This is a genomic window from Proteus sp. G2669 (assembly GCF_009915245.1).
Lineage (GTDB): Bacteria > Pseudomonadota > Gammaproteobacteria > Enterobacterales > Enterobacteriaceae > Proteus.
The window spans coordinates 1-57,671 of sequence record NZ_JAABLX010000039.1 but is presented as its reverse complement, the minus strand read 5'-3'; the positions used below and the strand labels follow the sequence as shown (position 1 = coordinate 57,671).

The 57,671-nt window shown below is 38.0% G+C and carries 52 protein-coding genes (1 of these 52 running past the window's edge); 34 read left to right on the top strand and 18 right to left on the bottom strand.

From position 1 onward, the window contains the following. Positions 1–104: the 3' portion of a hypothetical protein gene (locus tag GWI68_RS10125; protein ID WP_166540192.1), read on the top strand. It extends 73 nt beyond the left edge of the window; the window shows 104 of its 177 coding nt (coding positions 74–177); the start codon falls outside the window, past its left edge; its stop codon occupies positions 102–104. Between the two features lie 342 nt (positions 105–446). On the opposite strand, the gene GWI68_RS10120 is transcribed toward GWI68_RS10125, so the two are convergent. Both GWI68_RS10120 and GWI68_RS10115 read right to left on the bottom strand, forming a co-directional pair. Next, on the bottom strand, positions 447–3,368 hold the full coding sequence (locus tag GWI68_RS10120; RefSeq protein WP_243733340.1) for an autotransporter domain-containing protein: 2,922 nt from the start codon (positions 3,366–3,368) through the stop codon (positions 447–449). A 331-nt stretch (positions 3,369–3,699) separates the two neighbouring features. Then, the gene (locus tag GWI68_RS10115) at positions 3,700–5,349 is read right to left on the bottom strand and encodes a thiamine pyrophosphate-dependent enzyme (protein ID WP_166540190.1); all 1,650 of its coding nucleotides are present in this window, start codon (positions 5,347–5,349) and stop codon (positions 3,700–3,702) included. 148 nt (positions 5,350–5,497) lie between these two features. On the opposite strand from GWI68_RS10115, the gene GWI68_RS10110 reads away from it, so the two are divergent. Continuing rightward, on the top strand, positions 5,498–6,385 hold the full coding sequence (locus GWI68_RS10110) for a LysR family transcriptional regulator (protein ID WP_166540189.1): 888 nt from the start codon (positions 5,498–5,500) through the stop codon (positions 6,383–6,385). Positions 6,386–6,617: 232 nt separating this feature from the next. Further along, the gene (dld, locus tag GWI68_RS10105) at positions 6,618–8,387 is read left to right on the top strand and encodes a D-lactate dehydrogenase (protein ID WP_166540188.1); all 1,770 of its coding nucleotides are present in this window, start codon (positions 6,618–6,620) and stop codon (positions 8,385–8,387) included. Positions 8,388–8,454: 67 nt separating this feature from the next. Here dld and sbcB read toward each other — a convergent pair whose 3' ends face one another. Together sbcB and GWI68_RS10095 are read right to left on the bottom strand one after the other, a co-directional pair. Continuing rightward, positions 8,455–9,885 (bottom strand): exodeoxyribonuclease I, encoded by a 1,431-nt coding sequence (gene sbcB, locus GWI68_RS10100; protein WP_109409391.1) that lies wholly within the window; start codon positions 9,883–9,885, stop codon positions 8,455–8,457. Positions 9,886–10,060: 175 nt separating this feature from the next. After that, a complete protein-coding gene (locus GWI68_RS10095; protein ID WP_166540187.1) occupies positions 10,061–10,276 on the bottom strand; it encodes a hypothetical protein in 216 nt (71 codons plus the stop codon). Between the two features lie 141 nt (positions 10,277–10,417). On the opposite strand from GWI68_RS10095, the gene GWI68_RS10090 reads away from it, so the two are divergent. Both GWI68_RS10090 and tmaR read left to right on the top strand, forming a co-directional pair. Then, entirely contained in the window at positions 10,418–11,680 is a 1,263-nt protein-coding gene (locus tag GWI68_RS10090) for an MFS transporter (RefSeq protein ID WP_166540186.1), read from the top strand. Positions 11,681–11,934: 254 nt separating this feature from the next. Further along, positions 11,935–12,273: a PTS system regulator TmaR gene (gene tmaR, locus GWI68_RS10085; RefSeq protein ID WP_036937771.1), complete on the top strand. Its 339-nt coding sequence runs from the start codon at positions 11,935–11,937 to the stop codon at positions 12,271–12,273. 185 nt (positions 12,274–12,458) lie between these two features. Here the strand turns inward: tmaR and rne are convergent, their stop codons facing one another. After that, positions 12,459–15,977, bottom strand: a complete 3,519-nt coding sequence (gene rne, locus GWI68_RS10080; protein ID WP_166540185.1) for a ribonuclease E — start codon at positions 15,975–15,977, stop codon at positions 12,459–12,461. Between the two features lie 531 nt (positions 15,978–16,508). Between rne and rluC the strand changes: the two genes are divergently transcribed. After that, positions 16,509–17,462 (top strand): 23S rRNA pseudouridine(955/2504/2580) synthase RluC, encoded by a 954-nt coding sequence (gene rluC / locus GWI68_RS10075; protein ID WP_166540184.1) that lies wholly within the window; start codon positions 16,509–16,511, stop codon positions 17,460–17,462. A 107-nt stretch (positions 17,463–17,569) separates the two neighbouring features. Here rluC and GWI68_RS10070 read toward each other — a convergent pair whose 3' ends face one another. Further along, complete coding sequence (locus GWI68_RS10070) at positions 17,570–17,965, bottom strand: hypothetical protein (RefSeq protein ID WP_166540183.1); 396 nt, start codon at positions 17,963–17,965, stop codon at positions 17,570–17,572. Between the two features lie 45 nt (positions 17,966–18,010). Then, positions 18,011–18,610, bottom strand: a complete 600-nt coding sequence (locus tag GWI68_RS10065) for a nucleoside triphosphate pyrophosphatase (protein ID WP_166540182.1) — start codon at positions 18,608–18,610, stop codon at positions 18,011–18,013. Positions 18,611–18,751: 141 nt separating this feature from the next. On the opposite strand from GWI68_RS10065, the gene yceD reads away from it, so the two are divergent. From yceD to umoD, 21 genes are all read left to right on the top strand, one after another. After that, positions 18,752–19,285: a 23S rRNA accumulation protein YceD gene (gene yceD, locus GWI68_RS10060; protein ID WP_036937758.1), complete on the top strand. Its 534-nt coding sequence runs from the start codon at positions 18,752–18,754 to the stop codon at positions 19,283–19,285. Positions 19,286–19,290: 5 nt separating this feature from the next. Next, positions 19,291–19,461, top strand: coding sequence for a 50S ribosomal protein L32 (gene rpmF / locus GWI68_RS10055; protein WP_006537252.1), 171 nt, complete (start codon positions 19,291–19,293; stop codon positions 19,459–19,461). Between the two features lie 24 nt (positions 19,462–19,485). Next, entirely contained in the window at positions 19,486–20,523 is a 1,038-nt protein-coding gene (gene plsX / locus GWI68_RS10050) for a phosphate acyltransferase PlsX (protein WP_166540181.1), read from the top strand. Between the two features lie 4 nt (positions 20,524–20,527). Beyond that, a complete protein-coding gene (locus tag GWI68_RS10045; RefSeq protein WP_109409383.1) occupies positions 20,528–21,481 on the top strand; it encodes a beta-ketoacyl-ACP synthase III in 954 nt (317 codons plus the stop codon). 19 nt (positions 21,482–21,500) lie between these two features. After that, entirely contained in the window at positions 21,501–22,433 is a 933-nt protein-coding gene (gene fabD / locus GWI68_RS10040) for an ACP S-malonyltransferase (RefSeq protein ID WP_166540180.1), read from the top strand. 8 nt (positions 22,434–22,441) lie between these two features. Further along, positions 22,442–23,176 carry a 3-oxoacyl-ACP reductase FabG gene (gene fabG / locus GWI68_RS10035; RefSeq protein WP_166540179.1) on the top strand — a complete coding sequence of 245 codons (735 nt, stop codon included), beginning with the start codon at positions 22,442–22,444 and terminating at the stop codon, positions 23,174–23,176. A gap of 157 nt (positions 23,177–23,333) precedes the next feature. Continuing rightward, positions 23,334–23,570 (top strand): acyl carrier protein, encoded by a 237-nt coding sequence (gene acpP / locus GWI68_RS10030; protein WP_004247087.1) that lies wholly within the window; start codon positions 23,334–23,336, stop codon positions 23,568–23,570. Positions 23,571–23,644: 74 nt separating this feature from the next. After that, entirely contained in the window at positions 23,645–24,886 is a 1,242-nt protein-coding gene (fabF, locus tag GWI68_RS10025) for a beta-ketoacyl-ACP synthase II (RefSeq protein WP_166540178.1), read from the top strand. A 133-nt stretch (positions 24,887–25,019) separates the two neighbouring features. Next, positions 25,020–25,847 (top strand): aminodeoxychorismate lyase, encoded by an 828-nt coding sequence (gene pabC / locus GWI68_RS10020; protein ID WP_166540177.1) that lies wholly within the window; start codon positions 25,020–25,022, stop codon positions 25,845–25,847. Positions 25,848–25,864: 17 nt separating this feature from the next. Beyond that, a complete protein-coding gene (gene mltG, locus GWI68_RS10015; protein ID WP_166540176.1) occupies positions 25,865–26,887 on the top strand; it encodes an endolytic transglycosylase MltG in 1,023 nt (340 codons plus the stop codon). A 2-nt stretch (positions 26,888–26,889) separates the two neighbouring features. Beyond that, complete coding sequence (gene tmk / locus GWI68_RS10010) at positions 26,890–27,537, top strand: dTMP kinase (protein ID WP_166540175.1); 648 nt, start codon at positions 26,890–26,892, stop codon at positions 27,535–27,537. Then, entirely contained in the window at positions 27,534–28,511 is a 978-nt protein-coding gene (gene holB / locus GWI68_RS10005; RefSeq protein WP_166540174.1) for a DNA polymerase III subunit delta', read from the top strand. The genes tmk and holB overlap by 4 nt, the downstream gene beginning before the upstream one ends. 84 nt (positions 28,512–28,595) lie before the next feature. Then, positions 28,596–29,381 carry a metal-dependent hydrolase gene (locus GWI68_RS10000; RefSeq protein ID WP_166540173.1) on the top strand — a complete coding sequence of 262 codons (786 nt, stop codon included), beginning with the start codon at positions 28,596–28,598 and terminating at the stop codon, positions 29,379–29,381. Positions 29,382–29,423: 42 nt separating this feature from the next. Continuing rightward, a complete protein-coding gene (gene hinT, locus GWI68_RS09995) occupies positions 29,424–29,774 on the top strand; it encodes a purine nucleoside phosphoramidase (protein WP_098943364.1) in 351 nt (116 codons plus the stop codon). Positions 29,775–29,813: 39 nt separating this feature from the next. Next, positions 29,814–30,215, top strand: coding sequence for a YcfL family protein (locus tag GWI68_RS09990; RefSeq protein WP_072069893.1), 402 nt, complete (start codon positions 29,814–29,816; stop codon positions 30,213–30,215). A gap of 17 nt (positions 30,216–30,232) precedes the next feature. Beyond that, positions 30,233–30,814 (top strand): penicillin-binding protein activator LpoB, encoded by a 582-nt coding sequence (locus GWI68_RS09985; RefSeq protein ID WP_166540172.1) that lies wholly within the window; start codon positions 30,233–30,235, stop codon positions 30,812–30,814. Continuing rightward, on the top strand, positions 30,792–31,691 hold the full coding sequence (locus GWI68_RS09980; RefSeq protein ID WP_166540171.1) for a phosphotransferase: 900 nt from the start codon (positions 30,792–30,794) through the stop codon (positions 31,689–31,691). Before GWI68_RS09985 ends, GWI68_RS09980 begins: the two co-directional genes overlap by 23 nt. A 38-nt stretch (positions 31,692–31,729) precedes the next feature. Next, on the top strand, positions 31,730–32,749 hold the full coding sequence (nagZ, locus tag GWI68_RS09975; RefSeq protein WP_072069890.1) for a beta-N-acetylhexosaminidase: 1,020 nt from the start codon (positions 31,730–31,732) through the stop codon (positions 32,747–32,749). Next, positions 32,746–33,285 carry an alpha/beta hydrolase YcfP gene (gene ycfP, locus GWI68_RS09970; RefSeq protein WP_109409372.1) on the top strand — a complete coding sequence of 180 codons (540 nt, stop codon included), beginning with the start codon at positions 32,746–32,748 and terminating at the stop codon, positions 33,283–33,285. The genes nagZ and ycfP overlap by 4 nt, the downstream gene beginning before the upstream one ends. Before the next feature lie 449 nt (positions 33,286–33,734). After that, on the top strand, positions 33,735–35,042 hold the full coding sequence (locus tag GWI68_RS09965) for an NAD(P)/FAD-dependent oxidoreductase (protein ID WP_166540170.1): 1,308 nt from the start codon (positions 33,735–33,737) through the stop codon (positions 35,040–35,042). An 854-nt stretch (positions 35,043–35,896) separates the two neighbouring features. Further along, the gene (gene umoD / locus GWI68_RS09960) at positions 35,897–36,397 is read left to right on the top strand and encodes a flagellar biogenesis regulator UmoD (protein ID WP_109409370.1); all 501 of its coding nucleotides are present in this window, start codon (positions 35,897–35,899) and stop codon (positions 36,395–36,397) included. Between the two features lie 86 nt (positions 36,398–36,483). On the opposite strand, the gene mfd is transcribed toward umoD, so the two are convergent. Then, positions 36,484–39,927, bottom strand: a complete 3,444-nt coding sequence (gene mfd / locus GWI68_RS09955; protein WP_166540169.1) for a transcription-repair coupling factor — start codon at positions 39,925–39,927, stop codon at positions 36,484–36,486. A gap of 193 nt (positions 39,928–40,120) precedes the next feature. Here mfd and lolC point away from each other — a divergent pair, with 193 nt between their 5' ends. The 5 genes from lolC (at position 40,121) to pepT (ending at position 45,560) form a co-directional block, all read left to right on the top strand. Beyond that, positions 40,121–41,323: a lipoprotein-releasing ABC transporter permease subunit LolC gene (lolC, locus tag GWI68_RS09950; RefSeq protein WP_166540168.1), complete on the top strand. Its 1,203-nt coding sequence runs from the start codon at positions 40,121–40,123 to the stop codon at positions 41,321–41,323. Between the two features lie 46 nt (positions 41,324–41,369). Further along, entirely contained in the window at positions 41,370–42,074 is a 705-nt protein-coding gene (gene lolD, locus GWI68_RS09945) for a lipoprotein-releasing ABC transporter ATP-binding protein LolD (RefSeq protein ID WP_227336949.1), read from the top strand. Then, entirely contained in the window at positions 42,074–43,321 is a 1,248-nt protein-coding gene (gene lolE / locus GWI68_RS09940) for a lipoprotein-releasing ABC transporter permease subunit LolE (protein ID WP_109409367.1), read from the top strand. Before lolD ends, lolE begins: the two co-directional genes overlap by 1 nt. An 84-nt stretch (positions 43,322–43,405) precedes the next feature. After that, positions 43,406–44,263, top strand: coding sequence for a Sir2 family NAD+-dependent deacetylase (gene cobB, locus GWI68_RS09935; RefSeq protein WP_166540167.1), 858 nt, complete (start codon positions 43,406–43,408; stop codon positions 44,261–44,263). 52 nt (positions 44,264–44,315) lie between these two features. Next, positions 44,316–45,560 (top strand): peptidase T, encoded by a 1,245-nt coding sequence (gene pepT, locus GWI68_RS09930; RefSeq protein WP_109409365.1) that lies wholly within the window; start codon positions 44,316–44,318, stop codon positions 45,558–45,560. Positions 45,561–45,648: 88 nt separating this feature from the next. Here pepT and GWI68_RS09925 read toward each other — a convergent pair whose 3' ends face one another. Further along, positions 45,649–46,359 carry a vWA domain-containing protein gene (locus tag GWI68_RS09925; RefSeq protein ID WP_227336725.1) on the bottom strand — a complete coding sequence of 237 codons (711 nt, stop codon included), beginning with the start codon at positions 46,357–46,359 and terminating at the stop codon, positions 45,649–45,651. Between the two features lie 285 nt (positions 46,360–46,644). Here GWI68_RS09925 and GWI68_RS09920 point away from each other — a divergent pair, with 285 nt between their 5' ends. Next, on the top strand, positions 46,645–46,923 hold the full coding sequence (locus tag GWI68_RS09920; RefSeq protein ID WP_166540165.1) for a hypothetical protein: 279 nt from the start codon (positions 46,645–46,647) through the stop codon (positions 46,921–46,923). Between the two features lie 98 nt (positions 46,924–47,021). Here GWI68_RS09920 and GWI68_RS09915 read toward each other — a convergent pair whose 3' ends face one another. The 8 genes from GWI68_RS09915 to rluE all read right to left on the bottom strand — a co-directional run bounded on the left by GWI68_RS09915 (position 47,022) and on the right by rluE (position 55,001). Continuing rightward, a complete protein-coding gene (locus GWI68_RS09915; protein WP_075672658.1) occupies positions 47,022–48,143 on the bottom strand; it encodes a cupin domain-containing protein in 1,122 nt (373 codons plus the stop codon). 185 nt (positions 48,144–48,328) lie between these two features. Beyond that, entirely contained in the window at positions 48,329–49,792 is a 1,464-nt protein-coding gene (gene phoQ / locus GWI68_RS09910) for a two-component system sensor histidine kinase PhoQ (RefSeq protein WP_109409362.1), read from the bottom strand. Position 49,793: 1 nt separating this feature from the next. Then, positions 49,794–50,468: a two-component system response regulator PhoP gene (gene phoP, locus GWI68_RS09905; protein ID WP_109409361.1), complete on the bottom strand. Its 675-nt coding sequence runs from the start codon at positions 50,466–50,468 to the stop codon at positions 49,794–49,796. Between the two features lie 214 nt (positions 50,469–50,682). Next, positions 50,683–52,053: an adenylosuccinate lyase gene (gene purB, locus GWI68_RS09900; protein ID WP_166540164.1), complete on the bottom strand. Its 1,371-nt coding sequence runs from the start codon at positions 52,051–52,053 to the stop codon at positions 50,683–50,685. Positions 52,054–52,084: 31 nt separating this feature from the next. Then, positions 52,085–52,714, bottom strand: coding sequence for a high frequency lysogenization protein HflD (gene hflD, locus GWI68_RS09895; protein ID WP_109409359.1), 630 nt, complete (start codon positions 52,712–52,714; stop codon positions 52,085–52,087). A gap of 2 nt (positions 52,715–52,716) precedes the next feature. Further along, complete coding sequence (gene mnmA / locus GWI68_RS09890; RefSeq protein WP_166540163.1) at positions 52,717–53,820, bottom strand: tRNA 2-thiouridine(34) synthase MnmA; 1,104 nt, start codon at positions 53,818–53,820, stop codon at positions 52,717–52,719. A 109-nt stretch (positions 53,821–53,929) separates the two neighbouring features. Further along, entirely contained in the window at positions 53,930–54,379 is a 450-nt protein-coding gene (locus tag GWI68_RS09885; protein ID WP_166540162.1) for an NUDIX hydrolase, read from the bottom strand. After that, complete coding sequence (gene rluE, locus GWI68_RS09880; RefSeq protein WP_166540161.1) at positions 54,372–55,001, bottom strand: 23S rRNA pseudouridine(2457) synthase RluE; 630 nt, start codon at positions 54,999–55,001, stop codon at positions 54,372–54,374. The genes GWI68_RS09885 and rluE overlap by 8 nt, the downstream gene beginning before the upstream one ends. A 138-nt stretch (positions 55,002–55,139) precedes the next feature. On the opposite strand from rluE, the gene icd reads away from it, so the two are divergent. Continuing rightward, entirely contained in the window at positions 55,140–56,393 is a 1,254-nt protein-coding gene (gene icd, locus GWI68_RS09875; protein WP_006537208.1) for an NADP-dependent isocitrate dehydrogenase, read from the top strand. A gap of 109 nt (positions 56,394–56,502) precedes the next feature. On the opposite strand, the gene GWI68_RS09870 is transcribed toward icd, so the two are convergent. Further along, the gene (locus GWI68_RS09870; protein WP_166540061.1) at positions 56,503–57,636 is read right to left on the bottom strand and encodes a site-specific integrase; all 1,134 of its coding nucleotides are present in this window, start codon (positions 57,634–57,636) and stop codon (positions 56,503–56,505) included. Positions 57,637–57,671: the final 35 nt, after the last annotated feature.

The window sequence follows — 57,671 nt, the reverse complement described above, 5'->3', positions numbered from 1 at the left end:
TTCAAGGTAACAGTGTTGAAAGTGATATTCAGCGCACCATTACCCACGGCTTACTGAATGCCAGCCTTGCGTTGGCAAAAGGTGAGAATGCGGAAGAGTTATGAACTCATCAGGCTAATCAGAATGGTTGGTAATCTGGAATATCTTTCTGGAAGATATAAAGATTCTATAAAAAATAATGGCATAGCAGCTATTTAAATAGCCACTATGCCAACAAATTTTAGAATTTTACCTAAATTGCTTTATTCGCGCTCCGCATAACGGATAATCAACTATCTGGTTTGGCGAATAAAGGGATAATTTTAAACTCTCATAATATGTAGCAACTTATCATTGCGGATGAATTATGGTTAGAGTTAAGAATTCCTCAATAAGAGCCTCATTTCTATAAACTATCCCCTTTGAATACTTCACTTTATTATAAGATGAGTGTTAAAAAATCCTAATCAGAAAGAGATAGATACTTTCATATCAATGCTATTATCTTGCTGATTTTTTGCTGTTAATCCACTATATCCGATTGATAATTTTGATATTTCATTGATTTGGATTGTTGTTCCTGCTTTAACCACAAGAGCATCCCGCGCTGTATCAACGCTCTTAGTAGTAAATGTCGGTTCGGTATTAGTAAAACGTAAATTGATACCTCGTTCCACATCGTTGTATTGGTGCAACCAGCCTAGTTCACCATACATCAAAATATTAGATTTATTGTTAAGTTTCCACTGGTTATTTAAACGCAGCCCTGTAGTAGATGTGGTTGAATCTAAACTTTGTGAATGGGCTTGTAAGGCTGCTCTGCCGCCTTGTTCGTTGATGGTAGCGTTTTTTGTTTTGGCGTATTCTAAATTAACAAAAGGCTCTAATTGTGTGTCCGAAAGAGTTATTGGATAAGCTGCTTCGATAAATATCTGGCTGGTATTCCCATTGTAATTAGCCTTATTTTTATCTGATTGCACAGCGTAATTGACCGTTTTTGAGGTATGGATACGATGGAATGTATTCGATGCACCTGCACGTAGCGTGATACGGTTAAAATCATAACCACTATAGAGTGATAAGTGATAATTTTCGCTATTTGCGTGACTGTTATAACCTGAAAGAGAGGTTTTGGTGAACCCTGTTGCTATACCAAGTAGCATTTTATCGTTGTTAAAACGCTGATCCGCACCTAATAGTATGCCATAGGTAGAAGCATCATAGCTATTCGCATTACTATCACTTGAGCTATCTTCCCAATCATAAAGAACTTTAGTCCAGACATTGCCTTTATTATCTGTATTTTCTTTTTCGCTATTAAGTATTTCTGCATTTCTAACCTGAGAGAGGAGTGTTTCTTTTATTTGTCGGCTACCATTGAGTTGATTAGATAAAACATCGGCATAAATTTGACCAGTTAATTCATTAAAGGCATTACGGACATCATTTTTTAGATCCATTCTGACAATGCTTTCATAAACAGGATGCCCTGAAGGTAATACATCTATTGCATTCGCGATTGATGCTTGATTTTTTGTTTTTGCTAAGCTGGAGAAAGCAGTATTATTTCTTCCGACATTTAATATTACTGCATTCTGATCGTAATATAGTGTTGTTCCTATAAAAAGATAGTTTGAGTTAACATCAGCAAATTTACCATTAATACCTCTATCGGCCATTAAAATAGTATATTTTGTGTTATATAGACTCTGAACATTGTCTTTTGTGAGGAGGTTTTTATTATTTTCAAGAGATACACTAACTGTTCCTCCGTTAAGTATTGCTGTGCCGAGGCTCGTTATTTTATCGCTATCACCTTGTGAATTTACTTCAACCAAATAGTGGCTACCAGAATTAAAAATCACAGTATCATCTATATTAATCGTACCAATTGAATGACCTGGTGCTACGATACCTCCAGAATTTACCTCTAGTTTATTAATTTTTCCTTTACCAATAAGTACACCCTTGTCATTGATATTGACTTGAGAACTTATGCTCCCATCATTTAATAGCAACGTTCCTTTATTAACATCCAGTAATGAATTTAATTTTCCTTCAAGTAATAATGTACCACCATTGATGGAAGAATTTTTTGAATAATGATTTTCGCCTATAAGTAGTAAATTTCCCTGATTAACCTCGACGCCTGCAAAATAGTTATTACCAGATAAAATCAATGTGCCTTCGCCTTGTTTGATTAATTTACCAGGCCCACTAATATCATTTTTCCATTCATCAAGCTTACCAAACTCAGCGAAGTCAAATTCATTAGTTGTTTGATTAACAAGAAAATGATTATAGAAATATGAAGGTCCATTATAGGCTTTAGGAAGATTAATTAATCCCCAGCTAGAATCTGGAACATTGTCATTTGAAGCCCAGCCAGCCAAAGAATTACTCGGATAGGCTGTACTCGCTAAAATAGATTGCCTCTGTTCTTTGGTTAAATATGCAAAACGTAAACGCAGTAAATTGCTGGCTGAACTGGGTATTTTATTGGGGGAAATTAGCGATGAAGTTTCAGGATCTTTTGTTCCATAATAACCTGCATCATCGTTAGTTATTTTTTTCGCTGTGGTTAAACAATTTTGATTTTCACACTGATTAGAGACATTCTGGCGGACTTCTTTGGCAAGCTTAACAAAAGTTCGAGTTGTGTCATCATCTGCAAGCATCTGTGATAACAGGTAATAATTTCCTATTCTCGAAGCGATAGTATCTGTTGCAAAATGTGCCCCTACGATAACTCGGCTTTCACCATATTCTATTGCTCGGGCAAATATTTCACTGCCCTTTTCAGGGAATAATATGGATAAAACCGCAGCTTGCTTATATCCATTCCATGTATGTCCACTTGGATAAGATGAGCCTGTTATATTGGTGTAATTATTTAAGTAATTACCTTCTTTATCAATTACTTGATAAGGTCTACCACGTAAAAAAAGTTCTTTTAAGATAAAATCTATCGAGCGTGCTCTTTTTTTGTTTGGATCATAAGCATATGTACCTGTGTTATGTAACATATTCAGATCTTGGTAGGCTTGAATATCGCTAAAATTGATCGACTTGGCGTTGTCGCCAAATAGAATATTGGCATAGGTATTAAAAACATAAGAATGATCCTGCGACTTATCTGCTTCGGCTAGTTCTCTACGTTCACCAGTGATAGCTTGATAATTATTGCTTATTATTCTATCTAGTTCGGCTGTTTTTGACCCTTTCTCAGGGGGAGTTGTGATGACACCATTTTTGATCTCTTCCAGCCAATTATTGCGCTGGTCCATAATATGTTGTTTGGTTTTTACAATATTTGTTTCAGACCATGATGAACTCGAAAAAAGTAAAAAAAAGAAGCTTAACGAGGTAGGTATTACAATGTTTTTCATAAAATAAGCCATAGTCTCCAAAAAGTTTGGAGCTAATTTAGATTATTTATGTTTAGTTTTTATGACAGGAATTATTATATTAAGAGGTATATTTAAACGAGATTTTAATTTATTCATTAAGTGTTTCTTGATTTTTCTCTACTCGAGATATAAGATTATTTAATATGATACGAGTGATGTAATAATGAAAAGTCGGTATAGTCTTTATATTTAAAATAAAAAAACCATACCGATTATTTAAATTATTATTAACTTAATGAATAAAAAACTAGCTAATTTTTTGTTTTTTTATTCTATTACAATACTTAATTTATCATTTTATCCATTTATTTTAAAAAGAATAAAGTGAACTTTTAGACTCTTTTAACTTTTGTGCTAATTCAGAAGCTTCATATCGCTCTGTTACTATTTCGATGTAAGAGGCATTCTCTGCTGATTCGGCTACTTCAAGCGCTTTATTCAACTCATCTATCGTTGTGACTTTCTCACAATGCCAATCTCTTGCACCAAAAGCTTTAGGTAATTGATGATAATTCCATTGAGCAAGATCGTTATAATAAGCTTCAGGATAATCACATAATAATCGTTCAATTAAATAACCATCGTTATTTAAAACAAGAATAATCGGTTTTAATCCAAAACGAACAAATTGACTTATTTCTTGTACGGTTAATTGATGTGAGCCTTCACCTGTAATTAAAATAACTCGTTTGTTAGGCGCGGCAAGTGCAGCACCAAATGATGCGGGTGTTGCCCAACCAATAGAACCCCATAATGTTTGGTTATGGAACTGAGCACCTTCTGGCAACAGTGCAAAGCCTAATCCCATCGATGATGTACCTGTTTCAGCAATAATAATATCGTTAGGTTTAAAGAATTTCTCTAATCGGGGGTAGAGGTATTGAGCCGTAATTTCACCGTTATCAGATAAAATAGCGTCTTCTAATCCCTTAGCTTTTATCTGATGATACCTTTTATTTGGTAGTCGTTTGGTTAGTTCAGAGAGAATATCTTCCATATAAATAGAAGAATAGATAACCGAATCAATTTCAACATATTCTGGCATGATGCTGATAAATTGTTCTGGTTTAATATTAGCTGTGAAACTTCCCGTATTAAAGTCGGTCATCATTGCTCCGACCCCTAATACATATTCACTATTTTCGACAAACTCTCTGACATCAGGCGTCATTAATTGTCCATCATACATCCCAACATATTGAGTATTAGATTCACTTAATATGCTTTTATCCATAAACATAGTGGCATAAGGTAAACCTGTTTTATCAATAAAAGCTTGGACATTATCTGATAACCCTAAACGCGCGGATAAAATACCGGGTAATACGCAGATATTATTGCTTTTTGTAAGCTTATCAATAATCAGTGATACCACTTTTTCTAGTATTTCTTTATCACTTATTTGTTTTTTTGGTGTGGTAACAGATGCATTTTCTATCACTGGCATCACAGCATAATCAGATGGTAAACCAATATAAACAGGACGACGCTCTTTTAATGCTGTCGCAATTAAACGCTCCATTTCAGCAATACAATTTTCAGGCGTTAATATTGCATGAGCACAAGCAAGAGGTTGGGCTAATTGATAGAAAATATCAAAATCACCATTACCTAAGGTATGATGAACGAGACGTTTGCTTTTTTGTACACCACTTGCTGGCATACCAACTAAATGAAAAATCGGTAGGTTTTCTGCATAAGAGCCTGCAATAGCATTAATCGCACTTAATTCGCCAACACCAAATGTTGTTGATAACGCTGCCATACCTTTAATTCGAGCATACCCATCAGCAGCGTAAGCTGCATTTAATTCGTTGCAATTACCAATCCAACGCAGATGATTGCTATTACAAATCGTGTCTTCTATAGGAAAAGCGTAATCGCCAGCAACACCAAAAACATCACTTATGCCTAAGTCATATAATCGATTTAGCATATATTCAACAACAGTCTTGTTCATATTATCTCCAGAATATCCGAATAATAATCTGTAAAAATGGGATTATTCATTTATATTATGCTTAATGTTTTACCGCGGATATAAATCAATATGAAATGGTTTATTATTATTGATGGTATAACTAAATGTAATAAGGTAAATGTTACTAATGGATATTCGTACATTACGTTATTTTGTTGAAGTCATTCAATTAAATGGCTTTAGCCGAGCTGCTGATGCTCTATTTATTACTCAGCCTGCAATTAGTCGTAGCATTAAAAAATTAGAAAATGAATTAGGTGTTATTTTATTAGTAAGAGAAGTCGATGGCGTAAGGTTAACGGATGATGGTGCGATACTTTTTGAACATGCAAAAAAAATACTCGCACAATTTAATAGTATGAATAAAGCTATGCAGGATAAGTCAGGACCATTGACAGGGACATTAAATGTGGGATTACCTCCGGTAATAGCTTCGACGTATTTTGCCGATATTATTATGGCATTTAGTTCTCTACACCCTCAGGTTGAACTAAAAATATTTGAATTAGGAACTAAACAAATGGCAGAAGCGATGATAGAGGGAAAAGTAGAAACAGCGGCCGTAGTATTACCTTTTAATAATGACATATTTGAATTAACACCTTTTTCAGAAGAAAGCTTGATGCTATTAGTATCTCCATCACATCCTTTAGCCATCAAAAAAGAAGTACATTTTAAAGAGTTGATTAATGAACCATTTATTTTTTTCTCTGAAGATTTTCGCATTAATGATTTAGTTTATAGTGCCTGCGGTATTTATAATACAAAGCCTATTGTTGCGGGACGTAGTAATCATTTAGATTTAATTATAGCGATGGTAAAAGCGGGTGTAGGTGTAACGCTACTGCCTGGGAGTATGTGTAATAAAAATCCCATTGATGATTTAGTGGTACTTCCTGTTGTTGAACCTACATTGTCATATCAATTGGCATTAGCGAATAATAAAAATAGTTATAAAAGTCGAAGTTGCCGAGCATGGGATCGGCTAGCAAGAGAAAAGCTAATAATAGAATAAAATAGTAAATTGAGGCTTATCTATATTCTATTTAAGAAATAAATGTCAAAAATATTTTTAAATAACAAAAATGGCTGAACATAAAATATATTATTTTTTTTGGAAATGTGGATAGCAGTATAAAAGCAGTTATATAAATGATAAGTTTATATTTTGCACGTAGCCTTATGAGTAATAATAAAAGCGAGCAAAATACAAATTAATCAGACAAGACAGGAATAGGATAGGGAAAATGAATGAGAGTAATAGCTCTGCAAATCAACATTTTATTCGTAAACTTGAAAGTATTGTTGGTAAAAAACAGGTATTAACACAAGCACATAAAACAGAACGTTATCGTAAAGGCTTTCGTTCAGGACAAGGTAAGGCATTAGCAGTTGTATTTCCTGCCAATTTATTAGAACAATGGCGTGTTTTTAAAACCTGTGTTGAAGCTGATAAAATCATTATTATGCAAGCGGCGAATACGGGATTAACCGAAGGTTCGACACCTAATGGTGATGATTATGATAGAGATATCGTAATTATTAGTACATTACGTCAAGATAAAATACAGGTTCTCTCAGAGCATAATCAAGTTATTGCCTTTCCTGGTAGTACGCTGTGGCATTTAGAAAAAGTATTAAAGCCATTAGGGCGTGAACCTCATTCTGTTATTGGCTCGTCTTGTATTGGCGCTTCTGTTATTGGTGGGATCTGTAATAACTCCGGTGGGGCTTTAGTTCGTCGAGGTCCTGCTTATACAGAATTATCGCTGTATGCTCGTGTCAATGAAAAGGGCGAAGCTGAATTAGTTAACCACTTAGGAATTGATTTAGGCGAAACCCCAGAAGAAATTTTAACGAATTTAGATAATCGTCATTACCACGAGAAACAAATACAAGCGACAGAAAAATTAGCATCCGATCATGAATATCATGAACGTGTGCGTGATGTAGATGCCAATACGCCTTCTCGGTTTAACAATGATGAACGTCGTTTATATGAGGCCGCGGGGAGTGCGGGTAAATTATCTGTATTTGCTGTGCGATTAGATACTTTCCCAGCGGATCATCGTACTCAAGTCTTTTATATTGGCACTAATAATCCTGATGAGCTTGAAGATATTCGTCGCCATATTTTAAGTCATTTTAAAAAGCTTCCTGTTGCAGGAGAATATATGCATAGAAGCTACTATAAAATGGCTGAAGTGTATGGAAAAGATACATTTTTAGTGATTGATAAATTGGGCACAGATAAAATGCCAACTTTATTTGCTGTGAAAGGGCGAGTAGATGCGGTATTAAATAAAGTTCCTTTTTTACCTAAAAACATGGTTGATAGAACTATGCAGTTTATGAGCAAATTATGGCCAGCTCATTTACCTGAACGTATGACAGACTTCCGCGATAAATATGAACATCATTTAATGCTAAGAATGGCTGATGAGGGCATTGAAGAAGCATCAACCTATTTAAAAGAATACTTTAAACAAGCTTCAGGTGATTATTTCGAATGTACTGAAGAGGAAGGTAATAAAGCATTCTTGCACCGTTTTGCCGCCGCTGGTGCTGCTGTTCGTTATCATGCTGTGCATGTGAATGACGTTGAAGATGTATTGCCATTAGATATTGCATTGCGTCGTAATGACAAAGATTGGTTTGAAAAATTACCGCCAGAAATAGAGAGTAAATTACTTTATAAACTCTATTGTGGTCATTTTATGTGTCACGTTATGCATCAGGACTACATTATTAAAAAAGGTGTTGATGCGAAGGCGCTAAAAGCAGAAATGTTAGCGTTATTAGATAACCGTGGGGCGGAATATCCTGCAGAGCATAATGTAGGCCATATGTATTATGCCAAGCCTCAATTAAAAGCGTTCTATAAACATAATGATCCAACCAACAGTATGAACCCAGGTATAGGTAAAACCTCGAAATTAAAATACTGGGGAGAAGAGTGTGGATGTGGGCAGGTTCACGCTGAGATCAAAACTGAAAGTATTGAAACTAAAAAATAATCACTTTATATTGTGTTTATTAAGTTAAAAAGAAAGGCAGGATAAAACCTGCCTTTTGTCTTATTGTCTAACTCGCAATATCTTGAGCATATAGATAAAGCTCTTGTAGTTGTTTTAGCTTATCTTCGTTATCACTATGTTCTTCTGCTAAAAGCTGGAGCGTATTGATATATTCAGTCAGCTTTTCTGGCGTTAACCTCTCTTTTCTATGTGCTAACCAACGTTGTTGCTCATCATAATTGAGGGTAGAAGGATAATTTCTCGCACGATAACGGAAAAATAGCGGTTCCATTCTCGCATCTTCAAATGTTAAATCTAAAGCAGGTAAATTCTGTGGTTGTGTTGAGCGAATAATTTCCATCGCACTACGATCATTTTCACTGAAAAAGCCATTATAAATTTGAGAATCAACATCATCAGAGACAACAAAAGGAGTTTGTTGAGCGAAGAGTTCTACGACTTTATTGCGTATTTCAGGATGCGAAAATAAAATGGCTTGATTGTTTAAACAAGTATCAACATCTAAACCAATTCTATCTGCATCTTGAGGTCTTAATGTATTTTGTGGTGCCACAATAGGGCATTTATTAATATGCAGCAATTTAATTGGAACAGGTGGTTCATCAACTGCCAATTCACTGCGTGGCGTATATAAACGTTCACGTAATTGGTCTGATGTTAAGGTTAATAGCGGGGATATATCCGCAGATAAATCGCACACAATAACCGCATTACGATTATCTGGATGCCATGCCAAAGGCGCCACAAGACTTAAATTAGAACGAGCAGCACCAAACATACCTGAAACATGTACAATCGGCGTCATGGTGGGAATATCAATTAACGCCTGAACTTTACGTTTATCGCGTAAATTAAAGAAATAATCAAACATACGTGGTTGAGCTTGTTTTAATTTTTTTGCCATTGCAATGGTGGCGTAAACATCAGACATTGCATCATGCGCATTCTCATGAGATATGCCATTGGCTTTGGTTAATAGCTCTAGACGAAAGCTTGGGAAACCGTCTTCATTTTCAGGCCAAACAATACCATCTGGACGTAGTGCATAACAGGCTCGTAAAACATCGAGCAAATCCCACCGAGAATTTCCTTTTTGCCAACTATAGGCATAAGGATCATAAAAATTACGATAAAGGATATTGCGGGTTACTTCATCATCAAATCGAAGGTTGTTATAACCCATAATACAGCTATTAGGTTGACTAAAAGCTTGATGAATTTGACGGGTAAATTCAGCTTCAATTAACCCATTTTTTGCTGCAATTTGTGGTGTTATTCCTGTGATCATCACAGCTTCTGGATGAGGCAGATAATCATCATTAGGTTTGCAATAAATAACGAGAGGATCTTCAATAATATTGAAATCCATATCAGTTCTTATACCAGCAAATTGAGCCGGACGATCTAGCGCTGGGTGTGTACCAAAGGTTTCGTAGTCATGGATGTAAAATGTGGGCGTTTTCGCTGAATTAGACAAGGTTTCCTACCGTAAATTTATTAATGATTTTTTAAATCATTACTCAATGAGTTGTATTGGGTTTAATTAAGACCATGGTAAACCATAATACGGTAAACGTGAAATGTCAGATCAAAGCGCGCTTATGCAGCGTTCAATATAGGGGGCAGTGAGAATGAATAGAAGCGGACCTCTGCTAATATTGATCTTTTGTGATGACAATAAAATAAAACCACCAGCAAGCAATCAGCCAGAGATTCATTATTAAAATATGAATAGAAGATAAAGTAAGATGATTATCTAGTGTTGGCGTTGTACCAGCATTACTGGAAATAATCGCGAAAGATAGCATAATTGCTTTAGGATTAAGCACATTAGCAATATAAGCGGTATTAACAGCAATAAAAAACAAATGTAGATCTAGCGCACATAACTCAAATTGTTAACGTTAACTTATGTGCTTAACATCACATTACAGTAAGAATAATGTTTGTTAGCTTAAAAGTTAACGTTAACATTTAGGGGTGGAATGACTTTATAAGGCGCTTAACCAATGAACAAAGACTCAAAAAAATACTATGCGATTTTAAGTGCGCTGTTATTTTTCTTCTTTTTTACCTGGTCTTCATCATTTTCATTAGTTTCTATTTGGCTAAACCAGTATGTTGGATTAAAGGCGACTGATACCGGATTGATATTCTCTGCAATTTCTCTTATTGCATTATGTGCGCAACCTTTATATGGCTTTATTCAGGATAAATTAGGGTTAAGAAAAAATCTGTTATTAGTGATTGCAATATTACTTATTCTTTCTGGGCCATTTTTTCTTGGTTTTGCTTCAATACTACGTTGGAATATTTTTATTGGCTCCATTTTAGGGGGCTTATATGTGGGTATGACCTTTAATGCAGGTATTGGTGTATTAGAGTCATATACAGAACGTGTGAGTCGTATCCGTGGTTTTGAATATGGTAGGGCGAGAATGTGGGGATCGTTAGGTTGGGCATCAGCAACATTTATAGCTGGGCACAATATTAATATCGACCCTAATTATAATTTTGTGATGGCATCTGTTTCTGGTGTCGTGTTCTTAATTCTTTTAGCTTTATTAAAAACAGGTAAATCAGACGCATTTAACCAATTAGAGCATGGAAAGACATCCAGCATTACTGTAAAAGATGCACTTAATTTACTTTCATTACCTCGTTTTTGGGCGCTTATCTTATTTGTGATTGGAACCTGTGTATATGGTGTTTATGACCAACAATTTCCAGTCTTTTTCTCATCGCAATTTGCTACTTTACAGCAAGGTAATGAAATGTACGGATATCTGAATTCATTGCAGGTATTCTTAGAAGCTGGTGGTATGTTTATTGCACCTTTCCTTGTAAATAGAATTGGTGCTAAAAATGGCTTATTACTGGCAAGCAGTGTTATGGCTACACGTATTATTGGCTCAGGATTAGTCGAAGGGCCTGTCTTGATCTCTTGTATGAAGTTATTACATGCTGTTGAGTTACCAATTTTATTAATTTCAATTTTTAAATATAACAGCCAACATTTTGACAAACGTTTATCTTCAACACTTTATTTAGTGGGTTTCCAATGTGTGAGTTCTATTGTCGCTACATTATTATCTCCATTAGCTGGTTATGGTTATGATCATTATGGTTTTGCTCCAACCTATATGGTGATGGGATGCATTGTGATAGGAACAACACTTCTCTCCGCTGTATTTTTACGTTCAGATGCGAAAGCGTTACTACCCCTTGATGGCTTACAACATGAAGATCAAAATAAAGCACAACCTATTTAATCGCGCATTAAATTATCCTTTGTAGTGTCGATTTTGGCTACCAGTAAAAATGTGTAGCCATTTTTTTCATTAATTAAGTGAACATTTACGGGTTAAAGAGTGTTGACTATATTTATTAATGCATATCATCTTAATTAATTGTTAATCAAGCAAAATCAATTAAATTTGTAAACTTTGCTTGTTTATTGACACGATTAAGCGATAATCTTAAACAGAACTATTTATCTTAAATATCAATTGTAAAGGTGTAGGAAATGGATAACGCAAACAAGCCGTCTTTCCAAAACGTACTGGAGTTTGTGCGTATGTATCGTCGTAAAAACAAAATCCGTCGTGAGATCACTGACAATGAGAAAAAGATCCGTGATAACCAAAAACGTGTTCTTTTGTTAGACAACTTAAGTGAATATATTAAACCTGGTATGTCTATTGAAGATGTTCTGGGTATTATTGCGAATATGCGTAGCGACTATGACGATCGAGTTGATGATTACATTATTAAAAATGCCGATCTGTCTAAAGAACGCCGTGAGCTTTCTAAACAGTTAAAAGCGATGGGTGAAATTAAAAACCTTCCTGATCTAAAAGACTGATTGCTTTACCAAGAATAAGAAATTGAAGGCCTCTGAATTGAATATTCAGGGGCTTTTTTTATCTTACTTGGGGCTTAAGTACATTAAGTTAAATTGCTAATAGCTACCCACAAAAAAAGAACCCACTAAAAAGTGGGTTCTCAATTTAAAGGTATTATCAAGATATTCTTAATAACGTCTTATTATTAGTTTTGACTTTCAGCTTTAGTCATTACTGATGAAGCTTGGTTAGTTGAACAATGTCCGCCTGCACCAGTACGGCCTTTTTTATCAAAAGCAGGGCGAGTTTCCCATGCTTTGATTTCAATTGCGACAGTAGGTTCATCAGATGCTGGCGCTTTTGTCATTGGTGCGCTTGCATGAAGTTGGCGTACTACTGGCTCTTGACGAATAATCACGGCTGTAGGTTTGCTTTCTTTTACTGGGACTGGCTCTGCTTCTACTGCAGGTGTTGCAGCCGTTGTGCTCTCATTCTCTTCAGGCTGATTTTCAATAATCGTTTCAACGATAGGTTCAGCAACTGTTTCAACAATAGCTTCGGCATCACTTTCATTGTGTTGTCCAGCTGTTTCTTCGGTTGTAACTGAAGTAGCAACAGTTTGAGGCTCAGGAGTAGATGCTTCAGTCACTTCGCGTTCTACAGGTGCAATGACTTCTTGTGTAACGTTTTCAGTTACTGCATCTGTTTCTGCTTGTTGTGAAGCTTCATGCATATAAGCCTCGGTTGTGTTTAATACCGCAGAAATATTTTCTTTACGAGTAACATGTTCTTCGGAATTCACATCATCAATAACGTTGTTGACAACACTTTCTTCAACTTGGTTTTCAATGTTATTTGCTTCTACAGGTGCTAATTGTGGCTCTACTGCAATAATTTCAGCAACAGCTTCAGTGGATGATGCAGAGCTAACAGTCACAGTGTAGGTTGATTCTGTGGTATCCGCTTGTTCCACTTTTGCAACAATGGCTTCTGAAACCGCCGGTGTGATAGCAACCATTTGAGGATCTGCATGAGTAATGATGTTCTTTTCAACATTACTCTTGTTGTTTTCAACATTATTCTCGATAAATGGCGCATCACTGATTGGCGTTACAGGATAACGAATAAATACTTTACCAGAAGCAAGCTCAGGTGATGCAACCGCCATTGTAAGTGGCATTGGTGATACTGTTAATGTACGTTCATCACGATAGCGACGGCGACGTTGACCACTTACACGTAAATGACGAGGTGAACGACGAGAACGACGAGGCATGACATTCTCTTGCCCGTTGTTGTCTTCATTTTTATTATCATCTTGTGCTTTTGGTGCTACATCAGATAAGGCTTTTACTGGTTGAGCTTCATTTGTTTCAACTTTTGTAACAGCATCGGCTTTAGGTGCTGCTTTTTCCGTTGGAGCAACTTTAGCTGGTGCGATAGCAACCGGAGGTTCTGAAATTGCCTTTTCTGTTGTTGCAACAGGAGCAACAGGAGCAATGGCTAACGTTGTATCGTTGTTGTCTGTTACACGTATAGATTGTGTTAATTGGCGACGATTACGACGTTGCATAGCAGGGCGACGAGGTTCTTCTTTCTTCTCATCTGCACTGTCTTTTTCAGTCGCATCATTTTCGCTAAGTGCAGCTTGTGCTTTCGCGGCTTCTTGTTGCTGCTGACGTTTCTCTTCTTGACGACGGCGTTGCTCTGCGCGTTGTTCACGACGTTGTTGGCGACGCGCTTCGCGTTCTGCAATCTCTTGCTCACTACTCACTTCAGTTGTTGGAGCTGTTTGTGGTTTTTGATTACGATTTTTGCGGTTTTCTTCGCTATTCGTGTTATCACGATTACGATCGTTATCACGGTCACGGCGATTATTGTTGTTACGTCGATTGTTGTTATTACGACGTTCACGACGATTATCCGTATTCTCTTTCTTGGTTTCCTGTGGTTTTTCTTGTGTTACCGCAGGCTCTGGCTCGCTACCAAATAAGTTAGAGAAGAATTTTGCAACTGAGGCAAAGAAGCCAGTACCTTGGGCTTGCTCTGATTTAACTGGCTTAGCTTGAGGTTGAGGTGCTTTTTTACTTTTCGTTGTCGTTTCTGGAGTGTCTTCTTCTTGCAATCCAAAGGCTGAAATAGCAGGTTGTTCAGGCACTTTGCGCTCTGTGACAACATCGTCTTCAGCTTCATTTAACTGACTTTCATGGAATTGCGCTAAGTTGTAGCTCAGAGATGTAATTTCTTCGCCCTTACGCACACGGATAACAGAGAAATGAGGGGTTTGCATTTGGTCATTAGGAACAATAACCACTTTAACATTAGATTGACGCAGTTCAATATCTGTTACAGCTTTACGTTTTTCGTTAAGCAAATAAGAGGCAATTTGAACAGGAACAATTGCATGTACTTCATGGGTATTCTCTTTCAGCGCTTCTTCTTCAATTAGACGTAACACAGAAAGTGATAATGATTCGTTATCACGAATAGTACCAGTACCTAAGCAACGAGGACAAACGTGATGGCTTGATTCACCCAATGAAGGGCTTAAGCGTTGACGAGACATTTCTAATAAGCCGAAGCGAGAGATGCGTCCAATTTGAATACGAGCACGATCTTGGCGTACAGCCTCGCGCATTCTATTCTCAACTTCACGTTGATGGCGCACTGGCGTCATATCGATAAAGTCGATAACAATTAAACCACCGAGGTCGCGTAAACGTAATTGACGTGCAATTTCGTCAGCAGCTTCTAAGTTAGTATTGAATGCCGTTTCTTCGATATCACCGCCACGCGTTGAACGAGAGGAGTTAATATCAATCGCTGTTAATGCTTCAGTAGTATCAATAACTAATGCACCACCAGAAGGTAGGCGAACTTCACGCTGAAAAGCTGATTCAATTTGTGATTCAATTTGATAATGGCTAAATAATGGAACTGCACCAGTATAATGACGAATTTTGCTGGCAAAATCACCACGACCAATCGCTTCGATATGACTACGAGCCATTTCAACGACTTTTGCATTATCAATTAAGATTTCACCAATATCAGGACGTAAATAGTCGCGGAATGCGCGAACGATTACGTTACTTTCCTGATGGATTAAGAAAGGAGCAGAGCGATTCTCTGCTGCTTTTTTAATGGCATCCCAATGTCTTAGACGATAGCTTAAATCTTGTTGTAGTGCTTCAGCCGATTTACCGACACCAGCAGTACGTACAATCAGACCCATGCCATCTGGAATTTCAAGACTTGATAAGGCTTCTTTGAGTTCTGTACGGTCTTCACCTTCGATACGGCGAGAAATACCACCTGCACGAGGATTATTTGGCATTAATACCAAATAGCTTCCTGCAAGGCTGATAAAAGTGGTTAATGCAGCACCTTTATTACCACGCTCTTCTTTATCAACTTGAACAATAACTTCCTGGCCTTCTTTCAAGACATCTTTGATGTTAGGACGACCATGGGAGTGATAATTGCTAGGAAAGTATTCGCGGGCTATTTCTTTAATAGGAAGGAAACCGTGGCGTTCCGCACCATAATCAACAAAAGCAGCTTCTAGGCTGGGTTCAATTCGAGTGATTTTACCTTTATAGATATTCGCTTTTTTCTGTTCATGACCGGGGCTTTCGATATCCAGATCGTACAAGCGTTGCCCATCCACAAGGGCAACACGCAACTCTTCCTGCTGAGTCGCGTTAATTAACATTCTTTTCATATTGTGACTTACTCGTTATTTTCACGTTTTATAATGTGCCACTAACATACGTAATTACACTATTGATAACCGATGACCTCGTGTCTTTTACAAATGCGTCAACCTCACGGTTGTCGATTGTATAGAGGTGCAATATCTCGGTGAGTCTGATTTTTAGTTCAAAAATTCAGCACTCTTTAATTGAACACAATGTTTCAACTCAATAAGCGATGTATTTGTGGCATACTAAATTGTTTGATTTTCGACTATGTCTTACGCCATTGCTGCATTTTGAAAATCAAACAAACAAAATTTTCATAAATATACCTGATAAACATAATCAGGAGAGTCTGCATTATTCCATTGGTGTTAGGGTTATAGCAAGGTGACTTTTCCGCTTTGGTGACTTTTTCTGTATAAATATGAGAGATTAGCTAATGTTTCGTCTTTTTCCCATTATTCAGGTTAAAATAGACGACAGAATTGATGTTATTTTGTGCACCACAAAGTTGTTTGTTATTTTTATTTTAAGAGAGCCAAAGAATCGCCACTATGAAATCATTTAATCAAGTTCAGTTCGTCACCATTGATGGCGATGAAGCAGGTCAGCGTATCGATAATTTTCTACTGGCACGCTTAAAAGGTGTACCAAAGAGTATGATTTACCGAATTATCCGTAAAGGGGAAGTTCGAGTCAATAAAGGGCGAATTAAACCTGAATATAAATTAAATGCAGGTGACAGTATTCGCATTCCGCCGGTGAGAGTAGCAGAAAAAGAAGAAATTACTGTATCACCAAAATTAGACAAAGTTTCTGCCTTAGCTAATTGTATTTTATATGAAGACGAACATTTAATGCTGATTAATAAACCATCTGGTACAGCAGTGCATGGTGGCAGTGGTTTAAGCTTTGGTGTTATTGAAGGTTTGCGTGCATTACGTCCAGAAGCTCGCTTTTTAGAGCTTGTTCATCGCCTTGATAGAGATACTTCTGGTGTGTTGTTAATTGCAAAAAAACGTTCAGCACTACGTGCGCTACATGAGCAATTACGTTTAAAACAGATGCAAAAAGATTATTTGGCGCTAGTTCGTGGTCAGTGGCAATCACACACTAAAGTGGTACAAGCTCCGTTATTGAAAAACATTCTTCAAAGTGGTGAGCGCGTAGTAAAAGTGAACAATGAGGGTAAGCCTTCAGAGACCCGTTTTAAAGTAGAAGAGCGTTTTGAGATTGCCACTCTGGTGAAAGCAAGCCCTGTTACCGGAAGAACACACCAAATCCGTGTACATACATTACATGCAGGTCATCCTATTGCTTTTGATGATCGTTATGGTGATCGTGATTTTGATGCGCAATTGGTTGGAACAAAGCTTAATCGTTTATTTTTACATGCAAGCTCTTTGACATTCACTCATCCTTCAACGGGTGAACAGATGCGAATTGAAGCGCCAATGGATAATACATTACGCCATTGTTTGCAGGTGTTACGTAGTCAAAAATCTTAGGTCTAAATATTCTTATTTCGACAGAAAATCCGAACACTCAATGCGCCCAGTTAGCTGGGCGTATTTTTTGCTTAACATTATGTAAGACAGTTAATTTAAAAACGTCATTAACCTTCAACCTTTGTCATACATTGCTCAACGATGTTATCAATATCCCACTCTTTAGGCAGTGATTTTGAACCATTTTTGCGCATTTCCATATCAACACGAATAAATTCGGTAATACCATAATTTTTAATGATGCTGTCGTAGGTGCATCCGCACACTTCTGTAATTTGAGGAATGAGCGCATCATCAGTAATACCTGATCCTAATATGCAACTACTGACAAAATTCTTTTTGAATGAAGATGTGCTGTCATCTTTTTTATTTGAAATTACACTGTCTTGGACAGTATTGGCCGTATTAGTCGTTTGGGCTATTTCTGAGTCTTTCTCATCAGAACAACCTGCTAATGCTGTTGCCATCACTAACGCTATTAAGACGGATGTTAGTTTATTCATAATACGCTTTATCGCTACATAAGATTAAAAATAAGATGATCGGGGTTATTTTTGATCATCAGAGAAAAATAATGGGTTTATTCTTTGCGAGAGTAACATTTTATTCAATCGGATAAGTGGTAAACCAATTAAAGAATTTGGATCATCGCCTTTCAATTTATCAAAAAGAGTAATACCTAACCCTTCAGACTTAAAACTTCCCGCACAATTGAACGGCATTTCTTTATTTAAATAATGGGTAATTTCATCATCAGTTAAATGGCGAAAGTATACTTGAAATAATTCACAATGTGTTTGATGTTCTAAAGTTAAACTATTGTATACTGCTAATCCGGTATAAAACGACACACATTGTCCTGAAGCTTGCTTTAATTGTGCGAAAGCATTATCAAAATTATGGGGCTTGCCCGTGATTTTTTTATTTAATACACAAACTTGATCAGAGCCAATAATAAGGTGATGTGGAAATTTTGCTTGTAAAGCGCTCGCTTTTTCATAGGATAAGCGAGTGACAAGATCTTGAGCACATTCAGTGGGCTTCGGGGTTTCGTCAATATCGGGAGATGCCTGTATAAAGGGCATTCCAAGCTTTTTCAGCAACTGAGCTCGAAAGGGTGAAGTAGACGCAAGAACGAGTGGCAACATATTTTTTTTAAAATCCGTAGCAAAATGATGCCTGACATTCTAAACTATGCGCCGCTGATAAAGCGAATTTTGGTGGAAAGGTGTAGATAACCCGCCTTTTTCTTTGACTATATTCCATTACAAAGATAATATGCGCGCCTTATGCAAAAGGTAAAATTACCCCTGACCATTGATGCGCTGCGAGCAGCTCAAAAGAATTTAGACTATGATGGTCATTATTCTCCAGAGCAAGTAAGCCGCTTAGCTGAATCGGTGGTCAGTGTGGACAGTAATATTGATGTGGCTTTATCATTTGATATTGACCATCAACGTCTTGCCGTGATTAAAGGACATTCCGATGTGGATGTCACTTTAGAATGTCAACGTTGTGGTGGCCATTTTCCTTATCATGTTCACGCAACATATTGTTTTAGCCCTGTTGTCAGTGATGAACGGGCCGAGGCATTACCGGAAGAATATGAACCAGTCGATGTAAACGAATTTGGTGAAATAGATTTGCTGGCAATGATTGAAGATGAAATAATCCTCAACTTGCCGGTAGTTCCGGTACATGATTTTGAACACTGTGAAGTGTCCGACGCGGATATGGTGTTTGGTGAACTCCCTGAGGAATTATCAGAGAAACCAAATCCATTTGCCGTATTAGCCAGTTTAAAGAAAAGTACTAAGGAGTAAGGTCAATGGCCGTACAACAAAACAAACCAACTCGTTCTAAACGCGGTATGCGTCGTTCTCATGACGCGCTGACAGTAACTCAAGTTTCAGTTGACAAAACTTCTGGTGAAACTCACCTGCGTCACCATGTAACTGCTGACGGTTACTACCGTGGTCGCAAGGTTATCAACAAGTAATTAGCTTTATAGCTCGTTGATACCTTGACAAATCTAACCATAGCGTTAGATGCGATGGGCGGGGACTTCGGTCCTCGCATCACAGTGCCTGCTTGTTTGCGGGCGCTGGCATCTAATCCTCATTTAAAAATATTGCTGGTAGGTCAACCAGACGCTATCTCTCCTCTGCTTGCAGATCAAAATGCCGAGCTAATCTCCCGTTTACACGTTATACCCGCAGAACATATTGTCGCCAATGATGCTAAACCTTCACATGGTATTAGAGCCAGTAAAGGCACATCAATGCGAGTGGCACTTGATCTCGTGAAAACTGGTGAAGCACAAGCATGTGTAAGTGCAGGTAATACTGGTGTATTAATGGGATTAGCAAAACTGCGACTTAATGCTATTGATGGAATTGAACGCCCTGCACTGGTTTCAATATTACCCAACCAGAAAAAAGGTAAGACTGTCGTTCTTGATTTAGGTGCTAACGTTAACTGTGATAGTCAACTGTTAGTACAATTTGCCGTGATGGGCGCAGTGATGGCCGAAGAAATTGCAGGGATTAGTTCACCTAAAGTAGCACTTTTGAATATTGGTGAAGAAGAGAGCAAAGGATTAGATAATATCCGCGAAGCCGCTACAGTATTAAAGTCGACACCTAATATCAATTATATTGGTTATGTTGAAGGTAATGAATTACTGACAGGCAAAACAGATGTATTGGTGTGTGACGGCTTCGCAGGTAATGTCTCCCTTAAAACGATGGAAGGAGTTATTCGAGTTTTCCTTTCATTGATTAAATCTTCTACTACCGAAAATAAAAAAACGTCGTGGTGGATGAAAATATTGAAGAAGTGGTTACAAAAACGGCTAATTAAGCGTTTTGGACACATGAACCCCGACCAGTATAACGGTGCTTCTCTGTTAGGATTACGCGGTATCGTCATTAAGAGCCATGGTGGCGCAAATGAAAGCGCGTTTACAGCAGCAATAGAACAGGCTGTTCATGCCGTTGAGCGAAAAATCCCAGAACGGATCGCTTCTCGACTGACAACAGTATTACCCAAGAGCGATTGATAGAATGTATACAAAAATCTTAGGTACTGGTAGTTACTTGCCTGTACAAGTGCGAACTAATGCCGATTTAGAAAAAATGGTTGAAACATCTGACGAATGGATTGTTACCCGAACAGGTATTAATGAACGTCGGATTGCAACAGAAGAAGAAACTGTTGCTGTGATGGGCGCAGGTGCGGCTGAAAAAGCACTAGAAATGTCTGGTATTGATAAACAAGACATTGGATTGATTGTTGTTGCTACAACATCAGGCTCACATGCATTTCCAAGCGCAGCATGTCAGATTCAAAATGCGTTAGGTATCAATGATTGCATCGCATTTGACGTTGCTGCTGCATGTTCTGGCTTTGTTTATGCATTAAGCATTGCTGATCAATTTATTAAAGCAGGTTCTGTTAAGCATGCTCTTGTTATCGGTGCTGATCGATTATCCCATGCGTTAGATCCTAACGATCGTGGCACCATTATTTTATTTGGTGATGCGGCAGGTGCAGCAGTTGTAGGTGCGTCAGAAGACGAAGGTATTATTTCTACACATTTACATTCTGATGGGCGTTTTGGTGATTTATTAGCATTACCTTATCAGCGTAAAGAAAATGAAGATTTACCTGCTTACGTTACCATGGCAGGAAATGAAGTATTTAAAGTCGCAGTTCGTGAACTTGCCCACATTGTGGATGAGACACTCGAAGCTAACAATATTGATAAATCTGAACTGGACTGGCTTGTGCCTCATCAGGCAAATTTAAGAATTATTTCAGCGACAGCGAAAAAGCTGGATATGACAATGGATAAAGTAGTGGTGACATTAGATCGCCACGGCAATACGTCAGCAGCATCAGTCCCAACAGCATTAGATGAAGCTGTAAGAGACAATCGCATTCAACGTGGTCAGTTAATCTTGCTGGAAGCGTTTGGTGGCGGTTTTACTTGGGGTTCTGCACTTATCCGTTTTTAATATTATCAGGAAAATAAACATGACTGATTTTGCAATGGTTTTCCCTGGTCAGGGATCGCAAACTGTTGGAATGCTTGCAGAACTTGCAGAGCAATATCCGATAGTGACTGAAACATTTGCTCAAGCATCTGATGTATTAGGTTACTCTCTGTGGGATTTAGTTCAAAATGGCCCAGAAGAAGAGTTAAACAAAACATGGAAAACACAGCCAGCATTATTAGCAGCGTCAGTTGCTGTTTGGCGTGTATGGCAAGAAAAGCAAGGCAAAATGCCACAAATGATGGCAGGTCACAGTCTTGGTGAGTATTCTGCTTTAGTGTGTGCTGGTGTTATTGATTTCGCAGCAGCTATTAAATTAGTAGAATTACGCGGTCAGCTGATGCAAGAAGCAGTACCAGCAGGTACAGGTGCAATGTATGCAATTATCGGTTTAGATAACGATGCTATTGCAAAAGCCTGTGAAGAAGCTGCCCAAGGGCAAGTTGTTTCACCTGTAAACTTTAATTCACCAGGCCAAGTTGTTATCGCAGGTAACAAAGAGGCGGTAGAACGTGCTGGTGTTTTATGTAAAGAAGCTGGTGCTAAACGTGCGTTACCATTAGCGGTAAGCGTGCCTTCGCATTGTGCTTTAATGAAGCCAGCAGCTGATAAGCTTGCAGTTGCATTACAAGAAATTGAATTTAAACAACCTGAAATTCAGGTCGTTAATAACGTTGATGTGAAAGCGCAAACTGATGCAAATGCTATCCGTGATGCGTTAGTTCGCCAGCTTTATAACCCAGTTCGTTGGACTGAAACGGTTGAATTTATCGCTGAAAAAGGCATCACACAACTATTAGAAATCGGTCCAGGAAAAGTATTAACTGGTTTAACAAAACGTATTTCTAAAGAAATGAACGCTGCAGCAGTTAATGATATTGCTTCATTAGATGCTGCATTAGGAAATGACTGAGGGATCTCATGGGATTTGACGGAAAAATAGCGCTAGTTACTGGTGCAAGCCGTGGCATTGGCCGTGCGATTGCAGAGGATTTAGTTGCGCGCGGTGCAACCGTAATTGGTACAGCAACGAGTGAAAACGGTGCGCAAGCTATCAGCGAATATTTAAGCGGTAAAAGTAAGGGTTTTGTGTTAAATGTCACAGAAAACGACTCTATCGAAAAATTTTTAGCTGAAGTGCGTGCTGAATTTGGCGAAATTGATATTTTGGTCAATAATGCAGGTATTACTCGTGATAACCTGTTGATGCGCATGAAAGATGATGAGTGGCAAGATATCATCAACACAAATCTTTCATCAGTCTTCCGTCTGTCTAAAGCAGTTATGCGTGCTATGATGAAAAAACGTTATGGTCGTATAATTACCATTGGTTCTGTTGTTGGAACCATGGGTAACGCAGGACAGGCAAACTACGCGGCGGCAAAAGCGGGTGTGATTGGTTTTAGTAAATCATTAGCACGCGAAGTTGCTTCCCGGGGCATTACGGTAAATGTTGTTGCACCTGGTTTTATCGAAACTGATATGACAAGAGCATTAACAGATGACCAAAGAGCAGGTATTTTATCTCAAGTTCCTGCTAACCGTTTAGGTGATGCCAAAGAGATTGCCAGTGCTGTAGCCTTCTTAGCTTCTGATGAAGCGAGCTATATCACGGGTGAAACATTGCATGTCAATGGTGGCATGTACATGATCTAATTATGGGGACGTCTTTATATTTGCTTTTTGCGTACAATATAATGCAAAATATAGCGAATAAAGTAGTCCACACAGTCGGGATTGGTTAGATCTTTTCCTGTATTTATAAACTAAGAAAATCATCGCGCAAGCGAGTTTTGATAGGAAATTTAATAGTATGAGCACTATCGACGAACGCGTTAAGAAAATCATTGTTGAACAACTGGGTGTTAAAGAGGAAGAAGTTGTAAATTCAGCTTCATTTGTTGATGACTTAGGCGCTGATTCTCTTGACACAGTTGAGCTGGTAATGGCTCTGGAAGAAGAATTCGATATCGAAATCCCAGACGAAGAAGCAGAAAAAATTACTACAGTTCAAGCTGCTATTGATTACGTTGAAAACGCAGGTAAATAAACTTGCTAATCTAGGCGGTCACTCGACCGCCTATATTTTTAATCCTAAACTTTTTCCCTCCTTGGAGGATAAGCGTGTCTAAGCGTCGTGTAGTTGTGACCGGACTAGGCATGTTATCTCCTGTCGGTAATAACGCAACAGCTTCTTGGGAAGCCGTGTGTGCCGGACAGAGTGGTATCGGCCTTATCGAAGATTTTGACACCAGTCATCATGCGACTAAATTCGCAGGATTGGTAAAAAATTTCAATCATGAAGATTATAATCTTTCGCGTAAAGACGCGCGTAAGATGGATCTTTTCATTCAATATGGTATTGCGGCAGGTGTGCAAGCCATTGCGGATTCAGGTCTTGAAGTAACAGAAGCCAATGCAAGTCGCATCGGAGCTGCTATTGGTTCTGGTATTGGTGGCTTAGGCCTTATCGAAGAAAACCATACGTCAATGACAAATGGTGGCCCTCGTAAAATTAGCCCATTCTTTGTACCTTCAACCATCATTAACATGGTTGCTGGGCATTTAAGCATTATGTATGGTCTTCGTGGCCCTACAATTTCTATCGCAACGGCATGTACATCAGGTGTCCATAATATTGGGCATGCTGCGCGTATTATCGCTTACGGCGATGCAGATGCAATGCTTGCAGGCGGTGCCGAAAAAGCAACTACTCCATTAGGTTTAGGTGGCTTTGGTGCAGTTCGTGCATTATCAACACGTAACGATAACCCTCAAGCGGCTAGCCGTCCATGGGATAAAGATCGTGATGGTTTCGTGTTAGGTGATGGCGCGGGTGTTCTGGTTCTTGAAGAATACGAACATGCTAAAAAACGTGGTGCTAAAATCTATGCTGAAATAGTGGGTTTTGGTATGAGCAGCGATGCTTATCACATGACTTCACCAGCAGAAAATGGCGAAGGCGGTGCGCTAGCGATGACAAATGCACTAAAAGATGCGGGTATTGATGCATCTCAAGTGGGTTATATCAACGCACATGGTACATCAACGAATGCGGGTGATGTTGCTGAAGCACAAGCGGTAGAAAACGTATTTGGTAAAGGCACTGATGTATTAGTTAGCTCAACAAAATCTATGACAGGCCATTTATTAGGCGCTGCTGGAGCCATTGAGTCTATCTTTACTATTCTTTCTCTGCGTGACCAAATCGTACCTCCAACAATTAACCTTGATAATCAAGACGAAAATTGTCATCTTGATTTTGTTCCACATAAAGCACGTAAAGTTGAGAACATGGAATATGCTCTGTGTAACTCATTTGGCTTTGGTGGTACTAATGGTTCAATTCTCTTTAAGCGCGTTTAAACCGTTTTTTGTAGAAAGTTGAAAAATACTTAAAGACCCAGGATTATTCTGGGTCTTTTATTTTGTCCTTTTACTGCCAGTTGTTTTATCATGTGCAGATTGATATCAATAACATAGATGTAGGGTGTGTTAGATGCATTGGGTAAATGGACAACAGCAACAAAATGTAGATGCAAGTGACCGAGCGATACAGTTTGGCGATGGCTGCTTTACTACCCTTGCTATAGAACAGGGCAAGCCCTCTATGCTATCCGCACACCTTAATCGTTTAAAACAAGGCTGTGAGGCACTTTTTCTCCCTCATCCAAATTGGTCTGATTTAAAAAAACACATTATAGATATCGCTTCTGACACCCAAGCAAAAGGTGTTATTAAAATTATCATCAGTCGGGGTTATGGTGGTCGTGGTTATTCTTCAAATGGATTTATTACGCCAACAGTTATAACCTCATTGTCATCCTATCCTGCCCATTACTCCCACCAGCAAAGTGAAGGTATATCACTGGCTATCAGCCCTATTACTTTAGGCAAAAATCCACAACTAGCGGGAATTAAGCACTTAAATCGTTTGGAGCAGGTTCTTATTAAGCACCATTTAGAAAAAACAGAATTTGATGATGTTTTAGTGTGTGATAATGAAGGATATTTAGTTGAAGCAAATGCGGCAAATCTTTTTTGGCGTAAAGGGAATACACTTTTCACACCAGATCTGACTGATTCTGGCGTAAATGGCATTATGCGCCAATCAATTATTCAATTAGCACAAAAATTGCATTGGAAAATTGTTATTGTGAGAGAAAAGCCGGAAACGCTTTATCAAGCAGATGAAGTTTGGTTAACAAATAGTTTAATGCCTGTACTTCCTGTTTCATGTATCACTTTCTCGGATGATAAGTGCTATCAATATTCGAGCAGAGAGTATTATCATGTTGTTTTACAACACAGTTTGTCACTTAAATAGAATTTGATGAGTTATAAATGAAGATAAAAAAAATAGTATGGATAGTTTTTTTTGCCTTATTAATTAGTATCGGTGCAATTGCGTTGTATATGATGCAACATATTCGTGGTTTAGAAGAAAATGTTGTTGTAAAGCAAGATGAAATGCTACTCACAGTGCCGGCAGGAACAGGGCGCGTAGCCATGGAACAACTGCTAATAAACAATAATCTACTTAACCAAGGCGATTATTTTCAAATTTTACTAAAAGTAAAACCAGAGCTTAGCCAATTTAAAGCAGGTACATATCGCTTAACAAAAGGTATGTCTTTACGTGACGTTTTATTGTTGATCAAAAGTGGTAAAGAGGCTCAATTTACGATCCGTTTTATTGAAGGTAGCCGTTTACAAGACTGGCAATCTATTTTTGAACAAGCTCCGCAACTTACGACTGTCGCACATACAATGGATAGCGACAAATTACGTGAAGAAATAGGGATAAAACCTGAAATTGCTAACCTAGAAGGTTGGTTTGCACCAGATACATACCATTACACGGCAGGTACAACAGATGTCGCAATTTTAAAGCGTGCTTACCAACAAATGGAAAAAACATTAGAAGAAGAGTGGATTAAACGCGATAGTGACCTACCGTATAAATCGGCTTATGAAATGCTTATCATGGCATCAATTATTGAAAAAGAGACGGGTATTGATGCAGAAAGAACAAAGGTCGCGTCTGTATTTATTAATCGACTAAAAACAAATATGAGATTACAGACCGATCCTACCGTGATTTATGGCTTAGGTGATAAATACAGAGGTACAATTTATCGCAGTGATTTAAATGGTTATACCCCTTATAACACGTATCAAATCGATGGATTGCCACCAACACCAATTGCAATGCCTAGTGTTGCTTCAATCAGAGCCGCCGCACATCCAGCAGATACACGTTATCTCTATTTTGTTGCGGATGGAACGGGTGGTCATAAATTTTCAACCACACTTAATGAACATAATAAAGCTGTCGCACAATATCGACGCTTACAACAAAGATAATTATGAATAACAGTAAATTTATTGTAATTGAAGGATTAGAAGGCGCTGGAAAAACCAGTGCAATTCAAACCGTTATTAATACATTAAAAGAAAAAAACATCACCAACTTAGCATTTACCCGTGAACCGGGTGGCACCCCACTTGCCGAAAAATTACGAGAGCTTATTAAGCAAGGTATTGAGGGGGAGAAAGTTACCGATAAAGCGGAGCTGTTAATGCTATATGCTGCGCGTGTTCAGCTTGTTGAGAACGTGATTAAACCCGCGCTAGCAGAAGGTAAATGGGTAATTGGCGATAGACACGATCTCTCTTCACAAGCCTATCAAGGTGGTGGCCGTGGCTTAGATAAAGATCTTATGCTGTCACTTCGTAATACGGTTCTTGGTGATTTTCGTCCAGACTTAACGTTATATCTTGATTTAGATCCAGCTATAGGGCTGGCAAGAGCACGTGCTAGAGGTGAATTAGACCGAATTGAAAAAGAGTCAATGGACTTTTTTTATCGTACACGTGAACGTTATCAGGCATTGACCAAAGGTGATGACTCTATTATTACAATAGATGCATCTCAAACTATCGATAAAGTTCAAGCGGATATTCGCCAAGCACTCACTACATGGCTAGCCCAGCAGGAAAATAAAGCATTATGAATTGGTATCCTTGGCTAAATCAGGCATATCGGCAACTTATTAGCATGTATCAAGAAGGACGAGGTCATCATGCTCTGCTTTTACATGCAACCGAAGGAATGGGGGCTGATGCTCTCTCTTATGGATTAAGTCGTTGGTTAATGTGTCAGAATAAACAGGGATTAAAAAGCTGTAATGAGTGCCACAGTTGTCGCTTGATGCTTGCTGAAACACATCCTGATTGGCATCTTTTACAAAATGAAAAGGGCAAGACATCTATTGGCGTAGAAGCCGTTAGAAAAGTGACAGAGAAACTGGAGCAACATGCCCAGCAAAGCGGTGCAAGAGTCGTTTGGATAAAAGAGGTTGAAGCCTTAACTGAGGCTGCTGCAAATGCATTGCTCAAAACGTTAGAAGAGCCGCCTAAAAATACGTATTTTTTACTTAATTGCCAGCAACCTGAAGTTTTGTTAGCCACTTTGCGTAGCCGTTGTTTTTATTATCATTTAGCCACGCCTGATCATCAGCATGCTATACACTGGATACAACAGCAGTTGCCGAATGTCCCTTATGCTAATAGTGTAACTGCGTTGAATTTATCACAGAATGCACCAATAGCGGCGCTTTCATTACTGAAAGATGAATGGCAAGAAAGAGAAACTTTTTGCCAAGCGTTATATTCAAGTTTGCAACAACGTGATTTATTTGGATTTCTTCCGCAGTTAAATCAAGATAATGTAGATCGTCGCTTGTATTGGTTGCTATCACTTTTACTCGATGCATTAAAGTATCAAACAAATGCACAAGCTTATTGTATCAACCAAGATCAACAACCTTTAATTATGGCGTTATCACAATCACCTTCAAATATTGTGTTAGCCATTATTGATGGATGGAAACAGTGTCGTTATCAACTAATGACCATTCCAGCCCTGAATAAAGAATTATTACTAGCAGAACAGTTGCTAGATTGGGAAAATCAGTTAGCAATATAACATTAATTAGCAACACAAATTTAATTGTGAGCTAGCTGTAATAAAAAACACCTATAAGTCATACCAGATAAATGAGAGTACGTTATGTTTTTAGTTGATTCACACTGCCATCTCGACAGCTTAGATTATGAAAAACTACATGAAAATATTGATGATGTTGTCGAAAAAGCACAGCAGCGTGATGTTCAATATATGTTAGCTGTAGCAACAACTTTGCCGGGGTTCAAGAATATGCGTGAACTTATCGGCAAACGTGACAATATTGCATTCTCTTGTGGTATTCATCCCTTGAATTTAGACGAAGGGTACGACGTTGAAGAATTAGCGCACTTAGCTGCTGCGCCTGATGTTGTGGCGTTAGGTGAAACAGGGCTAGATTACTATTACCAGCAAGAAAATGCAGCATTACAGCGTGAAATTTTCCGTGAACATATCCGTATTGGCCGACAAGTTAACAAACCCGTTATCGTGCATACTCGTAGCGCACGCGAAGATACGTTATCGATTTTAAAAGAAGAGAACGTGCAAGATTGTGGTGGTGTATTACATTGTTTTACTGAAGATAAAGAAACGGCAACAGCATTACTAGATCTTGGAATGTATATCTCTTTTTCAGGTATTGTGACATTTAGAAATGCAGAACAAATTAGAGAAGCTGCACGTATTGTTCCTCTTGATAGAATTTTAGTTGAAACAGATTCCCCATATTTAGCGCCAGTTCCTCATCGTGGCAAAGAAAATCAACCTGCTTATGTTCGTGACGTTGCGGAATATATGGCTGTATTAAAAGGGGTGAGTGTTGAAGAGTTAGCGCAACAAACAACGCGCAATTTTGCTAAGCTCTTTCATATTCAAAACTTACCTGCTTAATTGAATTAATCAGGAATTAAAATAAATAATAAGGTGATGGAAATGGCAGAAGAAACAATTTTCAGTAAAATTATTCGTGGTGAAATTCCGGCTAACATTGTTTTTCAAGATGATACAGTCACTGCATTTCGTGATATTTCGCCACAAGCACCCACGCATATTTTGATTATTCCTAATAAACTTATTCCTACGGTGAATGATGTTACTGTTGAAGATGAACAAGTGTTAGGACACCTGTTTGTTGTTGCCGCAAAAATAGCTCAACAAGAAGGTATTGCTGAAGATGGTTATCGTCTAGTGATGAACTGCAATAAACATGGTGGACAAGAAGTTTTCCATATTCACATGCATTTATTAGGTGGAAAACCATTAGGGCCATTATTAAGTCAATGATCGATATGATGCTAAAAGCGAGATAACAGGAAGTAATACATGATAAGACAAAGTAAGGCTATTTACTCATTACTTATCGCTATGTGTATGACGACATTGCTCTCTGGGTGTTTATCATCTCATTCAGATAATAAACTCTATTTTAATCGTCAGCAGGCTATTATTATGGAGCCTTCGGTCTTAGCCGTGGGAATTGTGGCGGGACAACCGATCCTTGAACACCATACTAACGGCACAAGAGCGACAGTTATGCTGTCAAATACACAATCTTACCCTGTTTCAATTCGCTATCGCTTTTATTGGTATAACGAACAAGGGCTTGAAGTATCTCCTGCTGGACATGTAAATGATGTGACTATCCTTGGTGATGGAGATACGGAAATTAGCGCCGATGTTCCAGATAAAACCATTAGTTATGTCAGAGTTTATCTTTTTACTTAGGATAAGGTAACGCGAGTATGAAAAGACTTCTATTTGTGGCGATGTCTGTGTTTTTATTAGCGGGTTGTCCGTCTATGTTGCCACAACAACCGCCCGTACCTGTGGAGCCGGTTACACCCATTGAGCCGGTAGAGCCACCTAAACCCATAGAACCACCAATTGAAGTAGTACCAACTCCACCTAAAATCACCAGTATTAATTGGAATAATGTGGTGACACCTTTAATTAGAGATATGGCAGTCACTGACGATTTAGAAACGGGTAAATTAATTGTTATTGATAATGTCAAAAATAATTCAGGTGGAAACATCCAAGCAGTAAATGCAACCAATACAATTATAGAATCAGTTAATAGTATTAGTTCATTGCAAACTGTACCTTACGCACAAATGATGTCAGCACGAAAAGCGCTTGGTTTATCAGGAGAGGACAGTTTAGGTCTTCGTAGTGCTGCTATTGGGTTAGCGCGTCATTTAACAGCAGATTATATTTTATTCTCAACGGTTGATGGCAAAAAAGATAACCGTGTTATTAGTATGCAACTAATGTCAGTTTCTTCTGGCGAAATTCTTTGGAATGGACGCAACAAGGTTGAGTGATCGGTATGACTCAAGTTTACTTAATGCCTTGCAAACACTTTTTCCTGCAAAGGCATTAAGTAAATGGAGGATAACAGCATTAACAGGATTAGGCGGCGGTTCTTTTCGTGTGCAATATGCTGATATTGATTGGATTGCTCGCTACTACGGAGATGAAAGAAAAGGACTTTATGTACACGGAAGAAAAGAATACGCCATTTTAAAACAGCTGGCAGGTTGTGATTTATCCCCTGAAGTTGCAACACGCTATGGAGAATGGTTTTTTCTTCACTGGTTACCCGGTGAGCACCTTACCCATCAATCACTTTTTAGTGCCTATTTAAAGCCATTAGCTGAAAAAATAGCAACGTTACATCAGCAAACACCGTTTGGTTTTCCTCTTAATTTAAATCATGAGTTATCTCTTTATTGGCAAAGGATCGATAGAAAACGGTTATCCGCTAAATGGCTACGCTTACAACAACATTTTTTACGTCAACCTCAACGAAATCTCATAAAATACGCGCCAGCTCACATGGATTTGCACGTTGAGAATATTCTTCTTAGTGATTCAGGTATAAAATTTATCGATTGGGAATATGCGGCAGATATTGATACGGCTGATTCATTAATGACGTTCTTTGCCACAAATCAATTAGATGAAACGCAACAAACGGCATTTTTAGATTATTATTGTGCGTATCATTGTCATTATACAAAGCAAAAAGAGGTTTACTCTTATTCTGCCAGAGAGTTAAGAAAGCGTATTCTTTCAAGAGAACCATTCATTTTTTATATGATGCTAATGTGGTATGAAGTCCGTTGGCAACAAACAAAAAATGGATCATTTTTAATAATGTCTGAACCTTTACGTCGTTATTTTAGTCTGACGAATTAAAGACATTATCTTGTCACAATTACAAAGAGAGGAATGTTATGGGTCCAGTAATGCTTGATGTTGAAGGATATGAACTCGATAGTGAAGAGCGTGAAATTTTAAAACATCCTCTTGTCGGTGGATTAATCCTTTTTACCCGCAACTTCCACGATGCTGAACAATTAAATGAATTAGTCCGTCAAATTCGTGATGCATCTCATGAACGACTGGTGATTGCCGTCGACCAAGAAGGTGGGCGGGTACAACGTTTCCGCGATGGTTTTACACGGATACCCGCGGCGCAATCCTATGCAGCATTAAATGAAAGCTATCAAGCTAGCCATTTAGCACAAGAAGCAGGATGGTTAATGGCGTCAGAAATGATTGCTATGGATATTGATATCAGTTTTGCACCAGTTCTTGATTTAGGCCATAACTGTATTGCGATTGGTGAGCGTTCTTTCCATGATTCTCCTGAAATTGCGATGACAATGGCAGAAAGCTTTATTAAAGGCATGCGTTCAGCGGGTATGAAATCAACAGGTAAACACTTCCCAGGACATGGGGCTGTAAGAGCTGATTCTCACAAAGAAACTCCTCGTGACGATCGCTCTTTAAATGATATTCGCCAACGTGATATGTCAATTTTTAAAGATTTTATTCAGCGTCAATTATTAGATGCGATTATGCCAGCCCATGTTATCTATTCTCAAGTTGATGATCGTCCAGCAAGTGGTTCATCCTACTGGTTGAAATCAATTCTACGAGAACAACTTGGTTTCCAAGGCGTTATTTTCTCTGATGATTTATCCATGGAAGGTGCTGCTATTATGGGAAGTTACGCAGAAAGAGCGCAGCGCTCCCTTGATGCGGGTTGTGATATGCTTTTAGTGTGTAATAACCGAAAAGGTGCTGTGAGTGTGTTAGATAACCTGTCCTCAGTCAAAGCAGAACGTATTTCCACATTGTACCATCACCGTGGTCGTTACACATTGAGTGAGCTACAAACTTCTGATCGCTGGAAAAAAGCGAATCAGTTGCTGACCCAATTACAGGAGCAATGGCAGGAGCGCGCATGATTATATATTTACATGGTTTTGATTCCACAAGTCCTGGAAATCATGAGAAGGTTTTACAGCTACAGTTTATTGATCCTGATGTTCGTTTTCTAAGTTACAGTACCTTGCATCCTCGTCATGATATGCAACATTTGCTGAAAGAAACGGATAAAGTGATTAAATCCACTAAAGAGCCCGTATTAATTTGCGGTGTTGGGTTAGGGGGATATTGGGCAGAGCGTATTGGTTTCTTATGTAATATTCGTCAGGTAATGATTAATCCTAATCTTTTTCCTTATGAAAACATGACTGATAAGATCGACAGGCCTGAAGAGTATTTAGATATCGCAACGAAATGTATTAAAGATTTTCGTTCTAAAAATAAAGATAATGCTTTAGTGATTTTATCCCGCAATGATGAGAGCTTAGATAATCAGCGTTCTGCTGATGAATTATCACCTTATTATTCGGTGATTTGGGATGAAGTGCAGACGCATAAATTTAAGAGTCTCTCTGAACATCTATTTAAAATTAAAGCATTTTATAGCAAAAATTAAGATCAAAATCGCTTCTGAAAAATGGGTGGTTTTCCATCCATTTTTATTTCTACCCGCCTAAGATTTTTATCTCTTTCTTAACGCCTTCAACTTTAGAACGATTGTTTTAAGATGAAATTTTCATCATCTAATGATCAGAGTCTGTTTTATTACGCTAACGTCTCTTTTTATACCTTAACTTTTGTATTCATTTGAAAATTCCATTATCCATATCTTTATGGTGGTTATTTAAACATCAAAAAAAGGCACGTTATCGTCGATTTCTTCAAAAAAGAGATATGAATATTCAACTGTTTTTGATATAAATCAACTTTGGTATGACCATCTTTCCAATTACTTTGTTTAAGAACAAAAATAACAGCCGAAACGATTTAACTGTCGTTATATAAGTAGATTTCACCAAGGCTATTTAAATAACAACAGTAAATATCTTTATGGAGTGACGTTAAATGTCATTAACAAAAATTGTTATTGTCGGTGGTGGCGCTGGTGGCTTGGAACTTGCGACAAAATTAGGCAATAAATTAGGCCGCAGCAAAAAAGCAGAAATTACCTTAGTTGATCGTAATAATAGCCATTTATGGAAACCGTTATTACATGAAGTAGCGACTGGCTCTTTAGACGATGGAGTTGATGCACTAAGTTATTTAGCTCATGGTTATAACCATCATTTCAACTTCCAATTAGGTTCGCTTATGGGGCTTGATCGCGAACAAAAAAATATTACATTAGCAGCTATCTATGATGAAGACCAAGAATTGCTCGTCCCTGAACGTACGCTTGATTATGATATTTTAGTCATGGCATTGGGCAGTAAATCGAATGATTTTGGTACTCCAGGCATTAAAGAAAACTGCATTTTCTTAGATAGCCCGCAGCAAGCTCATCGTTTCCATAATGAAATGCTGAATTTATTCTTGAAATATTCAGCTGATGCTAATGCACAAGCTGAAGATCGCAAAGTGAATATCGCTATTGTTGGCGGTGGTGCAACGGGTGTTGAACTTTCTGCTGAATTACACAATGCAGTGCGCCAACTAAATAGTTATGGATTAAAAAAATTAGCACCTTCTGCGTTAAATATCACTTTAGTTGAAGCAGGAGAGCGAATTCTTCCTGCATTACCAGTGCGTATTTCGAGCGCAGCACATCAGGAATTAACAAAATTAGGTGTGCGAGTCATGACCAAAACTATGGTCACAAGTGCAGATGAAGGTGGATTAAACACTAAAGAGGGTGAGCATATTGATGCTGACTTAATGGTGTGGGCGGCAGGTATTAAAGCACCTGATTTTATGAAAGAGATCGCAGGCCTAGAAACCAATCGTATTAATCAATTAGTTGTTAAGCCGACTTTGCAAACAACTTTAGACGGATCGATTTTTGCTATTGGTGACTGTGCATCATGCCCTCGTAAAGAAGGTGGCTTTGTTCCACCAAGAGCACAATCTGCACATCAAATGGCGAGTCGCTGTTATAGTAATATTATCGCAATGTTAAAAGATAAGCCGTTAAAAGATTATGTGTTTACCGATCACGGTTCATTAGTTTCTCTTTCTAAATTTAGTACGGTAGGAAGTTTAATGGGCAATTTGATGAAAGGTGACATGATGATCGAAGGGCGGATTGCTCGGATTGTTTACATCTCTTTATATCGAATGCATCAAATTGCATTACATGGTTATATCAAGACAGGGCTTATGATGTTGGTTGGTTCTATCAACAGAGTGATCAGACCTAAGCTAAAACTTCATTAATTTATCTTTTGCTTTGTAAGTAAGACAAAAGTTATCTTTTTAAACCCTCATATTATATGAGGGTTTTTTATCTGTTTTTTCTTTCAAATTAAATAATTAAATGAGAATATCTAAATAAGATAAAAAATCTCAGCATAAATGACTAGATGATTTATCTGTTTATATCAAAAATAACCAATAACTCTAAAGCTCAATAAGACAATAGTAAATATTATTTTATCATTAAGATTAAATGAGTAATATTAAAGTCCAGATCTGTTTTTGATTATTATGCTAAACTATTTAAGACTTTTCTTAAATAAAAAATGATGTTTAATTCATTAATTTATCAAATAAAGTGTTATGGTATTTCTCTAATTTGTATTAAAAATATAATAAGTAAAAAGTGTTAAATGTAAGCTTAACTTGTTATTTTTACTCAATTTTAATTGATTAAAATATTTTCATAAGCCTTTGGGATAATTTTTAAAATATGAATATAAAATGAAATGCCACATATTTCTAAGCAACAATTGTTAACCTCGTGTTATCATAATGATGTATTATAAATAGTATGACGATTTTAATTTTTTCAGAAAAATAAATTAAGAACACGCTTAATATAATAGGTAAATTCTAAAAAAGTGGTGGTACTTATTTAATTAAGTAATTAAAACAGAAATAAGTGGTGTATTTAACATGTCATAAATACGTGGTTTGCTTATTATGCTAATCAGCATGGATGTTGAATTAAGCTATCAGATAGAGAATTCATTTATTGAATACTAAATATATTAGCCAGTTATCGTGAAAAAAATGGCTTTGTATTGCACATCTGTAGCAATTAAGGATAAAACAGATAAAAAGGGGTAAAAGTGAGTGTTGATGTCAGAAAGTACACACTGATAGGACTAATCATTGCATTAGCTATTCTTTTATTTATTGCATGGAGGTGGGTATTTCCCCAGCCTCAATTTGCTCATGTCGTTTCCGCTACACCGATTAAATCAACAGTATTTGTGACAGAAGAGTACTGTCATCGAATCGGTTTACCAACACCTTTTACACCCGAAAAATTGTCACGATTTCATCCGGCAGAGCAAGAATGCCGTGTGTTTTATATGATTGAAGCACTTAATAACAGCAATATCGCAAATTTCCCTTATCCTCAATTCAAAGAGTGTATTCCGATTTATCGACAAGAACGTAGAATTGTAGGTTATGATGTACTTTACACTATTGATGGCACGCCGGGTAAAGTGCGCACCACGTTTAAACCTGGCGAAGTTATTGCTTTAGACGCTGATGGTAGGCTGATCTTAGAACAAGAACCCTATTGTTCAATGAATGAAAAAATTCCTTGCCGTAAAGACTAATACCAATAATATAAAAAGGCGTAATGAAGGAAAAAATCACTTCAGTTACGCCTTTTTATTAGCTTAAGTAACGGTTAGCTCTTGCGTTATTTCATCTTATGATCATCGAATGAGCTTAACATATCATCAATAAAAGTAAGACGTTTTTCACGTTCAGCTAAATCAATAATAAACTTCAATTTAGATGGGCCATCTAAGCGGAAAACAGCAGGTTGTTCTTGAAGCAAACTAATCAAATAGCCCGGATCAACCTTGTTTTTCTCGCCAAATTCAATAAATCCACCTTTGTCATGGGCTTCAATACGAGTAATACCAAGGCCCATAGCGTTTAAACGAATAGCTGCATTACGCAGTAAATAACGACCAGCATCAGGTAATTTACCAAATCTATCAATTAACTCTGCTCTTAAATCATTAAGTTCATTTAAATCAATCGCACTTGCAATTCGTTTATAGAATGAGAGTCTGACATTTACATCTGGAATGTAATCATCAGGCAATAAGACGGGCATTCTTAATTCAATTTCAGTTTGTTGATTAGTAAGATCTTCAAGCGATGGCTCTCTGCCATCTTTAAGAGCTTCTACCGCGCTTTCTAATAATTCCATATAAAGTGAGAAGCCTACGGTATTCATTTGACCGCTTTGTTCTTCACCAAGTAATTCTCCTGCACCTCTAATTTCCAAATCATGTGTTGCCAATGCAAAACCTGCGCCCAGATCTTCCAGTGAAGCAATTGCCTCTAAACGTTTATGAGCATCTTTTGTCATAGCTTTAGGGTGTGGTGTTAACAAATAAGCATAAGCTTGATGATGAGAACGACCTACACGACCACGTAACTGATGTAATTGTGCTAAACCAAAGTGATCGGCACGCTCAATAATAATGGTGTTCGCGCTAGGTATATCAATACCTGTTTCGATGATGGTAGTGCAAAGTAACACATTAAAACGTTGATGGTGGAAATCATTCATCACACGCTCAAGGTCACGTTCACGCATTTGTCCGTGACCAATTCCAATACGTGCCTCTGGTACGAGTGCAGCTAGTCTTTCACGCGCTTTTTCAATATTTTCAACATCGTTATACAAATAATAAACTTGTCCACCACGTAATGTTTCACGCAAGATGGCTTCTCGCACCACTAAATCATCATATTCCCGCACAAAGGTTTTCACAGATAAACGGCGTGCAGGTGGCGTTGCGATAATAGAAAGATCACGCATACCACTCATGGCCATATTTAACGTGCGAGGAATAGGCGTTGCTGTCAGTGTTAAAATATCTACATTAGCACGCATGGCTTTAATGCGTTCTTTGTGGCGAACGCCAAAGCGATGCTCCTCATCAACAATGAGTAGCCCTAAATCTTTCCAGTGAATGCTAGGCTGTAGTAATTTGTGTGTACCAATGACGATATCAACAGTACCTTCAGCCAGTTTTTCTGTAATTTGTTGCTGTTCTTTTGCACTACGAAAACGCGAGATCATCTCAATATTAACGGGCCAATTGGCAAAACGATCGCGGAAATTATCAAAATGCTGCTGAGCCAATAGGGTGGTTGGGACTAAAATTGCAACTTGTTTATTATTGTTAACCGCGAGGAATGCAGCGCGCATTGCCACTTCTGTTTTACCAAAACCAACATCACCACAGACTAATCTATCCATTGAAATAGCTTGGCACATATCACTTAATACGGCATTGATCGCTGTTTCTTGATCGGGGGTAGTTTCAAAAGGAAAGCTTTGTCGGAATGCGTGATACTGCTCTTTATCCATTTTAAAGGCAAAGCCCGTTTTTATTTCACGCTGGGCATAAACATCTAACAGTTCTGCTGCAACATCACGGACTTTTTCAGCCGCTTTTTGACGAGCTCTTACCCATGCATCGCCCCCCAATTTATGTAAAGGGGCATTTTCATCAGCACCACCGGAATAACGACTGATTAAATGCAATGATGAAACAGGGACATAAAGCTTGTCATTACCTGCGTAGCTTAACATTAAGTATTCAGCTTTAACGCCGCCTGCTTCTAAGGTTGTCATACCTTGATAGCGTCCAACACCATGCTGAAGATGAACAACAGGTTGGCCTATGCTTAATTCGGCAAGGTTACGAATTAAAGTATCGGTATTAATTGCTCGACGATTGTCTTGACGACGACGATTAATTCTTTCGCCTAACATATCGCTTTCACAGATCATGGCTAATTGACGATGACTATCAATAAAACCGTGTTCAGCTGCACCAATAATAAAATAGGTTCCTTTTTCTTGGGCATCTGATAACTCAATGATCTGTTTAGGGGCAATTTTTATCCGTGATAACAGTTCTTGTACCGTTTCACGTCGGCCTTCGCTCTCAACAGAGAAAATCACACTACCTGAAAATTGTTCTTGGAATCGACGTAGATTGTCTAAAGGGGATTTGCTTTGCGCGTTGATCGATAAATCAGGAAGTGGTTGATAACCTAAATTAGTTTGTCCTGCTTTTTCTGGCAATGTTTCTGTTTTAAGTTGAATTCGTGGCCACTGTTTAAGTTCTTTATTAAATTTATCAACACTGAGCCAAATATCATCAGGAGGAAGCAATGGTCGCATTGGGTCAACACGACGACTTTCAAAACGTTGGTTGATGTCTTGCCAGAACTTATCTGCGAAATCTTGTAGATCTTGCGTTACTATCAGCGTGTTTTTGGGAAAATAAGCAAATAAGTTAGATAAAGGCTGTTCAAAAAATAGCGATTGCCAATATTCAATCCCAGTAGGCAATATGTGTTTGCTGACTTGCTGATAAATATGTTCAGGATCACGTCTTACATCAAAGCGCTCACGCCACTGACTACGAAAGAGCTCAATTGCATTAGCATCTGTAGGAAATTCATGTGCGGGCAATAAATTTATTTGCTCCACTTCTATTAATGTTCTTTGGGTATCAACATCAAAAGTACGCAGGCTATCAATTTCATCATCGAAAAAATCAATACGATAAGGAAATTCACTTCCCATAGGAAATAAGTCAAGCAATGCACCGCGTGTTGCATATTCCCCGTGTTCTAACACTTGCTCTACATGGCGATATCCCGCTTCATCGAGTGTTTTACGTAAATTATCACGAGAAAGTATCTCTCCTTTTTGCATTACCAACGCATGACTTGCGAGATAATCCGTAGGGCAGACTTTCTGCATTAACGTATTGACGGGTAAGATTAAAATTCCCTTGAGAAGTGATGGAATACGGTATAGCGTAGAAAGGCGGTTTGAGATAATTTCTTGGTGAGGTGAAAAACTGTCATAAGGCAGCGTTTCCCAGTCCGATAATGTCTCTACTGGATAATCACAAAACTGACGGATTTCATCTTGTAAACGTAATGCATTTTGCATGTCACGAGTAACAAGGACGACTAATCCAGAATGACGTTTGATGATCTCTGCACATTCTAGAGCACAAGCGGCACCAGTCAGTTGACCTAGCTGGCGAGTATCCCCTTGTTTTATAGGAAGTTGATAACGATATTCTGAGGACATAAGCGTGTAATGTGAACTCTTTGTTGTAGTTAACTCCCAACACATCTTCAGCGTACTCGCTAAAGCTTAAACTGGCGGGCAGGTTAAGATAAAAGAAAAACCACAGTTTGGGAATAGAGTGGTTCCATTCAGTAAGACTACCCTTTATTATCCCTGAACACTTCGCATTAGCAACAGGAACAGCACAGATTTCATGTACAATTCTGTCTCATTTTATATAGGGCTCCGTTATATGCGGGGTCGCGTGGTCGATAAGTTCGGCCGCTTCGTCTCATGGCTATCCGCTTTAGGGATCATGTTAGGTGTAGCAGCGCTTATCACAGTGACTTCTGTCATGAATGGCTTTGAGCGTTCATTGCAAGAAAGTATTCTTGCTTATCTTCCTCAAGCCATAGTGACATCACCTAACGGACAATTACCCCGACAATCAAATATAGCCGAAAATCTACTGACGCGAGAAGGTATCATAAACGTTGTCCCTTTAGTAGAAGGTGATGTTGTTTTGCAAAGTAAAGACAATATCAGCGTTGGTGTCATGTTAGGGATTGAAAAAGCACAAGATGAACCTTTAACAAAACATATTCGTTATGGTGATTTCTCTATGCTTAAATCGGGTGAGTATGGCGTGATCTTAGGAAGTGGCTTGGCTAAACAACTGAAAGCAAAAGAAGGGGATAAAATCCGTCTGATTGTGCCAAGTGTTAGTCAACTCACTCCAATGGGAAGATTACCCAGCCAACGATTATTTACTGTTAAAGGCATTTTCCAAAGTGGTGGAGATGCTGACGCCTCTCAAATCTTAGTTAATCAACAAGATGCAGCACGTTTAATGCGTTATCAGCCGGGTAATATTACAGGATGGCGTCTTTTCTTTTCTGATCCTCTCAATATTGAAAAATACAGTGCTAAACCTTTAGCTGAAAATTTAAGCTGGAAAGATTGGCGCGAACGTAAAGGTGAATTTTTCCAGGCAGTTAAAATGGAAAAAAATATGATGGGATTATTATTAAGCTTAATTATTGCTGTGGCTGCTTTTAATATTATTACCTCACTTTCTTTATTAGTTATGGAAAAACAAGGAGAAGTGGCTATTTTGCAAACCATGGGCTTAAAACGTTCTCAGATTATGTCCATTTTTATGTTGCAAGGTGCTGGTGCAGGTATGTTAGGTGCTGTTGCTGGTGGTCTTTTGGGAGCATTACTCTCTAGCCAATTAAATACTATTATGCCGGCGGTAGGACTTATTCCACAAGGTGTTGAATTGCCTGCAACGCTTGAGTGGGGCCGTGTATTTATGATTGGCTTTGCTGCCATTATAATTTCCCTTTTATCTACTTTATACCCGTCTTGGCGGGCCGCGACTATTCAGCCAGCAGAGGCGCTACGTTATGAGTAATTCTTCTATTAATAAACAGCCAATGGCATCAGAAAAGAATATGCAAATTGACAAAAATTGTTTATTGGATTGTCACGCCCTGTGTAAACAATACCAAGACGGTACAATTTCAACCCAAGTGCTGAAATCGGTTTCATTTAAAATGGAAAAAGGTGATTTTTTAGCGATTGTGGGGAGTTCTGGTTCAGGTAAAAGTACCTTATTACATTTATTAGGTGGCTTAGATTCACCGACATCAGGTGAAGTCTTCTTTGAAGGGCAATCACTTAATACATTATCTTCTTCAGAAAAAGCCGATCTACGTAATACACAACTGGGTTTCATTTATCAATTCCATCATTTATTACCGGATTTTACTGCACTTGAAAATGTGGCAATGCCATTAATGATTGGTGGAGTTAGTGTTGTAAAGGCGAAAGAGAAAGCGATGTCTTTACTTGAAGCGGTTGGCTTAAAAGAGCGTGCTCATCATCGACCTTCAGAGCTTTCAGGTGGTGAAAGACAACGTGTTGCGATTGCAAGAGCATTGGTTAACGATCCTGCATTAGTACTTGCGGATGAGCCAACAGGTAATCTTGATCAGAAAAATGCCGAAGGTATTTTCGAGTTATTGATAAAATTAAATAAAGAGAAGCAAACGGCTTTTCTAGTGGTGACGCATGATTTATCACTGGCGGCTCGTTTTCAGCGTCAACTTGAAATGAAAGATGGTCAATTACAGCCACAAAACATGATTTCAGGAGTGAAATAATGGCGCAATTGCCACTTGCATTAGTGACAGCTTTACGTTTTTCAAGAGGGCGAAAACGTGCGGGAATGGTTTCATTAATCTCGGTTATTTCAACACTGGGTATTATGCTTGGGGTTGCTGTTTTAATTATCGGTTTAAGTGCTATGAATGGATTTGAACGCGAATTAAAAAACCGTATTTTATCTGTCGTTCCTCATGGTCAAATTTATTCAGTTGAACAGCCATTTGTACAATGGCAATCGGCATTACCTCGGATTGAAAAAACACCAGGGGTTGTCGCGGCTGCGCCGTATATCTTATTAACAGGGTTGTTAGAGAAAGGTACTGAACTAAAAGCAGTGCAAGTTATGGGCGTATCTCCTGAAAAACAAGGTGATATCAGCTTATTACCTCGCTATGTACAAAATAATGCATGGCAAGATTTTCGGGCGGGTAAGCAACAAATTATTATTGGGCAAGGTGTTGCAGACGCATTAAAAATTAAACAAGGTGATTGGCTAACGGTATTAATTCCGAATAATGATGATCCAACTAAGCTATTACAGCCTAAACGTATTCGCCTACAAGTCAGTGGCATATTTAAATTGAGTGGAATGCTTGATCACCAATTAGCATTAATTCCTCTAGCAGATGCTCAACAATATATGGATTACGGCCAAGGTATTACAGGGATTGAAGTGAAAACGGTTGATCCGTTTTTGGCTAATGAAATTATTCATAATGCAGGTTTAAATAGTGAAGAGTATGTTTATGCTAAAAGCTGGATAAGTGATTATGGCTATATGTATAGCGATATTCAAATGATCCGTAGCATTATGTATTTATCCATGATCTTAGTGATTGGTGTGGCTTGTTTTAATATTGTTTCAACACTGATTATGGCGGTAAGAGATAAAAGCAGTGATATTGCTATTTTACGTACGCTCGGCGCACGTGATAGCCATATTCGTAATATCTTTTTATGGTACGGCTTATTATCAGGCATGATTGGCTGTATTGCAGGTGTTATTTTTGGTGTGTTAGTGGCTTATAATTTGACACCTTTAGTATCTGTTATTGAATCATTAACAGGGCATAGTGTACTTTCTGGTGATGTTTATTTTGTCGATTTTCTCCCTTCAGAAGTGCATTTGATTGATGTTTTTTCTGTATTTATCACCACTGTGATCTTAAGCCTGATAGCAAGTTGGTATCCTGCTCGTCGAGCCACTAAACTAGATCCTGCAAGAATTTTAAGTGGACAATAAGTTTATTGACATACAAAGAAGAAAAAACGCTTAAAATAGTGACGCTAGAAACGCGATATTTAAACTTGAAAACCAAGGATTGTAATGATGAAACTTAAACTTCGTCATCGTCGGCTTAGGAAGTTTCGTAAGATCAAAAGTTTACGCAGACAACATTCACGTTGTCGTTATTTTCATCTCACCCATAAAACGGAACATGAAATGAATTTACCCAAAGTTATCGTATTAACAGGGGCTGGCATTTCTGCTGAATCAGGAATTAAAACATTTCGTTCAGAAGATGGATTGTGGGAAGAACATCGTGTTGAAGATGTTGCTACACCTGAAGGTTATCAACGCAACCCACAATTGGTTCAGCAGTTTTATAATGAACGCCGTCGTCAATTGCAACAACCTACCATTCAGCCGAATGAAGCGCATTATGCACTAGCGAAACTTGAGCAACGTTTAGGTAAAGATAACTTCCTTCTTGTAACGCAAAATATTGATAATTTACATGAAAAAGCGGGGAGTCAGCATGTTTTACATATGCATGGTGAATTATTAAAAGTACGTTGCCCACAATCCCGCCAAGTTTTTGAATGGAAAGGTAATTTAGAAACAACAGATCACTGCCATTGTTGCCAATTTCCATCACCACTACGTCCGCATATTGTCTGGTTTGGTGAAATGCCTATTGGCATGGATGAAATTTATCGAGCGTTGGCTGAGGCTGATATTTTTATCTCTATTGGTACTTCTGGTAATGTCTATCCTGCGGCCGGTTTTGTTCATGAAGCTAGGCTAACAGGTGCTCACACTGTTGAGCTAAATCTTGAGCCAAGTTTGGTTGAAAGCCAGTTTGAAGAAAAACATTATGGGCCAGCAAGTCAGGTTGTTGATGAATATGTTCATAAATTGTTTGAATTAATTAATGATCCTAAAGCTGATTTGACGCAATAATTATTTTATAGAGTTCCCTATTATTGTTATTAGAGAGATCTTAGGGGGCAAAATGGATAAATTATTAGAACGTTTTTTTGAATATATTAATTTTGATACACAATCAAAACCATCTTCAAAAATGTCACCAAGCAGTGATGGTCAGCTAAAACTAGCTAAGGCATTGGCACAAGAATTAAAAAAACTGGGTTTTGCTGATGTAACACTCAGTGACAAAGGATGTGTAATGGCAAGTTTGCCATCCAATGTCTCTTGGCCGGTGCCTGTAATTGGTTTTATTTCGCATCTTGATACAGCGCCGGATTTTTCTGGTAAGCATGTAAAACCACAAGTGCTTGAAGATTATCGTGGTGGTGATATTGCATTGGGTATTGGTGATGAAGTGTTATCACCAGTTATGTTTCCAATCTTACACTCCATGATTGGTAAAACATTAATCACCACAGACGGTAAAACCTTATTAGGTGCTGATGATAAAGCAGGTATTGCTGAAATTATTACCGCCATGGTGCGTTTAAAAGAAACAAATAGACCTCATGGTGATATTCGTATCGCGTTCACACCTGACGAAGAAATAGGTCGTGGTGCGCATTATGTCGATTTAAATGCATTCGGTGCAAGTTGGGCTTATACCGTCGATGGTGGTGGTGTTGGTGAATTGGAATATGAAAACTTCAACGCCGCATCAGTGAATATCAAAATTGTTGGTAACAATGTTCACCCTGGTAGTGCAAAAGGGGTGATGGTAAACGCATTAGGATTAGCAACACGCATTCATCAAGAATTACCTATTGATGAAACACCAGAAAATACCGACGGTTATGAAGGTTTCTACCATCTGCAAAGTATTAAAGGTACGGTAGAAAGGGCGGAAATGCATTATATTATCCGTGATTTTAATCGTAACTTATTTGAAAAACGCAAACAGAATATGATTGCGATTGCAGAAAAAGTAGGTAAAGGCTTACATCCAGATTGCTATATTGAGCTGACTATTGATGATAGTTATTACAATATGCATGATAAAGTTGTTCAATTCCCACACATCATTGAAATAGCAAAACAAGCAATGATTGATTGTGATATTGAGCCTAACATCAAACCTATTCGTGGTGGCACAGATGGTGCTCAGCTTTCTTATCGTGGATTACCTTGCCCTAATATTTTTACTGGCGGTTATAATTTCCATGGTAAGCATGAATTTATCTCTTTAGAAGGAATGGAGGCTGCGGTGAGTGTGATCATGCGTATCGCTGAAATTACGGCTGAAAGAGAAAAGGCTAAAGTGATTAATTAATCATGTATTGAGTGTATAAAATAATAGCCGATATGTCGGCTATTATTTTTTAGTTATATATCTAAGTTATATTGTTAACTTAGATGACTTATTTACGCTCGTTATAATCTTGCTCAACAGAAGATTTCCAATCTTCATTTAATTCTTTACCTTCAATCTTAGACTGAACGGCTTTATTAACCGATTCATAGGCATTTCCATAGCCTTTGGCATCTTGAATATATTGAGTTGAGTTAGATGATTTAATACCAATACTTTCCGCTGCACTTATCGCATCAAAATTGGCACCTAGAAAGATAAACTCCCAGCCTTTCTCTTTTTCTGCTGAAGTAATTAATGATTTCACTTTTTCTAGCGAATATTCACGGCTACTATTTTCTTCGCCATCAGTGATGATCACCATCATGACATTTTTATAAGGTGAATTTGGTTTATTTCCTTCAGTGATTGCATTTCCCACCGCATCTAGCAATGCGGTATTACCTGATGCAAAATAATCATTAGCAGTTAAATCATTTATCTTATTAATATCAATGCGGTTATGTAATTTTTTAGCCTTACTATCAAATAAAATTGTGCTGATATAGACTTTTTCTGGGCGATTTTTATTTTCAGCTAAAATGGTATTGAATCCACCAATAGTATCTTTTTCATATCCTTGCATTGAACCACTTTTATCTAATACAAAAATGATATCCGTTTGTGCAGGTGGTGCTTTCTCCTTGGTTATTTCTACTGTTTTTGCAAATACCATGGACGGTAAAATAAACGCAGCAATTAAAATAATAAACTTTTTCATAGACGACTCCATTGTCGAAAAAAGAAGTAAGGTAGTAAAAATCTAATTTTATCTTAGGAGGAATTGATAAAATAAAATAGGAGAAATGGCTGAAAAATAGACATTACATTAATGAGTAAACGTACTTAATTAAAAATAGAATGATTTTGTAATGATGGGCTTACATATTATTTAATATTAAACTTTTAATATAGGCTTAATATTAATAACTCTTTGATAAATTGATTTTATTGAATATCTCTTATAATCACAGTGAGATGAATAAATATAATATAAGGATATTGAATGGAAACCATAACAGGAGAATTATTAAAACCGGTAATAGAAGAGAAGTTAATTTCTCATAAAAAGCAAGTAATTAAAAAAGCTGATCGACAGTCATTTATTATTATTTCTAGCTATTTTCTGATAACTTATTTAATCTCATTTTCTCTTTATGCAACAAATAGTAAGCATACGTTATTACTTTTTTTCTTACAGAGTACATTTTTTGTTGTTATTCCTTTTCTCTTTCGTAATACAAGAGTACTTTTAAAAGAATCGATAAATTATTTAATTCGTTAAATTTTATAAGAAGTGATATTTTAAAGTATTTAATAATAAAAAAGCCCTGTAATTAATATCTCAGGGCTTTATAACTTATTATTGAAAATTAGTGATAATTAATCTTCAAAATACCAATAACCTTGATTAACTAGCTGAGTTAATAAACGCACAAATTTTGGATCAGCTAATGCATCGCCCAAGTGTTGTTTATCAATATAATCATATTGGCAAAGTGCATCCACCGCTTCTATATGATCAGTATCCATCAATTGGCCATTTACAAAACAGTTATCGCCAACACGTAACGCACGAATACCATTTAAACGATGAAGTTGCTCACCTTGTTGCAGTAAATCATGAATTTCTGCATTTTCATATAAAGGCTCTGGAACTGCGAGATCAAGTTCATGGCGAGATTGAGAAATAAATTCACCAAACCAATGACGAAATACTTCTGGTTGAGCAAGTAAATCTTCCATCATGTCATGAAGTTTATTTAACTCTTGATGTTGCACTAATGCTGGGTTTTCACGCGGTGTTAGATCTGGATCGCTATAACGATAGCTGCCTAAATCATTAGCTAACACATAGTCAGCGAAACCACTGAAAAGTTCACGCGCATTAGGTGCTCTGAAACCAACAGAGTAGTTTAGCGATTCTTCAATCGCATAGCCTTCATGTGGGAATCCAGGTGGGATATAAAGAATATCACCCGGTTCTAATTCTTCATCAATAATTGCTTCAAAAGGATCTACTTGCAGCAGATCAGGATGAGGGCAATGTTGTTTCATTGGGATTTTTTCACCCACACGCCAGCGACGACGACCTTGTCCTTGAATAATAAAGACATCATATTGATCGAGATGCGGACCTACACCACCACCGGGAACAGAATAAGAGATCATTAAATCATCAATGCGCCAATCGGGTAATACACGAAAAGGCTTCATTAATGCCGCACTAGGAAAATGCCAGTGATCGACGGCTTGTACAAGTAAAGACCAATCTTTATCACCAAGTCCTTCAAAGTGCTCAAAAGGCCCATGTTTGACTCCCCATTGTCCGTCTTGACAGCTAACAAGACGGCTATCTACTTCATCTTCCATTGCAAGACCAGCAAGTTCGTCAGGAGATAAAGGATCAACAAAACGTGAGAAGCCGTTTTTAATTAATAAAGGGCGTTTTTGCCAATGGCTTTCGAGGAATGATTGCCAATCTAAATTAAGTTTATAGTCCATTGTGTATATCCTGAATTCGAGAAGCCTGAAGTCATAGTATAATGAATTCTAACTTCCTGCTAAACATTCCTTTGAGCAATGTGAGTAATAGCGAGTAACGCTGTAATAACTGCATAGATATCATACATAATGCAGTATACAGAGTGGAGGGATGTTTGATAAAAAACATTTTTTATCAAGAGAGGTTATTCACGCTCAGTGGTAAGTTGTTGCTCAGCAAAGGTTACAGTGATACGAGCGCCACCTAAAGGGCTATCGGTAATAGTAATTTCGCCACTGTATTGTTCAATAATATCTACAGCGATAGATAATCCTAAACCTTGCCCCGGTCGCAACGTGTCTGCTCTTGTTCCTCGCTGGAAAATAGCCTCTCTTTTTTCAGGGCTAACACCGGGGCCATCATCATCAACAATAATTATTACGCTGTTTTCATTATTACTTACATTGATTTCAACAAACTCTAAACAGTATTTACAAGCGTTATCCAGAATATTGCCCATCACTTCCATAAAATCATTTTTCTCACCTAACCACATGATTTCAGGTGAAACATTGAGTGTTAAATCAACGCCTTTTGACTGATAAACTTTGCTTAAAGCGCTACAAAGATTATCTAACAACCCTGACAGTGAATGGAGTTTTCGCGTGGTAATGTCATGATCACCATGAATAGATGCCCGATGCAGATAATAACCGACTTGTTGTGAAATTCGTTCTATTTGATCGAGCATGATAGGCTCAGCTTGCTCTATCGTCATTTGCTTACCTGATCGTAAAGAGCGTAATGTTGATTGTAATACGGCAAGGGGCGTTTTTAAGCTATGGGTAAGATCAGATAAACTTGTGCGATATTTACTATAACGGCTTCGTTCATTACGTAATAATACATTTAAATTTCGGACTAAGCCCTTTAATTCGGTTGGCGGATTTTCATCCAAATCATTACGTGTTCCTTTTTCTAATGCACTGATTTGTTCTATCAATTGTTTAATAGGCCGTAAACTCCAGTGTGCTGCTAACCAAATTAAAGGTACAACTAAGAACAAATTAGCGAGAATGATATATAAAAACCAGTCCCAAACCTGACTGACTTTTTGCATACGCTGAGGTATAGGATCGATAACTGCGATTGCCATGTAAGGCATATTATCAGCCGCAGGATAATGATTAATTACCACTGAGTGAGTTAAAAATTCGTTACTTGAATATTCTTCAAGTCGTTTGAGATAAACACGGTATTGAGGCAACTGTTTTAGCATTAAACGAGTTATTTTGACATCAACCGAAATTTCAAATAACCCTTCTTCATGACGCCATTTATGCTTAATGCTATCAGGAATAGCTTTAGGTAAATCAGAAGGTGTCCATAAGACATTACCTTTATCATCAAAAACGACCACCAGCGATGTATTGTTATTATTCAAATTTGTTGGAAACTCAATATTCAGCTTGCCTTTATTCCACTGCGCTAAACTGTAATAAAGATTACTCTGACTGCGCATCAGCATAAAAGTGGTTTTATCTACACTGACAATAGAACCGACTATAGCAACCAACCCATAAGAGAGCGTAAGAGCCAAAATAATGGCACTCGTTGCAAGTAAAAATCGTGTTCGTAATGAGAGTGGAGAGCGCTGTTTTTTTTGCATATTAAGGTTTCATATCAAAACGGTAGCCTTGTCCACGTACTGTCACGACAACATCATCAGGGTATTTTTCTAAGATTTTTTTACGTAATCGCCCCATTAGTACATCAATAGTATGGCTTTCTTTTAATTCAGCATCTGGATACAACTGACGCATTAATGCATCTTTGCTAACAACTTTATTTTGATTGCGCATTAATGTTTCTAAGATCGTATATTCAAACGCTGTTAATTTGATTTGCTCGCCTGAAATCATGAACTCTTTACGTGACAAATCCAACTCAAAAGGCTCAATAGAGAGTGTTTGCGATGCAATTCCCATGTTTCTTCGCATTAATGCCTGAATACGTGCAACAATTTCCTCAAAATGAAAAGGTTTTGTCACATAATCATCAGCACCAGCATTTAATGCGGAGACTTTTTCTTGCCAACTTTCACGCGCAGTTAACACCATAATAGGTAACGTGATATTGTTTTCTCGCCATCTTCGAATAAGGCTAATACCATCTTCATCGGGTAATCCTAAATCTACAATAGCAACATCGGGTGTACCTTCTGCTATAAAACTATCTGCTTCTTTAGCGTCTTCTGCTGCGTCAACTTGATGGCCTGCATCACGAAACTGCACAGATAAGTGATGACGAAGTAAAATATTATCTTCAATAATTAAGATCCGCATTATTCCACCTTGAGTACAATCGGTAAAAAGACACCGTTGTAAAATAAATATAGGACATGATAGTCAGTCTATTAGATAAAAATATAAGGTTATCATAGACAATCTATTGATTAAAAAATACTGTAGCCAGCAAAGTGTTTAGGTTATAGATAGTTTTCTTCGTTTTTTTGTTATAAAAAAAGGCAGAAATTATCTGCCTTTTTCGTGTGATAAATTAGTTTAACTTATCAACAAACTGAGTTGCAAAACCAATATAACTTTCAGGAGTCATCGCTTTTAAACGAGTTTTTTCATGCTCAGGTAACTCTAAACCATCGATGAAAATAACCATATCTTGCTCAGTAATACGCTTACCACGAGTCAATTCTTTTAGTTTTTCATACGGTTTTTCAATGCCATAACGACGCATTACAGTTTGGATTGGCTCTGCTAATACTTCCCAGTTACAGTCTAATTCTTCACGAAGATGTTTTTCATTTACTTCAAGCTTATTAAGGCCTTTCATGGTTGATTGATAAGCAATTAATGCATAACCAATACCCACACCTAAATTGCGCAGAACGGTTGAATCAGTTAAATCACGTTGCCAACGAGAAAGCGGTAGTTTACTAGAAAGGTGCCCCATAACGGCATTTGCTAACCCTAAGTTTCCTTCAGAGTTTTCAAAATCAATAGGGTTGACTTTGTGAGGCATGGTGGATGAGCCAATTTCGCCCGCAATCGTTTTTTGTTTGAAGTGATTCAATGCAACGTAACCCCAAATATCACGATCGAAATCGATCAAAATGGTATTGAAACGGCTAATACAATCAAAAAGTTCAGCAATATAATCATGCGGTTCAATTTGCGTTGTGTATGGGTTCCATGTAATACCTAATGAAGTTACAAATTCTTCACTAAATTGGTGCCAGTTTACTTCAGGATATGCGGCTAAGTGAGCGTTATAGTTACCGACGGCACCATTAATTTTACCTAAGATCTCAACTTGTGTAAGTTGACGGTATTGGCGTTCCATGCGGTAAGCAACGTTAGCAAACTCTTTACCCATTGTAGATGGGGTAGCAGGTTGACCATGAGTGCGAGAAAGAAGAGGTAAGTCGCGGTATTCTTGTGCCATTTTACTAATTGTATCAATAAGTTCACGCCATACAGGTAGCAGGATCTCTTGGCGGGCTGTTTCTAGCATAATAGCATGAGACAGATTATTAATGTCTTCAGAAGTACAAGCAAAGTGAATAAATTCAGAAACCTGATGTAAAGCAGGGATGGTCGCCACTTTTTCTTTTAAGAAATATTCTACGGCTTTTACATCGTGGTTAGTGGTGCGTTCGATAGATTTAATGCGTGCCGCATCTTCTTCATTAAAATTAGCAACAATTGCATCAAGGTAATCGTTTGCGTTTTTTTCAAAGGCGGGAACTTCTTTAATGTCGGCGCAAGATGCCAGCTTTTGCAGCCAGCGAACTTCTACCTGTACACGGAATTTCAGAAGACCGAATTCACTAAAAATAGAACGTAACGACGAAGTTTTACTACCGTAACGACCGTCAATCGGTGAAATCGCTGTCAGCGAAGATAATTCCATTGTTGGCAACTCCCAGGTTGAATTTAAAGTATTAACATTGAGCGAGAAAATCATCAGCTTGTCGGATGATCGTTTTTTGATGCAATAAAAAATCAAAACGGCGACCACCAACTTGACGCCAGAGCACAGCACTACGGATACCCGTTAATAATAGCGCTCTAACTTTAGCTTGAATAATTGGGTTTTTTAACAGTTCGATAGAGCCATGAACTTGAATGCGAGGGCCTACAGGGCTAACTGCATCAACATAAACGCCAGCAAGGGCATTAAATACACCTTCGGACATAGGTTCAAAATAGCTTTTTTGACGCTCTAATTGAGAAATTTTTTGTGATAAACGTGCACTATAATCGTCATTTCGTCCGATTAAGCGTTCTAAGTTGATTAAACCTTGTTGATAAGTCATCAACTCCAGTGTTAATTTTTCTCTTCTTACTGCCTGATGGATAGCTTTCAGTGTTTGAAAGCCTAATTTTAAATGGCTGATTTGATTGCCATAAACATCAAGTGTTGATGTTGGATTGAGATTAAAAATACTGTTAACCATCACTTCAACATCATTCTCGTTCGCACTACCTTGGTAAGCTATTTGCTGAACAAGACGACTTGCCTGGCAGACGCCTGCCAGTGCAAGTGTAATATCACGAAAATCTTTAGCCACGTCTACTCCTGAATACGGGTTTCAATGATACCGCCACCTAAACAGACTTCGTCTTGATAAAAGACGGCTGATTGTCCCGGTGTTACAGCCGCAACGGGATAATCAAAGCGGACTTCAATTTTATCTTCACTTAATGGTGTTACTGTACACGCAATATCAGGTTGGCGATATCGTGTTTTAACAGTACAGCGGAAAGCTTCAGTAATTGTTTCTCTCGATACCCAATGCAATTGTTGAGCAATTAAGCCGACAGACATTAATCTTGGATGTTCATGACCTTGCGCCACAACAAGAATGTTATTTTCAACATCTTTATCAACGACATACCAAGGATCATCGCCACCGTCTTTTGTTCCACCGATACCTAAACCTTTACGTTGACCTAATGTGTGATACATCAATCCTTGGTGTTCACCGATGGTTTCACCATCAACTGTGATGATAGGACCAGGTTTAGCTGGGAGGTAACGTGATAAGAAATCGGTAAATTTACGCTCACCAATAAAACAAATACCCGTTGAGTCTTTTTTCTTTGCTGTTGCTAAATCAAGTTTTTCAGCAATTTTTCTAACTTCAGGCTTTTCCATTTCACCAACAGGGAAAAGGCTTTGTGCGATTTGCTCGTGACTTAACGTGTATAAGAAATAGCTCTGGTCTTTGTTGTTATCGACGCCACGAAGTAATTGGCTTTTGCCATTAATATCACGACGGCGAACATAGTGACCTGTTGCGATATAATCAGCACCTAAATCTTCTGCCGCATATTCTAAAAATGCTTTAAATTTTATTTCTTTATTACACAGAATATCGGGGTTTGGGGTGCGGCCTGCTTTATATTCAGATAAAAAATGTTCAAAAACATTATCCCAATATTCAGCGGCAAAATTGATAGTATAAAGCTCAATGCCAAGTTTATCGCATACGGCTTGCGCATCGGCAAGATCCGTTGAAGCTGAGCAATATTCTGTATCATCGTCTTCTTCCCAGTTCTTCATAAACAGACCAACGACCTGATATCCCTGTTCCTTAAGAAGATAGGCTGAGACGGATGAATCTACGCCACCGGACATTCCTACGATGACTTTTTTTTGGCTGTTATCTGACATGACTGGATCTCACTGCGGAAAAATAAGCGCCATACTTTACCATATCACTGACACAGGTGCATCAAGTGTTGCTCTGTTTTTGATGCTTTGTTTTTCCATTCTCTGTCATTTAGTTAAAGGGTGCGCCAAAGCTAGTTAAAATAGAAAGAGGGTAGTGTTTACCTTGTTGATAACATAACAGGCTTTCTCTCACTAAAGGTGAGCGTAATTGCTGGCTTTGGATAATTTCATCTGCGCTAACCCAGTGACAACAATTGATATCGCTATCATTAGGGTGAGTGTCAAATTGTTCTTGTGCTTCAATTAAAAAGAGAAAACGTAAAAAAGGCGTTTTATCAGGCGCAATCCATTGATGTAATTTAAGAAAATATTGAACAGGAAGCGTTAATCCTGTTTCTTCCCATAACTCACGCTGAACGGCTTGAATAAGTGTTTCATCGGCTTCAAGGTGCCCTGCAGGTTGATTCCACGTTGCTTTTCCATTGATAGTTTCTTCAACAACGAGAAACTTATTTTGCGCATGAACGATACACGCGACAGTCACATGAGGTTTAAACAAAATCAATCTCCTTCCATTCACCGGGTAATAAATTATCTAATGTAATATTTCCCATACTAAAGCGGATCAAGCGCAATGTAGGATAACCAACATGAGCAGTCATTCGTCTCACTTGACGGTTTTTACCTTCAAATAAGGTGATTTTTAGCCAAGTTGTTGGAATAGTTTGGCGTTCTCTAATCGGCGGGTTTCTCTCCCATAACCATTCGGGTTGCTCAACTATTTCGACTTGTGCTGGCAATGTTTTGCCATCTTTAAGCTCTAATCCATCTCGAAATTGTTGTAATGCGGCGGTACAAGGAACACCCTCTACCTGAGCATAGTAGATTTTTCCTGTTTTTTTACCCGGTTGTGTTAATTTTGCTTGTAGTTTTCCATCATTTGTTAAGACTAAAAGTCCTTCACTATCTCTATCTAAACGTCCTGCCGCATAAATATCACGAATAGGAATAAAATCTTTTAGTGTTTTTCTGCCACTCTCGTCCGTAAATTGTACAAGAACATCGAAGGGCTTGTTGAAGATAACGACTTTACGCTCACCTCTTGGGCGCACTGGTTTTCTTTGTGCTAATGAAGTGTGGTGTTTTCTCGATTTAGCGCTATTTTTAAGTTGATTTGCCATAGTTAATTTTTGTAAAAAATGGGAGATTGATTATACCTTAAAAGAGAAGCGATTGGCGTTAGCTGAATAATCAAGTAGTATTGACAGGTCTCTTACAAAAAATTAACAAAGCGTGCGCTTACATGAAAGGAGAGGTAAATGGAAAGCAAAGTAGTTGTTCCGGCTAATGGCGCTAAAATTACACTAGATGCTAAAGGTAAGCTTGTTGTTCCAAATAATCCGGTTATCCCTTATATCGAAGGGGACGGTATCGGTATCGATGTCACGCCAGCAATGTTAAAAGTTGTTGATGCAGCAGTTGAGAAAGCTTACGGCAAAGAACGTAAGATTGAGTGGATGGAAGTCTACACTGGCGAAAAATCAACGCAGGTTTATGGTAAAGATGTTTGGTTACCAGAAGAAACCTTAGATCTTATCCGTGAATATCGTGTTTCTATTAAAGGTCCTCTTACTACCCCAGTTGGCGGTGGTATCCGTTCATTAAACGTTGCATTACGTCAACAACTAGACCTCTATATTTGCCTACGTCCAGTACGTTACTACAAAGGCACACCAAGCCCAGTTAAACAACCTGAACTAACAGATATGGTTATCTTCCGTGAAAACTCAGAAGATATTTATGCAGGTATTGAATGGAAAGCGGGTTCAGCAGAAGCCGATAAAGTGATTAAATTCCTGCAAAATGAAATGGGTGTTACCAAAATCCGCTTCCCACAAGATTGTGGTATTGGTATCAAACCTTGTTCAGAAGAAGGAACTAAGCGTTTAGTGCGTGCAGCGATTGAATACGCGATCGATAACGACCGTGATTCAGTGACTCTGGTACACAAAGGTAATATTATGAAATTTACCGAAGGTGCCTTTAAAGACTGGGGTTATGAATTAGCACGTGAAGAGTTTGGTGGTGAATTATTAGATGGTGGTCCTTGGGTTAAAATCAAAAATCCAAAATCAGGTAAAGAGATCATCGTTAAAGACGTTATCGCTGACGCATTCTTGCAACAAATTCTGTTACGTCCAGCAGAGTACGATGTAATCGCATGTATGAACCTAAATGGTGACTATATTTCCGATGCATTAGCGGCTCAAGTAGGTGGTATCGGTATCGCACCGGGTGCAAATATTGGTGATGAGTGTGCTTTATTTGAAGCAACACACGGTACTGCACCAAAATATGCAGGGCAAGATAAAGTTAACCCTGGCTCAATTATCCTTTCCGCAGAAATGATGCTACGCCACATGGGTTGGACAGAAGCCGCTGACTTAATCATTAAAGGTATGGAAGGGGCGATTGCCGCTAAGACCGTAACTTATGATTTCGAACGTCAGTTAGAAGGCGCTAAACTGCTGAAATGTAGCGAGTTTGGTGATGCGATTATCAAACACATGTAATTGTTGATTTGATAAATAGTTAACGGGAGCTTATTAGTTCCCGTTTATTTTTTGTACTATAAAATTCTTCCCCAAAATATCCCCAAAACTCTTCCCCAAAACTGTTCAATTAAACAGCAATAATTTGCCATTCTTTGCCTCTATCATCGTGGTATTTATCAGTCATACTTTGTGTTTTATGCCCCAATAATTTTTGTGTATTAATTCCTTGTTCTCGATAAAGTCGCTCAGATAAAGATCGTTGTTCATGGAAAGTAGGTGCCGTACCTTTTTCCCAAGTTAACCCACATTTATCTCGCGCTTTTTTAAACGTTGTGGTTAATGTATTTGGTGTGACTTGCTCGCCTCGTTTTGCTTGTGCGGTGGTATGCCGATAATGCACGAGATATTTACTCACAACCGCGTCACGACATTGAGCAACAACATCTCTTAAGGAGAGATTGATAGCCTCACATTTTAGTGAGAGAGGGATGGCCAACTTACTCCCCGTTTTTTCTTGCTGTATATGTAACATGTCATCCCAAATATCAGAGAATTTCATTTTACAGATATCACCGATCCGCTGACCTGTGGTTAAAGCCAACAACATGCCGCATTGCAGGTAAGGAGGGTGATTCTTGGCTTGCTGGTAAATAGTGCGCCATTCGTCCAATGTCATGCGTTCTCTTTTCACTCGGTTCCGTGGTTGTTTAGTTGCTTTCGCAGGGTTGTAACCAGGAGGAACATAGCCAGCATGTTGAGCTTCTTTAAATACATCAATAAGCACCATGCGAACGACCTGCGCCATTCTTGAATGTCCTAATACTTTGATGGAATCTATTATTTCAGCAATATCTAAAGCGGTTATCTCTTTTAATATTTTCGTACCACAATACTGACGGAATAAATTAATAGGTTTCATTTTTTGTCGATAAGAATTAATTTTTAATTCACCGATATCTAATCTTTCTTTTTGAATATCTAAATATTTATCCATCCATATATCGACAGATATTTCAGACTTGTTTGTCTTAATTTTTGATAACCGTTCATTAATACTTAATAACTGTCGAGTATGTTGTTCAGCAATAATTGTATTGGCCTGAATGGCGGTTTCTCTCGCTTCTTGCTCGTCGGTGCCTAAGCTATGAAATTTACCGGTGATGGGATGTTTATATTGCCAATAAATTTTGCCGTTACGTTTATCTAGCTTTCGATATAGATTGGGAATGATAATTTTATGGGTTCGTGGTCGGGCAGCCATCTGTAATTATCCTCTTAAGTCGTTCCGTTGATTTA

What these genes read in the sequence shown, in the direction of transcription:
- GWI68_RS10120 (WP_243733340.1), bottom strand. Translation starts at nt 3,368, where the DNA reads ATGAAAAACATTGTAATACCTACCTCGTTAAGCTTCTTTTTTTTACTT.
- GWI68_RS10115 (WP_166540190.1), bottom strand. Translation starts at nt 5,349, where the DNA reads ATGAACAAGACTGTTGTTGAATATATGCTAAATCGATTATATGACTTA.
- GWI68_RS10110 (WP_166540189.1), top strand. Translation starts at nt 5,498, where the DNA reads ATGGATATTCGTACATTACGTTATTTTGTTGAAGTCATTCAATTAAAT.
- dld (WP_166540188.1), top strand. Translation starts at nt 6,618, where the DNA reads ATGAATGAGAGTAATAGCTCTGCAAATCAACATTTTATTCGTAAACTT.
- GWI68_RS10090 (WP_166540186.1), top strand. Translation starts at nt 10,418, where the DNA reads ATGAACAAAGACTCAAAAAAATACTATGCGATTTTAAGTGCGCTGTTA.
- tmaR (WP_036937771.1), top strand. Translation starts at nt 11,935, where the DNA reads ATGGATAACGCAAACAAGCCGTCTTTCCAAAACGTACTGGAGTTTGTG.
- rne (WP_166540185.1), bottom strand. Translation starts at nt 15,977, where the DNA reads ATGAAAAGAATGTTAATTAACGCGACTCAGCAGGAAGAGTTGCGTGTT.
- rluC (WP_166540184.1), top strand. Translation starts at nt 16,509, where the DNA reads ATGAAATCATTTAATCAAGTTCAGTTCGTCACCATTGATGGCGATGAA.
- GWI68_RS10070 (WP_166540183.1), bottom strand. Translation starts at nt 17,965, where the DNA reads ATGAATAAACTAACATCCGTCTTAATAGCGTTAGTGATGGCAACAGCA.
- GWI68_RS10065 (WP_166540182.1), bottom strand. Translation starts at nt 18,610, where the DNA reads ATGTTGCCACTCGTTCTTGCGTCTACTTCACCCTTTCGAGCTCAGTTG.
- yceD (WP_036937758.1), top strand. Translation starts at nt 18,752, where the DNA reads ATGCAAAAGGTAAAATTACCCCTGACCATTGATGCGCTGCGAGCAGCT.
- rpmF (WP_006537252.1), top strand. Translation starts at nt 19,291, where the DNA reads ATGGCCGTACAACAAAACAAACCAACTCGTTCTAAACGCGGTATGCGT.
- GWI68_RS10045 (WP_109409383.1), top strand. Translation starts at nt 20,528, where the DNA reads ATGTATACAAAAATCTTAGGTACTGGTAGTTACTTGCCTGTACAAGTG.
- fabD (WP_166540180.1), top strand. Translation starts at nt 21,501, where the DNA reads ATGACTGATTTTGCAATGGTTTTCCCTGGTCAGGGATCGCAAACTGTT.
- fabG (WP_166540179.1), top strand. Translation starts at nt 22,442, where the DNA reads ATGGGATTTGACGGAAAAATAGCGCTAGTTACTGGTGCAAGCCGTGGC.
- acpP (WP_004247087.1), top strand. Translation starts at nt 23,334, where the DNA reads ATGAGCACTATCGACGAACGCGTTAAGAAAATCATTGTTGAACAACTG.
- pabC (WP_166540177.1), top strand. Translation starts at nt 25,020, where the DNA reads ATGCATTGGGTAAATGGACAACAGCAACAAAATGTAGATGCAAGTGAC.
- mltG (WP_166540176.1), top strand. Translation starts at nt 25,865, where the DNA reads ATGAAGATAAAAAAAATAGTATGGATAGTTTTTTTTGCCTTATTAATT.
- tmk (WP_166540175.1), top strand. Translation starts at nt 26,890, where the DNA reads ATGAATAACAGTAAATTTATTGTAATTGAAGGATTAGAAGGCGCTGGA.
- holB (WP_166540174.1), top strand. Translation starts at nt 27,534, where the DNA reads ATGAATTGGTATCCTTGGCTAAATCAGGCATATCGGCAACTTATTAGC.
- GWI68_RS10000 (WP_166540173.1), top strand. Translation starts at nt 28,596, where the DNA reads ATGTTTTTAGTTGATTCACACTGCCATCTCGACAGCTTAGATTATGAA.
- hinT (WP_098943364.1), top strand. Translation starts at nt 29,424, where the DNA reads ATGGCAGAAGAAACAATTTTCAGTAAAATTATTCGTGGTGAAATTCCG.
- GWI68_RS09990 (WP_072069893.1), top strand. Translation starts at nt 29,814, where the DNA reads ATGATAAGACAAAGTAAGGCTATTTACTCATTACTTATCGCTATGTGT.
- GWI68_RS09985 (WP_166540172.1), top strand. Translation starts at nt 30,233, where the DNA reads ATGAAAAGACTTCTATTTGTGGCGATGTCTGTGTTTTTATTAGCGGGT.
- GWI68_RS09980 (WP_166540171.1), top strand. Translation starts at nt 30,792, where the DNA reads ATGGACGCAACAAGGTTGAGTGATCGGTATGACTCAAGTTTACTTAAT.
- nagZ (WP_072069890.1), top strand. Translation starts at nt 31,730, where the DNA reads ATGGGTCCAGTAATGCTTGATGTTGAAGGATATGAACTCGATAGTGAA.
- ycfP (WP_109409372.1), top strand. Translation starts at nt 32,746, where the DNA reads ATGATTATATATTTACATGGTTTTGATTCCACAAGTCCTGGAAATCAT.
- GWI68_RS09965 (WP_166540170.1), top strand. Translation starts at nt 33,735, where the DNA reads ATGTCATTAACAAAAATTGTTATTGTCGGTGGTGGCGCTGGTGGCTTG.
- mfd (WP_166540169.1), bottom strand. Translation starts at nt 39,927, where the DNA reads ATGTCCTCAGAATATCGTTATCAACTTCCTATAAAACAAGGGGATACT.
- lolC (WP_166540168.1), top strand. Translation starts at nt 40,121, where the DNA reads ATGTACAATTCTGTCTCATTTTATATAGGGCTCCGTTATATGCGGGGT.
- lolE (WP_109409367.1), top strand. Translation starts at nt 42,074, where the DNA reads ATGGCGCAATTGCCACTTGCATTAGTGACAGCTTTACGTTTTTCAAGA.
- cobB (WP_166540167.1), top strand. Translation starts at nt 43,406, where the DNA reads ATGATGAAACTTAAACTTCGTCATCGTCGGCTTAGGAAGTTTCGTAAG.
- pepT (WP_109409365.1), top strand. Translation starts at nt 44,316, where the DNA reads ATGGATAAATTATTAGAACGTTTTTTTGAATATATTAATTTTGATACA.
- GWI68_RS09925 (WP_227336725.1), bottom strand. Translation starts at nt 46,359, where the DNA reads ATGAAAAAGTTTATTATTTTAATTGCTGCGTTTATTTTACCGTCCATG.
- GWI68_RS09920 (WP_166540165.1), top strand. Translation starts at nt 46,645, where the DNA reads ATGGAAACCATAACAGGAGAATTATTAAAACCGGTAATAGAAGAGAAG.
- GWI68_RS09915 (WP_075672658.1), bottom strand. Translation starts at nt 48,143, where the DNA reads ATGGACTATAAACTTAATTTAGATTGGCAATCATTCCTCGAAAGCCAT.
- phoQ (WP_109409362.1), bottom strand. Translation starts at nt 49,792, where the DNA reads ATGCAAAAAAAACAGCGCTCTCCACTCTCATTACGAACACGATTTTTA.
- phoP (WP_109409361.1), bottom strand. Translation starts at nt 50,468, where the DNA reads ATGCGGATCTTAATTATTGAAGATAATATTTTACTTCGTCATCACTTA.
- purB (WP_166540164.1), bottom strand. Translation starts at nt 52,053, where the DNA reads ATGGAATTATCTTCGCTGACAGCGATTTCACCGATTGACGGTCGTTAC.
- mnmA (WP_166540163.1), bottom strand. Translation starts at nt 53,820, where the DNA reads ATGTCAGATAACAGCCAAAAAAAAGTCATCGTAGGAATGTCCGGTGGC.
- rluE (WP_166540161.1), bottom strand. Translation starts at nt 55,001, where the DNA reads ATGGCAAATCAACTTAAAAATAGCGCTAAATCGAGAAAACACCACACT.
- icd (WP_006537208.1), top strand. Translation starts at nt 55,140, where the DNA reads ATGGAAAGCAAAGTAGTTGTTCCGGCTAATGGCGCTAAAATTACACTA.
- GWI68_RS09870 (WP_166540061.1), bottom strand. Translation starts at nt 57,636, where the DNA reads ATGGCTGCCCGACCACGAACCCATAAAATTATCATTCCCAATCTATAT.